Here is a 56,966-nt window from a genome sequence, read left to right as displayed (position 1 = left end):
GGCATCAAAAATGACCGAGGCACTGTCTGCACCATGACCTTGCGCGACCACAGCAACATCATTACGCTCGCCCCAGATTTGCAACTGTTCAGTCGCTGCGGCACGGAAGGTATCACCAGCGGCCAGCATGACTTTCTTGCCTTCACCTTGTAAACGTTTGGCCAGCTTACCAATGGTGGTGGTTTTACCCACACCATTCACGCCCACCACCAGAATGACATACGGATTTTTATTCGAATCAATATGTAACGGTTTAACACGCGGCGCCAGTAAAGCCACCAGCTCTTCCTGCAAGGCTTTATACAACGAGTGTGAATAAATCAGATCGCCACGCGCAGTACGTTCAGTCAGGTTGGCAATAATGGTTTTGGTGGCATCGACACCAATATCGGCCACCAGCAATTGCTCTTCAACTTCTTCTAAAAGTTCATCATCAATTTCTTTACCACCAATTAAGATGTTGACCATCCCATCGGCAAAGTTTTTACGGGTTTTGGTTAACCCTTCTTTCATACGGCTGAAGAAACCGCCTTTTGATTTCTCTTCAGCTGCTTCTGTGGCTACAGGCGCAGAAACAGGTGCTTGTTCTACTTTAGGTGTTTCAACGATAGGTACATTTACCACAGGTAAACTTGGTAAAGTGACATCGTCATCCCCGATATCAGCATCAATCAAAAATTTATTTTGCCCATTAGATTGCTGTTGCATGCCGAATCCTTGAAAAGCAGTGCGTTAAAAAAGTTGGATTCTAACATAAACTGCCCGCTTTGACTTGTCATTGCCAATCATGTGTCGCAGGCTGCAAAAAGTTACAGGATTCCCTTGCTTTCACTGCCCCGTTTCTGAAGAATGAAAGCAAATACAGATGCATTGCGGATCATCTTTGTGATACTGAACAATAAAATTTTGCCTGCTGTGGTTCATCATTTAAAACAACAACGTTTCGCCCTTACCCTACTTCTGATCGGTTTCTCATCGAGCGCTTTGGCGGCCAGTACCCAAAGCGAGCTGGCACGCAGTACCGTTGAAACCACGTTAAAAAACGGTTTAAAAGTCATTATTCGTGAAGATCATCGTTCGCCGATGGTGATGACTCAAATCTGGTACAAAGTTGGTAGCAGTGATGAGTCGGGAAATCTACTCGGCATTTCCCATGCACTGGAACACATGATGTTCAAAGGCACACATAAAGTGCCGAATGATGAGTTTACCCGACTCAGCCGGATTTACGGCGGCCGGGTCAATGCCTCGACCTTTACCAATTACACCAATTATTATCAGCTGTATCCAAAAACCTATTTTCCGATGGCGCTGGAGCTTGAAGCCGACCGGATGCGTAATTTATTGCTGCGCCAGCAGGATTTTGCCACCGAAATCAAAGTGGTGATGGAAGAACGGCGCCAGCGTACCGATGACAATCCGCGCGCTTTGGCTTTTGAACGGTTTAAATGGATTGCCTACCCGACCAGTCATTATCGCCAGCCGATTATTGGGCATATGAAAGATTTGCAAAATATCCAGCTGGAGGATTTACGTCAGTGGTACAAGCAATGGTATAGCCCGAATAATGCCATTTTAATTATTGTCGGCGATGTTAATGCTGAAGCGGCTTTGCTCCAGGTACAAAAATACTTTGCAGATATTCCAGCGCGCAGCCTGCCAGCCCGCAATGATGTCCGCGAATTTGAACGTCTGGGCTATCGGCACATGGAACTGAATTTTCCGGTTCAGGTGCCGAATTTGTATATGGCCTGGAATGTCCGTTCGCTAACGACTGCGACCAATCCGCAAGATGCCTATGCGCTCACCATTATTCAGCATTTATTAGACAGCGGCATTTCTTCGCGCCTGCAGCAGCGTCTGATTCGTGAGCAAAAACTCTTAAGTGCCTTAAGCGTCAGCTATGATCCGTATAATCGTGGCGACAGCCTGTTTACCATTTCAGCTTTACCGGTGGATGGCGTGGATCTGGCCCAAGCCGAACAGGCGATTCAGGCTGAAATTGAACGCCTAAAAACCGAGCTGGTGCATGAACAGGAAGTGAAACGCGTGACAGCCAAGTTTGTGTCGAATTTGCTTTATAGTCAGGATGATCTGGCTGGACAGGCCAAGATGATGGGCAATCTGGAAGTCAACGGATTGAGTTATCGCCTGATGGATGAATTACCTCAGCATTTTGAAACCGTACGCCCGCAAGACATTCAACGCGTCGCCAATGTCTATTTTGTGCGTGACAATTTGACCACCTTATATTTGCGTCCACACAGCAAGTCACCCTAAAGGATACCGACATGCCCTATTTCCGTTCCTGCGTTCTGGTGGCCAGCTTATTTGCGATCAGTTCTGCGCAGGCCAATGTCAATACCACCACCGAAGTGGATGAAAATCCAAATACCTTACAATCTCTGCCGCTGCTGCAAAGTCTCAGAAATATTAATCAGCAGAAATTGGATTATCGCGCGCCTTATGTGCATGACCTGAACAACCGTTATCAGGTCAGAACCCTGTTTGTGGAAACACAGGACTTGCCAATTCTGGATATACAGCTGACCTTTAATGCCGGTGCCGCGCGTGATCGGGAAATTGAAAGCGGCTTATACGGCGTGGCCAATATGGCCGCCCAGCTCTTAGATGAAGGCACGCCCAAATATAACGCACAACAAGTGGCTGCCGTGTTTGAACAGGTCGGTGCGCAGTTTAGTGCGCGAGCCTATCGGGATATGTTTATTGTCAAATTACGGGTGCTGTCTGACCCGGAAAAACTGGAACCGGCTTTAGCCATGATGATGGAACTGCTCAAACATGCCACCTTTGAAAAACAGAGTATTGGCATGGTGGTCAGCAATAACCAGCTGGGGCAAAAACAGCTGAAAGAAAATCCCAGCCGGATGATGGAGATTCAGCTGTATCGCAGCTTATATGGGCAACATCCTTATGCCCAGCCAATTAACGGCACCAATGGCAGTATTCAGCGGATTCAGCCCAAACATCTGCAACAGTTCCGTGAGCAGTTTCTGGTGGCGCAGAATATGAATATTGCCATTACCGGAAAAATGCAGGCCAAAGCAGCTTTAAATCTGGCAGAACGTATTGCCGGCAACTTAGCGCAAGGTCAGGCGGCTGCACCACTCCCCACACCCATCACAGCAAATGGCTTTCAGATTGTACACATGCCCTATCAGTCCAGTCAGGCGCATATTGTGCTCGGTCATATTGGCACCACACGTCATGATCCAGACCGGCTGGCTCTAGAAGTGGCCAATCGTATGCTCGGCGGTAGCGGCTTTCATTCTGTTTTGATGAAAGAACTGCGGGTAAAACGCGGCTATACCTATGGCGCATCCAGCAGCATGAGTTTTAGTCAGGCACCGGGTGTATTTCACATCAGCTACTCAACCCGGCAAGATCAACTGATGGACAGTATTCGTGTCGCGCATAAGGCACTGGTCGATTTTGTCCGTGAACCGATTGATCCGAAACAGCTGGAAGAAACCAAAAACGGCTTGTTAAGAGCCTATCCCAACCATTACAGCAGCAATGCCAGTATTAATGCCCAGCTCGGCAGTTTGGGATTTTATGGACAATCGGCACAGAGCCTGAGTGAATATTCAGTGCAGCTCAGTAAAATTAGCGCCGAAGATGTGCAAGCTGCGGTACGCCGGCATCTGCATCCGGAACATCTGACCGTGATTGTAGTCAGTGAAAGTTTAGACAAAGCGGCTTTAGAACAAGTTTTACAACACAATTTACAGACCACCAGCAGTCAATCGCTTCCTCAGATTGAAGATATTCCGGCGATTAATATGCCTCCACATCCAGAGGAGGAAGTTGTTTTGCCTGACCCAGTTCCATCTGATGGGCCTGCATCAATTTAAGATATTGCCCATAACGCACCTGTGGCTGCTGCATTAAGCGCACAGCCATCTCCTGAGTTTCAGGATACATCGACTGCTGTGACAGATACTCAATATTCTGAAATTGTACGGACCCGACCGGGCGATAAAGTGCAATGGAAGATAACAGGAGAATAATGACAATAATGCTGACCACTACCCCATTATAAATTTGCTCTAACGTGAGTCGTGATTTTAATTGAATGAATAATTGAGAAATTTTTTGTATTGCGTCATGCATAGCCTACCTCGAATAGCCGTAGTGTAGGATGCTAGCGGTATTTGCACAAGATAGATGACCCAATTTTACCCGAACTGGCGAGTAAAATTGAGCCACTGCTGCTTAAGTCATCAGCGCGCGGAATACGGTATACAGGATAATACCCGCGACAATGGCCAGCACAATGAAGATGGCAAAGATACTGACCCCTTTTTCGGCATCAGCCGGATGCAGTTCATCATCATCGGCAATGCTGATTAGCTCACCATTATAAATACGGTAGAATTCTTCACGCTGCTGTGGATCGAGTGTACTGGTAAAGTCATGCACACGTTTACGCTGCGCCAGACAATACTCACCTAAATGAATTTCCTGATGGAACACCGCCTCATCGAGTTTTTTACGGTGATGATGGGCCAGCTCGATAATCTGCTCCGCACGTAAAGGCAGATCAAAGTTAAAACCGTCTATTGTATTTGTCATGTGGCTCTCCTTTTTATGTTACCTTTCTTATATGCATATCATAATAAAATTATAGAGTGTTCAATGTTTAATCATGTAAACTTGAAATATCACGGATCTGCCCCATCTCTTAGTTGACATTTCCACGAATGTGTAATATTAGTTTAACACAACCTCGATAAACTATTATTTAGACTGGCTATACAGTCTTTATTGCGATCATAATTAAAATAAAGGAGTTTTATATGATTCAGAGTATCTCTCACCATGATCTTGAAATTGCATATGCAAATGCGGTTAACACCATTCAATCACAGATGAACTTCCAAGATGCTGTGGCTGAACTTGAACAGGTTGCCCGCGCGGGTCATGGCAAAGCCGCTATGTTCTTGGCTGAACTGTACTATCAAGGCTTCCGCGTAGAACGCGATTCACTCAAAGCACAGTACTGGCAGAATATGGCCACCATGCAAGCATAAACAGACGTCACCTAGGTGGCGTTTTTTAATGCCTGAAATTTGTTTTTTATATTTGTTTACGATTTAACGCAAAGCTTAAACGCTTTATTCATCTGAATTTCCTACAATACAGGCACCACATTAGTGTTTATATGACATGAACCAGATTAAGTCTTTAAAACCCGCTGCCCAAGATATTCACATGAAAATCAGTATTCTAAAATCAATGATGTATTGCGGGGTACTTTGGGGGCTATATCATCAGGGTTGGGCCATGACCTCCGATCAGGATGATTTTATTTTTCCCTTTTGGTTAAACGGTGTCCAAGCCTATAAATATGCCAAGAAACACTGGCCAAACTACACTCCGCGCCAGATTAGCCCGCAGGATTTTCAGAATTCTTTGCTACCGACCTTAACCCGTTTAAAAGTTACACCGGCGCTGTGTCATTGTTCCAGCCAGCAATTCAAGCTGACCACACAGCAAATGAAACACTTTTTCTTTAATGACGCCCAGTTAAAGACCGCTTAACGTAGAGATTCATGCACCATTAAACCTCAATGAAAACAATATGACTGCTGATTATGGCCTCTAATGATAAAACTATTGGCATTTTTCAAAATTGAGGTTAAGTTAGAACCCATACCAAGAACAAAAATGGCAAGGACCAGACAGAATGACCAATGTAACACACGTATTAAAAGATAAGCATAGCCAGGAAATATACACCGTTAGTCCAGAAGCAACTGTACTCGAAGCAATTTCAATTATGGCCGATAAAGGCATCGGGGCGCTTGTAGTGACCCATGAAGGCCAAGTGGTCGGGATTTTATCCGAGCGTGACTACACCCGTAAAATTGCGTTGATGGAACGCTCTTCTTATGACACCACCGTCAATGAGATTATGACCGCAAAGGTACTGACCGTGACCCAAAGCACCAGTGTAGAAGACTGTTTGAGCCTGATGACCGATCGTCATTTACGTCATTTACCGGTAGTAGAAAATGACAAACTGGTCGGACTGGTGTCGATTGGCGACTTGGTAAAAGCAGTAATGGATGATCAACGTAAACTGATCGACCAGCTACAACAATATATTGCCAGCTAAACAGACAATATAAAAAACAAAAAAACTCTCCTTCAAGAGAGTTTTTTTTATGGCTAGCCTTTTAAAAAACGATCTTTTTTAAAACTGCTCGTTTAAAAGAGACTAAACAGGATTAATTCAAGCCCAGCTTGTGTGCCACATAGTCCGCATCTTTGTCACCGCGACCAGACAGGTTCACCACAATATTGGTGTCTTTGGACATTTTTGGTGCTTCACGCATTGCCCATGCGACCGCATGCGAGCTTTCCAGTGCCGGCACAATCCCTTCAACCCGTGATAGCTGAATAAAGGCGTCCAGACACTCCTGATCAGTAGCAGTGGTATATTCGACACGACCAGCATCTTTCAGGAAGCTGTGCTGTGGCCCTACACCCGGATAATCCAGCCCAGATGCAATCGAGTGTACCGGGAGTGGCTCACCCTGCTCATCTTCCAGCACATAACAGGCCATACCGTGTAACTGACCCGGTTTACCTAAGGTGAGGGTTGCAGAGTGCATATCGGTATTCAAGCCATGACCGGCTGGCTCAACACCGACCAGCTTCACTTCCGGATCATTCAGAAACGCGGTAAAAGCGCCCACAGCATTAGAACCACCACCGACACAAGCCACAATATAATCCGGCTGTGCACCAAAACGTTCCTGCGCCTGAACTTTAATTTCATCACCAATAATGGCCTGGAAATCACGTACCATCATCGGGAATGGATGCGGTCCCACCACCGAACCAATCGCATAAATATAGTTTTTCGGATCTTTTAAGTATTCTTCGAAGGCGCTGTCTACCGCATCTTTTAAGGTTGCAGTGCCGCGGGTCACGGAAATCAGCTTGGCGCCCAGAATTTTCATTTTTACGACATTGGGATGTTCTTTCTCAATATCGACCTGACCCATGTGAATTTCGCATGGAATACCGACCAGGGCACAGGCGGTTGCCAATGCCACGCCATGCTGACCAGCGCCAGTTTCGGCAATGACTTTGGTTTTGCCCATATATTTGGCCAGCAAGGCTTCACCTAAACAATGGTTAATTTTATGCGCGCCGGTGTGATTTAAATCTTCACGTTTTAAATAGATTTGTGCCCCGCCCAACTGCTCAGATAAACGCTTGGCATGAAATAGCGGACTTGGACGACCCACATAATGTGCGAATAGCTCAGCCAGTTCCTGCTGAAATTCCGGAGTCTGACGAATTTCTTCGTAGGCCACTTTAATATCATCCATCGCCGCTTTCAGATGCGGTGGAATAAACTGCCCGCCATATTCACCAAAAAAGCCATCTTCATTGGGTAAGGCAACGCCATTCATCTGAGAGTTCATGCAGTATTCCTTCTATTTTATGAAGCTTAACGCGCCAAATAACGGGTTAAATCTTCAATCCCCTTTAACGTCATGGGATACATATGATTTTCAAAAATTTGCTGAATTAAACCGATGGTCTGGGTGTAGTGCCAATATTGCTCTTGTTCCGGGTTCAGCCAGGCGGTTTTATCAAAATGCTGGCGTAAACGGCGCAACCACACTTGCCCGGCCTCATCATTCATATATTCCACTGAACCCCCAACGGCATTCAGCTCATAAGGTGCCATACTGGCATCCCCGACCACAATCACACGATAGTCGCGTCCATAGGTATTGAATAAATCCCAGGTATTCATACGGGTGTGTGAACGGCGTACATTGTCTTTCCAGACATAATCGTACAGGCAGTTATGAAAATAAAAATATTCCAACGTTTTAAATTCGGTTTTGGCCGCACTAAACAGCTTTTCACACTGGGCGATGTGCGCATCCATGGAGCCGCCGACATCAAACAGCATTAACACTTTAACCCGGTTACGCCGTTCGGGTACCAGTTGCACATCCAGAATACCCTGTTTGGCGGTTTCACGAATGGTGCCATCGACATCTAATTCTTCAGCCGCGCCCTGACGGGCAAACTTGCGCAGACGGCGCAGCGCCATTTGCATTTGCCGTGAACCGAGCAGCTGGTCATCATCCAGATTACGGTATTGACGCTGTTCCCAGACTTTAACCGCTGAACGTTTACGGCCCGGCCCGCCTATACGCACCCCTTCAGGATGATCACCATAGGCACCAAACGGCGAGGTTCCACCGGTCCCAATCATGCGGTTACCGCCCTGATGCTTTTTATGCTGTTCGCGTAAACGCTCTTCCAGCATTTTCATCAGCTCTTCCAATGAACCGGCTTTTTTCAGTTCTTCGCGCTGCTCTGGGGTTAAATGCTTTTCCAGTAGCTCCAGATCGAACCAGTCTTTGGGTAATTTATGGACTTGATTGAGCAATTCATCCAGATCAAAGGTAGAGATACCATCAAAGTAATCTTTCATGGCCCGGTCAAACTTGTCAAAAAAGCGTTCATCCTTGACCATAATGGTTTTGGCCAGATGATAAAACTCATCTTGATTGGCAAAGACCAGACCTTCTGCCACTGCACGGTTCAGGTCAATCAGTTCGCGGGTGGTGACCGGGACGCCGTATTTTCTTAAGGTATAAAACAATCGCACAAACATGTGGCGATTACTCCCTTAACGACGAGCCATAAAGGCTAAGCGTTCCAGTAACTGAACATCCTGCTCGTTTTTAATCAGCGCACCGTACAACGGTGGAATGGCTTTGGTTTTGTCAGCATTACGCAGAATATCGTCCGGCATGTCATCCGCCATTAACAGGCTTAGCCAGTCAATCAGCTCAGAGGTTGAAGGCGGTTTTTTCAGGCCCGGAATCTGGCGTAGTTTAAAGAACACCTGTAAGGCTTCTGACACCAAAGTCGTGGAGATATTCGGGAAATGTACATTGATGATGTCGCGCATGGTGGCTTCATCAGGGAAATCAATATAATGGAAGAAACAGCGACGCAAGAAAGCATCGGGCAGTTCTTTTTCATTATTGGAAGTGATGATCACAATCGGACGCTGCGTTGCGCTAATGGTTTCGCCAGTTTCATAAACGAAAAAGGACATTTTATCCAGCTCATGCAGCAAGTCGTTTGGAAACTCGATATCGGCCTTGTCAATTTCATCAATCAGCAGTACACAGCGCTCTTCACTGCTAAACGCTTCCCACAGTTTGCCCGGCTTGATGTAGTTTTTAATATCATAAACCCGGTCATCCCCCAGCTGGCTATCACGTAAACGCGACACGGCATCATATTCATACAGGCCTTGCTGGGCTTTGGTGGTCGATTTGATATGCCAGGTAATCAGTTTCAGTCTCAGGCTTTGCGCAACCTGCTCGGCCAGTAAGGTTTTACCGGTACCCGGTTCACCTTTAATTAACAGGGGCTTTTGTAAACGACGTGCCGCCTGCACCGCCAGCTTTAAGCTGTCAGTGGCGATGTATTGATCAGTACCAGTGAAGTGTTGTGTATCTACAGACATGAGATAACCTTATTTCAATTTAAACTTATTTTTGTAATTAAAGCGCTGTGCTGTTGTTCTTGGCAGCAAGACCTGCCTTACGCTGGCTATATTTAGACCAGAAATAACCAACCACCAGTCCTAAACCAATCACCACCAGAATGGCAGATAAATTGGACCAGACCAGCGGCATTTCCTTGGTTAATACACCAAACAGCAAACCAAAGGTGGCCGGTGCAATACCTGCATTATGCCCTTCGGAAATGGTAGGCGTCAGCAAGATAGCAAAGACCACAATCCAGCTTACGCCGCCAAGTGGATGAGGCAGACGTTTGGCAATTTCATACCAGCACCATAAAATAATCAGGCTACCCAGCAGATAGACCGTAACGGCAATGGTATTTTCAGGAATTGATTCTAAAAAAGTCATTAAATTTTCCATCACTCAACTCCTGAATTTAACTTAGGCACCGCGTAAGCCTTCTGGCTCAACCGCATTCGGATTAATTAAACCTTCTGGCGGCATTTGAATAAAGAAGCCTTTGGTTTGAATCGAATCCATGACATGCAGAATATTGGCCCGCGCGAGTTTACGGTTTTCATGCAATTCTAAATCCATGACAAACGTTGCACGACCAAATGCAGTACGCAGTACTTCCGGTACCACTTCAAGCGGATCTGCCGCTTCTGCTTGATCATCTTGGCTTTCAATACGAGCGACATAAAGATACATTTCATCTTTTTTGCTCGATTTATAAATTGAACAGAACATATTCAGCACAATACTCGTTTAACTCAGGCCAAAGCATACATCAAAAAAAAGACGGATACATTAGTGATTATTAACGCATCAGTCGTGATTGTGTACAAATCATAATTCTGGCAGCAGTTTGCTGTTTTTTTAATCCATCACTTTCATATGATTGGATAAATACTGCTGATCTTGATGCAGCACTTCAATCAGCGGCTTGGTCAGCAGATCATAACGCCAGCCCAATAAATAGCTTGGTAAATCCTGCTCATCATTTTTAAATACCACATGCTGATACAGGGCATTCAGCCATTTTTTCCGCATCAGCACTTCTTTAGGGATGCCGGTTTCATTGACGCCGCGTTGAATCACCTGCTCAATGTGCTGCCCGACTTCTTTGGAAGAATGGCGAATTGGACGCGCCATGCGCAGCGGCCAATGCTCTGGATCGGGCAGGAATTTCAACAGGTCTAAAATAGTTTTGCCATGTTCACGTAAAATATTCGGACGGATTTCCTTCACGTGTGACAGCTGGAAATTATTTTTCGGATTTTTTTCAACCAGATCCAGTAAGGTGGTATTTTTCAGAATAAAGCTGCGTGGCTGGTTTAAAGCCTTAACCATCTGTTCACGCCAGACCACCAATTGCTGCAACTGCATGAGCTGACGGCGTGAATGGCGGTAATTACCGACATCCTGATACAGACGCTCTAGCGGTGTATCTTCCCCAATTTCCTGGGTTAAATGACGGCAATCTTCTACCACCAGATTCAGTAACGATTTTTGCTGCAAGTCCTGCTGTACTTTTTCTGCCAGTTGCATTAAATACAGCACATCATTGGCTGCATATTGCAACTGTTCCGGTGATAATGGTCGCGCCAGCCAGTCCGAACGGGTCTGATCTTTGTCAATATCGACTTCCAGCACCTGCTTTAAAGCATTCTGATAGCTGACCTGCAAACCATAGCCCAAAAAGGACATCCCAACCTGGGTATCAAATACGTTTTTTAGTGATTTTTGCTGGGCATAATGATAGATCAGGTCAATATCTTCGCCGCAAGCATGGAAAATATTCTGCTGCGCCTGGAAGATTTTTTCCCAGAACGCCGAAAGATTCAGCGTTGTTCCATCCAACAAATAAACTTTTCCTGCGACATTAATCTGGAACACCCCCAATTTGGGCCATAAGGTATCAACCTTGATGAATTCGGTATCCAGTCCATAGGTAGAGTTTTGACTCATTAATGTTAAAACATTTTCAAAGTCTTGTTGCTGTTGAATAAATTGGAACATAGCAGAGAGAGTCGTTAAAGTTTCTCAAGGGGTATTTTAACCAATAAATATAATTTAGCTATAAAAAAATAAAACTTACGGTATATTTTGCTGATTTTTTTTAAAGTTTAAGCCCAAGATAAACAAAAGTTTATATTTTTTATATCTTAGTTAAAGTTTCAATATTTGATTAAGACCCAATTTAAAAAGTTGAAATCTGATGAAATAAGCACCGGAGTACTTATTTCATGCGCATACGGTTATGGACAGCCTGACTTAAAGTGTGACTGTCGATATATTCCAGTTCACCACCTTGCGGCACGCCCTGGGCAATCCGGGTCATCTGCACCGGTAAATGCTTGGTCGCTTCGACCAGATAATGCGCCGTCGCCTGACCTTCTACCGTGGCATTGGTCGCCAGAATCACTTCTTTGACCTGACCCGAGCTTAAACGGTGAATTAAAGCTGGAATCCCGATTTCTTCCGGGCCAATCCCGTCAAGCGGCGATAAATGCCCGCCCAAGACATGATATTTACCGCGGAAGCTGCCACTTTGTTCAATTGCCATGACATCGGCTGGTGATTCCACCACGCAGAGTAATTCTTCATCACGTTCCGAAGATGCGCAGATATTGCACACTTCATCTTCGGTTAAAGAATGGCAGATGGAACATTCGTGAATATGCGTGGTCGCCTCATTTAAGGCATAAGCCAGACCCAGCGCGCCTTCACGGTTTTTCATGATCAGGTGCAAGGCCATGCGCTGGGCCGATTTTGGCCCAACACTTGGCAAAATACGCAAGGCTTGTACCAGTTGATCAAAACGATCGCTGAACACAGATGCGCTACCTTAGAACATGCCTGCCAAACCTGGTGGTAAGCCCATACCAGAATTCGCTGCTTTCATACGTTCTTCAGAAATGGTTTCTGCCTGACGCGCTGCATCATTCATGGCCGCAGCAATCAGGTCTTCAATCATGTCTGGATCGTCTTGTAACAGTTCAGGATTGATTTCAATACGCTTCACCACGTTACGGCAGGTCATGGTTACTTTGACCAGACCACCGCCCGCTTCGGCATGCACTTCAGTTTGTGCCAGTTCTTCTTTGGCTTTCTTGATATTGTTTTCTACTTCTTTCTGCATGCGCTGCGCTTGCTGCATTAACATATTAATGTTCATAAAAATCTCCGAACAAAACTGACATCTTTGGCTAAGCACTCTACACGAAAATTCAGCAAAAAGATGTCAGAATTTATAAATTAAATCAGGTCTAAACCACGGCTAAGGTCGCGAATAATATCATCAATATCTTCCAGACCCACAGAAACACGAATTAAACCTTCTGAAATACCGGCTTGCTGTTTGGCTTCGGCAGACATACGGCCATGTGAGGTGGTGGCAGGATGGGTAATCGTAGATTTTACATCGCCCAGGTTACTGGTAATGGATAAGAAACGCGTGTTATCAATGACAGTCCATGCGCCTTCACGCTCACCTTTCACCACGAACGATACAACACCGCCAAAACCGCTTTGTTGTTTTTTCGCTAACTCATGCCCTGGATGCTGCGGCAAGCCAGCGTAATATACGGTTTCCACTTTTGGATGAGCATCCAGCCATTCTGCCAGCTTCTGCGCACTGGCGCAGTGGGCTTTCATCCGCAGGTTCAGGGTTTCCAGACCTTTAAGGAAGACCCAGGCATTAAACGGACTCATCGAGTTACCCAGGGTACGAATCACGCCATTAATTTCTTCCAGCAGCTGGTGATTACCCACCACAGCACCACCCAGGGCACGGCCCTGACCATCAATATATTTGGTTGATGAATAAATGATTAAATCCGCACCAAATTTAATCGGCTGCTGCAAAACCGGGGTACAGAAAGTATTGTCGACGGCAAACAAGGCATTGGCTGCATGGGCAATATCGGCAATCGCTTGCAGATTACCGACCTGTGCCAACGGGTTAGATGGGGTTTCAATAAACAGTAAACGTGTATTCGGGCGAATCGCCTGCTGCCAGGCCGCTAAATCTTCCAGATCAACAAAGGTTACATCTACGCCAAATTTCATGACGTATTTTTCAAATAATGAAATGATCGAACCGAATACCGCGCGTGAACACACCACATGATCGCCGGCTTTTAAATAGGCTAGGGTAATTGCATGTACTGCAGCCATACCTGAACTGGTGGCCACGGCACGTTCTGCGCCATCGAGCACTGCTAAGCGTTTTTCAAAAGTATGGACAGTCGGATTGGTATAACGGGAATAGGTATTCCCTTCAATTTGCCCAGAAAATTTGGCGGCTGCATCAGCTGCACTTTCACAAACAAAAGACGATGTTAAAAAGATGGGTTCACTATGCTCACCCTCGAAGGTACGGTCATGACCAGTACGAATTGCCAAAGTATCTAACTGATATTCGATCTCGTCTTGTTCGCTCATCTCGATTTTCGCCCTTAGACTACCGTTATAAGAATTGCCAACATTTTGAGCGCCCAAGGTGTTTAAGGTCAAGGTAAAATATGGAAATATCGCTTAGACTTCATCCAACTCAGCGTCATGACAAGCAGATAGAGGCTATGAACCCAGTACAGAAAAAATTTGCAGATCAACGCAAGAAGTTAAAAAACTTATCGACCCGGCTTTTTAACAGCAAGACTTTGGTGCTCTCCCAAACCACACCGTATGAGATCATTGGCGAATACCAACACGCACAAATCCGTTATTACGCTTCACCCAATAAAGCCTATCAGGAGCCGCTGGTCTTTGTTGCGCCGCTGGCGATTAATATGGCGATTTATGATTTGTATCCCTATCGCTCTTTAATCAAGCATTTCCAGCATAGCGGTTTTGATGTCTACCTGATTGACTGGGGACGTTTAAACTATACCCATCGTCATTTAAATTTTATGTACTTTATTAATGCTGCGATTCCGCATTGTATTGAGCAGATTCGACAGCATTCCCATAGTGAGCAGATTTCCCTGCATGGCTGGAGTATGGCCGGCGTCTTTGTGATGCTGTATACCGCCTATCGTCAACCTCAGATCGTGAAAAACCTGATGGTGCTGGGCAGCCCGGTAGACAGTTATGCTTCCGGTCGTATCGGCCAGCTGTTTAAACGCAGCAACCAGCTGATTTCACGTAATCACAAATTAAAACAGGCCTTACATCAGGGCTCTATTCCCCCACATTTCATTCATACGCCCGGCATCATCAACGCTTTAGGTTTTAAAATTCTAGATCCTAAAGGCTGGCTGGACAGTCAGCGCCAGCTGTTTCTCAACCTGCATGATCCGCAAATACTGCATGAACATGCCACGCTGGGGAATTTCCTGAACAATATGATCGATTATCCGGGCGGGATTAATCAGGACATGGTACTGAATGTCTGGCTGCAAAATCCGCTGAAAAACGGCATTATCCGCCTGAAGGATGAACATATTGAACTAAAAAATATTCGCTGTTCTTTATTTGTCGGGGCCGGGCAAAGCGACCAGATTGTGACGGCTGCCGCTGCACAGCCTTTAAGCCAGTTGACAAGTAGTACAGATGTCACGTTTACTCTTATTCCGGGTGGTCACTTAGGCCTGATGTCCAGCCAGAAAAGTGCCAATGAATTCTGGCCCAAGCTGACCCGTTGGCTCGAGCAAAGATCAACAAAAATACACAAGGAAACCGCATGATTCAGTCCGTTGCATTTATTGGTTTGGGCGCTATGGGATACCGCATGGCCGCACATTTACCCCAGCATTTTGATACAGTCTATGTCTGGAACCGTAATTTTGCCAAAGCCGAACAACACGCAGCGGAATATGCTACACAGGCGGTTCAGCTTGAACAGGCCGTACAGGCCGATGTGATTTTTTCCTGCCTGCCGACCAGCCAGGATGTAGAACATCTGTTAGAGGGTTTGACGCTAAAAGCCGGCTCTATCTGGGTAGACTGTACCAGCGGTGTGCCTGATTCTGCCAAAAAAGTGGCTGCGCAGCTCAAAGCACAACAGGTCGATTTTTTAGATGCACCTGTGAGTGGACAAACCATCGGTGCAGAAAAAGGCACCTTAACCGTGATGGTGGGCGGTGATGCGCAAGCTTTTGAAAAAGCCCTACCCGCAATGCAGGCTTTTGGGCAACTGATCAAGCATGTCGGTGAACCGGGCGCTGGTTTTGCTGTTAAAGCCATTAACAACATGTTGATGGCTGTGAATTTATGCGCCGTTGCCGAAGGATTTACCACCTTAAAAGCGCATGGGGTAAACTTAAACGAAGCGCTGGATTGTATTAATGCCTCAAGCGGCAAAAGCGCGGTAACGGAAATGGTATTACCCCAGCGTATTCTTAATCGCGCATTTCCACTAACCTTTGCCCTGCCGCTACTGGCCAAAGACACCGGAATTGCTTTAGACTTGGTACGCGATGCAAAACTTTCAGCACCAGTACTCGGGCTGGCCCAAAGTTTGATTCAGGCTGCCAATGCTACTGCTGAACCAGATAGCGACTTCTCCAGCGCCGTTAAAATGTATGAGGCCTGGAGCAAGATTACAATTGAGTAAGATCTGGCCATTGAATAATCAGAATAAAACCTAATATTGTGAATAGATGCTTACCCACAATGTTATTACAGAGGAAACTCGTATGAATAAGCTCACTGTTGCATTATTGACCAGTCTTGCAACATTCATTGGGGCAAATACCACTGCTTTTGCTTCAGCACAGGAATGTCAAAAGCTGAAAAATGATCATGATGTGATTTATGCATCAAAAGGCTTCTGCTTTAAAGATCCTGAAGCCAAAGCCAAGTTTGGCAATGACAACTGCTATACCACCAAGCCAAAATTTTCTGAAAGAGAGCAACAACGACTTGACGAAATCAAGGCACGTCAGAAAGAATTGAACTGTAAATAATTCAATGCATTGATTAAAGGAAATATCATGGCTTACGATGATCAAAATATTTTTGCAAGAATCCTGCGTGGAGAACTGCCTGCAATTAAAGTCTATGAAGATGAGCAGGTTCTTGCGTTTATGGACATCATGCCTCAGGCAGATGGTCATACACTGGTCATCCCGAAATCACCTGCGGTTACCCTGCTCGACTTAGATCCACAAGTGGCAGCCTACACCATTCAGGTGGTGCAGAAAGTTGCCAAAGCCATGGAAAAAGCCTTAGGGCTAGATGGAATTGTATTAATGCAGCTGTCTGGCGCTGCTGCGGGACAAACTGTACCGCATGTTCATTTCCACCTTATTCCAACCTCGGTACATCAACTCGGCAAACATGCTGCGCAGATGGGTGACCAGGAAAAAATCATGCAACTGGCTGAAAAGATTAAGGCAGTGCTTTAAAATATTTTCCCCGGTGAAATGTAAAAATGAATGGAGCGACTGCTCCATTTTTTTAAGCAGAACTTCTGCTAAACCTATTTTTATGACACTAAGGTGTCAATTCGCTTGCAATTAAGTGATTCATTTTAAAAATTTTTCCTGATTTGGAAATTTATCTTTTTATAACAATGCTATTAAAAGTAAGTTTTTGATCTGATTTGTACTTTTTAATATTTTTGAAATATTTCCTTAATATTACTGTCGCATTTGTAAGGAATACTTAGCACCAATAGAGAACGGGGGTAGATCAATCCTACTTCTGAACAATGTTTAGGACTAAAAACAATAGTCTGTATTGGAGCTACACATGAAAAAAACGCTTTGCGCATTAGCAGTTGGGGCAACCTTATTTACACCAGCATTAGCTATGGCTGCTGATGTAAAAGTATATGGTCGTGCACACGTATCTTTAGACTACCTAGATAATGGTGCAGACTATAATGAAGTGACTTTGTCTTCAAACTCATCTCGTTTAGGCTTCAAAGCTGAACAAAAATTAGAAAACGGCCTGACTGTTTTTGGTCAAATCGAACAAGAAGTAAACTTTGCAAGTGGCGCTAAAGATGAGGATGATGGCGTTGACTTTGCAACACGTGATACTTTCGTTGGTTTAAAAGGTGATTTTGGTCAGGCACGTGTAGGTCGTTTTGACAGCCCGTTTAAAGCCGCTCGTGGCCCAGTCAACTTCTTTGGCGACCAATTAGGTGATATCCGTAACGTAACACGTGTTGGTAACTTACGTTTTGATGAACGTAATGCCAATACAATTGAATATAAGTCACCAAAATTGGGTGGTGGTTTTAATGTAATCGGTGCTGTATCTTTACACGGCGAAACTGAAGTAGCTAGCGATGAGAAAAGCAAAGCATACGACTTGGCTTTAACTTATAAAGAAGGTCCAGTTGATTTTGCTGCTGCGTATGAACACTATGAAGAAGATGCTGACAAGAAAGAACGTGATGGCTTCCGTGTTGCAGCTGCATATAAAATTACACCAGAATTCAATCTAGGTGCTTTATATCAATATTTAACTCATGATGATGATGTTGCAAACCCAGATGCCCAAGTATTTGGTGTAGCAGCGGATTATAAATTTGCACCAAAAACTTATTTACGTGGTCAAGTATTCCACCGTGATGTAGATGCAGATGATGCAAATGCAACTCTTCTTGCAGTGGGTGTTGAACATCGCTTAGATAAAGCGGTACGTGTTTATGCGAACCTGGCTACTGTACTGAATGATGAAAACTCAAAATTAACTCCATGGTCAGCAGGTCGTAGTACAAAAACTTCAGATATTACCGGCGGCGCTAATGGTGAAGATGCATTCGGTCTTTCTCTAGGTTTCCGTTACGACTTCTAAGTCTTAACCGAAATTAAAAAACAAAAAAACACGCTTCGGCGTGTTTTTTTATATCCAGATTTATGGATTAAAAAAGCCAACCTCAGGTTAGCTTCATTATATAAACAGACTTATCTTTTCAGAAAACCTGACACCATATTCAGCACATTCTGAATATCATTATTGGCTTCAGTTTTACTGGTCTGCTCCCCCTGTGGAGTTAAAGAGTCAATAATCTGTGGCAACACCTGTGAAATTGCGCCATAAATATCCTGTTTAGGGGCATGGGTTTGCTGTGCCACCTGTTCCACTTCTTCATCATCAAACAGATTCTGGACTTCCTGCGGATTCACACTGGCATTCTCGCCCGGCCCGGTCGAAACCCAGTCATCCACCTGGCTGCTTAGGCCCTGACCTTTTAATTTGTCCAGTGCACCTTGCAAACCACCCTGCTTTTGAATCCAGGCCAGCACCAAAGGCAATACCGCAACCAGAAGAGAAGTTTTAGAACTACCACCTAGCCCCTGACTGGAACCACCGAATTGGCCCAGCACAGAGCCTAAAATCCCACCCAAACCGCCTTGCTGGCTTTGCCCACTCTGCTGGTGATTATTTCCCAGTTGACCTAGAACTGAACCGAGAATACCGCCTAGCCCAGCACTTTGTTGGGATTGCTGCTGATTAGAATTTGAACCTAAGGCCTGTTTCGCCAAAATTTCCACAATATTGCTTAAGTTTGTCATGATTTTTGTTTCTTCCTTTAATGACATTCACTCAGCATACGATGCTTCATTCATCTGAAACATCCGAAATTGTTATGTTTTTGCAAAAACTGCAGAAAAGCTGAGCATTACCAGCGATATTTATCCCAATTTTCCGGGTTAGCCCAAAATTTGGAGTTAAACCAGTCCGGTACATGCTTATAGGTCAAAATATTAAATTGCCATAACATCAGATCATGCTGTGGCTGACTTTTATCCATCAGCTGGGTAAAACCCAAGGCACGTAATAAAGGTTCATCTTGACGTTTAGTCACCACCACCATACGTTTGGCCAGCAAATCACGCAGTTTCACCAAAAGCTGCGATTTCTGCGCGCTGCTCAAATCTGCCATTTCTTCAGTATCGAGTAGTACAAAAGCCAAATCAAAACGCTGGGTAAAAGGCAGATTTAAAAGCGTAGTTACGTTAAAATATTGCCATTGAATTGTCTGATGATGATCGTATTGTTCAAGATGTTGACCAATACACAATGCAGTAGAAACTGGCTGCTCCTGGGTTAAATCGTCTAGCATAGAAGTGATGACATTCATCTCAGCCATGACTGCATTCCTTATGATGAAAGTGAGTATTTTTTATGGAACTACAAGGCATTTGCCATAAAATGCATGCAGGTCTAAAGGACCTTAGTGTAACTGATCAACAGACACACCGGGCAAATGTTGAATATAAATTTATTCTGGATCGCTCAGAAATCGAACTGCCTTTTCGCTTGGGTCAAGAAATAGAAATTGAATGGACCGGCAATATTTACTGTGTTTCTTGCGGCAGCAAAACCCCAAAATCCTATTCACAAGGTCACTGCTTTAAATGCTTTAAAACCAAAGCGTCCTGTGACATGTGCATTATGAAACCTGAAACCTGCCATTATCATTTAGGCACTTGCCGCGAAGAAGAATTTGCACGATCTGTCTGCTTCCAGCCGCATGTGGTGTACCTAGCCAACTCCAGTGGCTTAAAGGTCGGGATTACCCGTATTGGCCAAATGCCAACACGCTGGCTGGATCAAGGGGCGACTCAGGCCTTACCGATTATGAAAGTCGGCTCTCGTCGTTTATCTGGGCAACTGGAAATCATGTTTGGTTCACAAATTGCCGATAAAACTGACTGGCGCAAACTGCTCAAAGGTGAAGCTGAACCGGTCGATTTAATTGCGACCCGTGACCAGCTGATTGAAGAATTTGCACCAAAAATCAGCACCATTCGTGAAGAATTTAACCAGAATCTTGAGTTTAATGAAACATTGGAATTGATGGAGCAGGAACGTCCACGCGAGTTTATTTATCCGGTGGAACAGTATCCTGAAAAAATTAAATCGCATAATCTGGATAAGACCCCGGTGATTCGCGGCAAACTTTTCGGGATTAAAGGTCAGTATTTAATTTTAGATACTGGCGTAATTAATATCCGTAAATATACCGGCTATGAACTGATTATCCGTACTGAATAAACTTTTCACCAAAATATAAGCACAATAAAAAAACCGGCGTTTGCGCCGGTTTTTTATTATGCAGTCAGACTTATTCAATATCTGCTTTAGCTTTCAGATACTGGGTATAGTCATCCAGTTCTTGCTGGGCGCGCAGCTGTTGATACAACTTGGCCAGCTCCTGTAACTGTTCAGGCGTTAAAGCATTTGAAGTGGTACGGTTCACATTCGATACTGCCACGACCACCAGTTCATTTGGCAAAGCTGCCGTGGTCACAGACCACATCCCTTGCTTCGGTGGCATCAAGCTAAATGCAGCACGCTCAATTTCACGCTTTAAACGACCTTCAGCACGGGTAAATACACCAGCATCTTCAAAACGGATTTGCTGCTGAGCCAAGACTTCTGCAGCCGGTTGCGTCTTGAACTCATCCAGTGATTTCTGGATTTTGGCTTTGGCTGCATTAAAGGCTTTTTCTTCAATCAGTTTGGCACGTACACGTGGTGTTGCTTCAGCCAGGGTTTGCACACCCGCAGCATGATACTCACGTACTTTCACCCAAACCACATTACCATTGGCCATTTGAATGTTACTTGAAGCGTTACGATCGCCGTTTTTCACATCATCATTAAACAGTTTCACCTTCACACTTGGATCAGATAATACTGGATGCTGAGAGGCCAGACTAAAGCCTTTTACCGATTCAACCTTGGTGCCTTTGACTTCCTGAGATACCACATCCAGCGCATCACTACCCACCACCATCTCATTCAGGCTATTTACCGTATCCGAGAAGGCATTTTGCTGTTTGGTCTTTTTCAGTTCTGCAGTTAAACGGGCTTTTTCCGCTTCAAAAGAAGGCACCTGAACTGCATCGGTTTCAACCTGAATTAGATGATAACCATATTGGGTTTTCACCGGCTGAGAAATCTGACCTGATTTCAGACTGGTGACTGCCTGATCAAAGGCATTGCCAAAGGCACCCACGTCATAAGCCTCAAATAAGCCACCCTTGTCTTTAGATTCCGGGTCTTCTGAATATTTCTGTGCAGCAGCGGCAAAACTGGTGCCCTGCTGGATTTCAGCATACACCTGATCCGCCAGTTTTTTGGCAGCTGCATCATCACGTGCATCGGTGGTAATTAAAATATGTTTAACCTCACGCGCTGCATTTTTTTGCTGGGCTTCAACAAACTTGTCATAGGCCTGTTGCAATTCTGCATCGGTAATTGCAGCTTCAGTCGCGGAAATATGTGCTGGCGTCAGAACAATAAAGTCGACATCAACATTGGCGACCTGCTTAAACAGGGTCGAATGTTTATTGTAATAATCACTGATTTCTTGCGCTGAAACCTGAATATTTTTCTTATATTCATCCAGTTTAATGCTGGATAAATGCAAGGTACGCTGTTCGGTTTGTAAATTGGCAATCTGCTGGATATCCAGCTCGCTCACTAAGGCATGATCCATAAAGCTCGCGCTAAGCATTTTCAAGGCATGATCCTGACGCAGGTTCTGGATTAAAGCCTGACTGCTCATGCCCACTGAACGCAGGTAATTGGCATACAGTGCTTCAGAAAACTGGCCATTTTCCTGAAAGCTTGGTTGCTGGGCAATCATCTGCTCAATTTGCGCATCGCTTAAGGAAATACCCAAATGTTCCGTCTGTTGTAACAGCAAGGTACGTGCAATCAGAGTATCGAGTGCTTTATTTTCAATATACGCCTGATTCAACAAGGTCTCATCGCCTTGTGTATAGCTGAGATATTGTTGTTTTAATGAGTTGGTTAAGGCTTCTAATTCCTGTTTGGAAACCTGTTGCCCATTTACTGATTTTGCCGAGTCGGCAGAATTGCCGCCACTAAAATATCCTTCAATACCTACAAGTGCTAAAGGGATCAGAAACAGAACGAGCAAAACCTTGCCCAACCAGCCCTTAATAACATTACGAAAAGATTCCATAAGTATTCCAATATTTTACTTGTGCAGGATTTTAACCGAAAACCCTCAGCGAATGAATGTATTAAAACCCGAAACTCTGATTATTAATAAAAAACGCGCCAGGAGGCGCGTTTAATACTGCTTAAAAGATCAAGCTACAGAATCTTTTAAACCTTTACCCGCTTTGAAGCTAGGTACTTTGCTTGCTTTAATCTCAAGTGTTTCACCAGTTTGTGGGTTACGGCCTGTACGAGCAGCACGTTCTTTCACATTGAAAGTACCGAAGCCCACTAAAGTCACTGTGTCGCCTGCTTTCAGCGCTTCAGTGATTGAAGCAATTGTAGCGTCTAAAGCCTTACCAGCGTCAGTCTTAGACAATCCCCCTTTCTCTGCAATTGCATCAATTAATTCTGATTTATTCATGAAGATTACGTCCTCTTAATATCGTTTATTTAAGGTCCAAAGATTTCGTTTAAGTTACCGTAATGCCTTTATAGCAATGCTTTGAGGGTAAAAGCAATACTCTCCAGACGCATTTATACAAAATAAGTTGCAAAAATCTGCCAAAAAATGCCAAAGCTGTCGAGATTTTCACTTTTTCAGGAGTTGTTCTTTTAATTGCTTATTTTCTTCAATTAAAGCATCGACTTTGCTGTGCAGTTGCAGCACCAGCTGCTCTAAATGCTGGATATCTTTCACGGTTACCAGCCCTATACGGTTCAAGGAATGATGAACACTATGGTCAATCATCCGTTCGACCTTATCTTTGGTATCGACCACCGATTCTTTGGCCTTTTCAGAAACTTTTTCTACGGTTTGATCGGCAATTTCGGTGGTTTTGGATTCCAGTTCTTCCCCCACCTTGACCAGTGAGTCAAATAATTTATTGCCTTCTTCTTCAGCACGGGAAAATGCGCCTAAGCCGGCCAGCCAGATCTGTTTGGTATATTTGCGAAAATCCAGCGCCGATTTACGCCCAGAACGTACTCTTGCTTTGTTTTTAGACGCTTTTTCATTTTCGTTTTGTGGTTCTGGCGATTCTACTGCTGCTTCATCCATTCGCATTTCTCCTGCTTATTTTGTATACCATTCAATATCATAAACCAACAAAATGCTCTTATAATAGCAAATTAAGCACTTGAACGTTTTGTTAAACTGTTCTACAAAGCAAGAATATTATGTATTACTTCCTGGTAATGCACCGCTTGGATATGCATGACTCGATCTGGTTAGGGACTAAATTGTATGAATGAATCGCAACAAAGACAAAATGAATCACATTTGTTGCTGACGATGGTGATGATTGTTCTGGAAACAATCTTTAGCTTTATCTTGAAATATGATCGTGTTGTTGCACTTCAGGCCAAAAAATTTGTAGACCAGAAAATTGCAGTCAAAATTAACAGCTATATTCCGTATTTTGACTTCTATGTGCAGTTTAGCGAACACGGCATCCTGTTTGATCTAAAAGCGCCTGAAAAAGCCGTCGAATTAGATGTCCGTACCACATTGCTGGATTTGATCAAGATTTTTGTCTTGGGGAATCGCCGCAGTATTCGAGCCATGCGTATTGAAGGCGACCCGACTTTAAAAGATGAATTCCGTGATCTGCTGACCTTATTTAGTATTCCTAAGGTGCTGTCAGACTGGCGTCAATGGCTGGCCGATCCTGAACACGAGCAGGAACTGGAAACCTCTAAACGCCGAATTGCCCCGCTGCTAGAGAAAATTGACCTGCAACGCTCGACCATTAATACCCTGCAAGTAGAAGTTAAACAGTATAAAAACCGCATTCGTCGCATGCAGCGCAACCAAAAGCGAATTAATCTGGCTTTTAGTCTAATTACTCTGCTATTAATTGCGTTATTAGTGTATAATTTATGGATCGTTTAAATCCTTAATTTCCCTGCGATTGAATCGAATATCCGAATAATAAAAAAACTTGACTATTTTAGTCAGGATTCATAGAATCTACACATCTAGTCCAACCATGTGTATCGAATCATGCGCTTAACCACTCGCGGTCGCTACGCAGTGACTGCTCTACTTGATCTAGCTTTGCAGCCAACTGAACAAACGATCACTCTTGCAGAAATTGCAGCTCGACAATCTATTTCTGTCGCTTACCTTGAGCAGTTATTTGCGAAATTAAAGCGTCACGGCCTGGTTTCCAGTATTCGTGGAGCCAATGGTGGTTATCACCTGGCGCGCAGTGCCGATACAATCACCGTATTAGAAATCATTGAAGCTGTAAATGAAACGGTTGATGCCACCCGTTGTGACCATAAAGGCAACTGCCAGAATGGCGCAATGTGCTTAACCCATGATTTATGGCAAGAACTCTCCCACCATATTGCCGATTATCTTGCAAAAATCACCCTTGCTGACCTTGTAGCTCGTGACAACGTTCAAGCCGTTGCAATTCGCCAAAATTCAGCATCTTTTGATTCAGCCCTTTTATCGGTTACAGGTATTTGACATGAAACGTCCGATCTATCTTGACTATGCAGCAACAACTCCTGTAGACCCTCAAGTTGCAGAACGTATGATGGAATGCTTAACTTTCGAAGGCACCTTCGGTAATGCAGCATCGCGTTCACATGCCTATGGCTGGCAAGCAGAAGAAAAAGTGGAATATGCACGTGAACAAGTTGCGAACTTGATCAAAGCTGACCCACGTGAAATTGTCTGGACTTCAGGCGCAACTGAATCTGACAACCTTGCCCTAAAAGGTGTGGCTCAATTCTATGCATCTAAAGGCAAGCACATCATTACCTCTAAAATTGAACACAAAGCAATTTTAGATACCTGCCGCGAGCTTGAGTCTGAAGGCTTCGAAATTACCTATCTTGAGCCACAACCACAAACCGGTTTAATTACCCCGGAAATGGTTCAAGACGCAATTCGTCCAGATACTATTCTTGTTTCCCTGATGATGGTGAACAACGAAATTGGTACCGTGACTGACGTTGCTGCAATTGGTGAAATTACCCGTGCCAACAAAATCTTCTTCCACGTTGATGCTGCACAGGCTGCGGGTAAAGTCGAGATTGATCTTTCAACCTTAAAAGTTGATTTAATGAGCTTCTCTGCACACAAAATCTATGGCCCTAAAGGCATTGGTGCCTTATTTGTACGCCGTAGCCCGCGTGTGCGTCTGAAAGCGCAAATGCACGGTGGCGGTCATGAGCGTGGTATGCGTTCTGGTACGCTGGCGACCCATCAAATCGTAGGTATGGGCGAAGCATTTGAGCTGGCAGGTAAAAACCTGGAAGCTGAACAAACCCGTTTACGCGTGTTACGTGACAAACTCTGGAATGGCCTGCAAGACCTTGAACAAGTGTTCCTGAACGGTCACCCGACTCAAAACGTAGCCAACTACTTAAACGTCAGCTTCAACTTTGTTGAAGGTGAATCGTTAATGATGGCGCTTAAAGATGCAGCAGTATCTTCAGGTTCTGCATGTACGTCTGCAACGCTTGAGCCATCTTATGTACTGCGTGCGCTAGGTCTGTCTGACGAGCTTGCGCACAGTTCAATTCGCTTCAGTTTTGGCAAATACACCACTGAAGAAGATATTGATCATGTGTTATCAATTACCAAAGCTGCTGTTGAGAAATTACGTGAACTTTCTCCGCTTTGGGATATGTATAAGGAAGGTATCGACCTTTCTACAGTTGAGTGGGCGGAACACTAATTCGACTCTGAGATGAGGCTTTATTCAGCTTCATCTCATTGATAAAACGAATATTGACCCCATATTAATATTAACGCTGACCCCGAGGTTTGGAGAAGCAAAATGGCATATAGCGAAAAAGTAATTGATCATTACGAAAACCCACGCAACGTTGGTGTTTTAGACAAAAATGCAGACAACGTAGGTACAGGCATGGTCGGTGCACCAGCATGTGGCGACGTGATGCGTTTACAGATTCAAGTGAATAACGACGGTGTAATTGAAGAAGCACGCTTTAAAACATATGGCTGTGGCTCGGCAATTGCATCAAGCTCACTGGTGACTGAGTGGTTAAAAGGTAAAACTTTGGACGAAGCTCAAGCCATCAAAAATATTGATATTGCAAACGAACTGGCTTTACCACCAGTTAAAGTACACTGCTCTGTACTTGCAGAAGACGCGATTAAAGCGGCTGTTGAAGACTATCGTACCAAACAGCAAAAAGCTTAATTGTTTCTCGTTTTAAAGACAGATTAACGGAGTTTTCATGATCCATTTAACTGAAAATGCTGCAACTCATATCAGCAATTACTTAAAGAATCGCGGTAAGGGTGAAGGTATTCGCGTTGGTGTGAAAACTTCCGGCTGTTCGGGTCTGGCCTATGTGCTTGAGTTTGTTGATGACGTCAATGCATACGATCAGGTATTTGAACAGCACGGTGTAAAAGTATTCGTTGACCCGAAAAGTTTAGTCTATCTTGAAGGTTTAGAGATGGACTATGTCAAAAACGGCTTGAATGAAGGCTTCGAATTCAATAACCCGAATAAAAAAGGTGAATGTGGTTGTGGTGAATCCTTCACGGTTTAACTCCCGACCTTCCCTTCTTTTGCAGATTAAAACAGTGTCTTGTACACTGTTTTAATCGCATTTATGCAGTCCTTTTTTGTAATCAATCGCGGATTATCTCTCCCATGAATCATTTTGAGCTGTTTAACCTGCCTGTAGCACTCGATATTGATTTGGCTACTTTAAAAGCAGAATTTTTAAAGTTACAGCAACAATATCACCCCGATAAAGCCGAAGATAAAGACCAGGCCCTGATTCAGTCCAGCGAAATCAACCAGGCGTATAAAGTTTTATCTCAAGTTGACAGCCGCGCAGGTTATTTACTGAGCTTAAAAAAACAGGACTATCATCTGGATCAGTCGATCAGTGATTTCGAGTTTTTACAGTCTGCCTTGGAAATTCGTGAGCAGCTGGATGATGCCCGCTCTGCCGATGAACTGGCTTCCCTGAAAACCGAAGTCCAGCAATGGATTGATGGTCTGGTTCGCGAATTTAAAATTGATTATGCAGATGATGACTGGGGCGAAGCACGCGATACAGTACGTAAATTGCGTTTCTTCCAGAAAGTCATGACCGATATTGACAAGGCTGAAGATCGTTTCCTCGACGATGACAGCTTTGACTTAGATGACGATTTTTAATTTTATTTTTTCAAATTAACGTGCAAAGGATGTAACACAATGGCGCTCTTGCAAATTGCAGAACCAGGACAATCAAGCGCACCGCATGAACATCGCATTGCGATTGGAATTGATTTAGGCACCACACATTCACTGGTGGCCACTGTTCTTTCGGCGCAAGCCAAAGTCCTTCATGATGAACAAGGTCGTGTGTTACTTCCCTCAATTGTTCATTATGCCGAAAATACCACGCAATATGGCAACGATGCCAAACCGTTTATCACCAGCGATCCGAAAAATACCATTGTTTCAGTAAAACGTTTTATGGGTCGCTCCAAGGCAGACATCAAATTTCAGCATCCTTACGATTTAGTGGGTGAAGCCAATGAAATGCCGGCTTTTGAAACTGCGCAGGGTCGTAAAACACCAGTAGAAATCTCGGCTGAAATTTTAAAACAGCTGAAAGACCGTGCTGAAGACAGCCTGAAAAATCCGGTCAATGGCGCAGTAATTACCGTTCCGGCTTATTTTGATGAAGCCCAGCGTCAAGCCACACGTGATGCAGCTCAACTGGCCGGTCTGAATGTGCTGCGTTTACTCAATGAACCGACTGCTGCTGCAGTAGCCTATGGTCTGGATCAGGACAGCAATTTAAGCACCGATCGCAACTATGTGATTTATGACTTAGGCGGCGGTACCTTTGACGTATCAATTTTACGTTTCTCGCAAGGCGTATTTGAAGTACTGGCGACCGGTGGTCACACTGCATTAGGTGGTGATGATCTGGATCGTTTAATTGTCAAATGGGCGAAAAAACAGCTGAATATTGCCAGCTTAAATGATACTGAATATGCCCACTTTGTGGTCGCAGCGCGTCAGGCCAAAGAAGCGCTATCGGATGCGGAATCGGTAGAACTGCAACTGTTAGACCAAACACTGACACTGGATCGTGCGACTTTTGAAAGCATTATTCAGGTGGCGTTAGACAAGACTATTAGTGTCTGCAAACGCGTACTGCGCGATGCCAAACTGGAACTGACCGATATTCAAAACGTAGTACTGGTTGGCGGCTCTACCCGCTCCTATGCCGTGCAAAAAGCTGTCCGTGAGGTATTTAACCAAGAACCGCTGTGTACTATTAACCCGGATGAAGTGGTTGCAATTGGCGCCTCTATTACGGCCAATCAGCTGATTGGTAATACCAAAGACGGTTCATTGCTGTTAGACGTCACCCCACTGTCTTTAGGTCTGGAAACCATGGGCGGTCTGGTCGAGCGTTTAATTTCACGTAATACTGCAATTCCAGTCGCGCGTCGTCAGGAATTCACCACTTATCAGGATGGACAAACCGCCATGCTGATTCATGTGGTGCAAGGTGAACGTGATCTGGTTGAGCATTGCCGTAGTTTAGGCCGTTTTGTCCTGCATGGTATTCCACCAATGACTGCCGGTCAGGCGCGTATTGAAGTGACCTTTCAGGTCGATGCCGATGGCCTGCTTAGTGTTTCTGCCAAAGAAACGACTTCTGGCGTCTCTGCGCACATCGACATTAAACCGTCTTATGGTTTATCTAGCGAGGATACTGAGCGTTTACTGCTTGACGGTTTCAAATACGCAGAAGAAGACAAACACCTGCGTCATTTACAGGAAACCAAGGTCGAAGCACAGCGTGAACTGGAAGCCTTGGAACAGGCGTTAAAAGTTGATGCACAGCTATTGAGCACAGAACAACTGGACGCATTGAATGGTGCGAAAACCCATTTGTACAGCCAGCTTGAAACAACCGATATTCAGGCTATTGAACAGGCTATTGAACAGCTTAAAATACACAGTGATGCTTTTGCTGCGCTTCGCATGAACCAGCATATTGATGCTGCTCTTAAAGGCACCAAGCTCGACGACTGGTCAAACTCAAACTAATTTAAGGTAAAGACTATGCCACGTATTAAAGTACTTCCACATGCGCAATTCTGCCCAGAAGGTGCTGAGTTTGAAGTTGAACAAAATGCCAACCTGTGCGAAAGCCTGTTAAAAAACGGCATTAAAATTGAACATGCCTGCGATATGTCATGTGCCTGCACCACCTGTCACGTGGTGGTACGCCGCGGTTTTGACAGCCTGGAAGAAATGAATGATGTCGAAGCTGATCTGTTAGATCGTGCTTGGGGTCTAGAACCTGACTCACGTTTATCATGTCAGGTACAGGTGGTTGATGAAGATCTGGAAGTTGAAATTCCAAAATACACCATTAACCATGCTTCTGAAAATCACTAAGACTTAAAACAGAAAAACCACGCTCCGGCGTGGTTTTTTTGACTTGATAGAACACTCAACAATCTTCGATCAAGCAGATCATCTATCTTTATAATTTAATGAAATTCCCGATCTGGTCGATTAACCTCGACTTCTTCAATCACTTCATCTTCCAGTTTTAATTTCACAATACCCTGCGAGTTGGTCAGTTTTTGCTGGGTCTGAATCCGTTTAATCATTTTTTCCAGCACACCAATCAGTTCCGGATATTCAAAGTTTTGCACTTCATCCAGATTCAGCAACAGATGAAAACCTTTGTATTCATAGTCAAACCAGCGCTGATAATCGGATTTTCTGGCCGCATATTTTTCCATGACCTGCCAGGTTTTCACCGGACCCTGAATACCTTTCAGGAAAATTGGCGCTTTCGGCGCACACAGATAATCATTTTTCACCAGTTGATAGGTATCATCTGACAGCAGGATTTCATCAACTTCGGCTGCGCTTTGCAAACGCGCTGCCAGATTGGCATCGCGGCCGACAATGGTATAGGCCATCCGATGCGCCGCACCATAGTTACCCACGTGGCAATAACCGGTACTGATGCCCATGCGGATATGTAGCGGCGGATAACCCATTTTAATCCAGCGTTCACGCAGCAGTTTCATTTGCTGGCGCATGGCAATAGCCATTTCAACGCAGGTCTTAGCATCATTTTCTACACCCTGACTGCTTGGATCACCAAAGAAAATCAGGATGGCATCCCCCATAAACTTATCGACGGTGGCTTCATACTGCTTGGCAATTTCAGTCATATGACTCAAATAATCATTCAGCAGGTAGGCTAAATCGTCTGGAATCAAGGTTTCAGACAGCTCGGTAAAGCCCTGAATATCGGAAAAGAAGATGGTGAGTTTTTTACGTTTATATTCAATTTTGGCTTCTGACTCGCCTTTCATGATCGAGTGCCAGAGCTGAAGCGGCGCATAACGGCTCAACTGGTTGGCAAACTCCATATAGCGGTTCATTTGCTGATAATAATGTTCACGCTTATGGTTAGAGGCACGAATCCGGCGGGTCTGATAAACACTACCCATCCCGAAATACACGATCATGCACAGGAAGGCCAGAATGGTCAGCTCATTGGTGGTGTATTCAAAATATTCACCAAAGCCAAATACGAAAATATTGCACAGATAGAATACCGACGCTGCAAATAAAGCCGCCAGCGACACCAAAAAGAACGACACTTTGACGTTAATGGCGGTATACAGCAAGGCAAAAATAGCCGCAAAGGTCAGGACCAGATTTAAATGCACGGCCGACAGACAGATGGCCACAATCATAATATCTATAATAAATAAGATATTTCTTTTAATCTGATAGTTATATTTAGATTGTAGCCAGCGCGACAGTTTCGGGGTAATAAACAGCAAAAATGCCAATAAAACCGGAATATAAATTTGGTACTGGGTGTCTGGATAGGTGTAATGATAGACAATCAGGATCAGCGATAAACTGGCATAGCCCATAACCCGATGCAGGTAATCAAATTGTGTAGGATCTCGATCCATCCAATAACCTAGTGACACCGTACTCTACTCTCCTTAGCGGATCTGGTCACACCATACATCCCTGCATGATGCAAACACGAATATCAGTCCATTCGCCAGTCAAATGGCATATCGCCCTGACCGCGTAGTGCCAACATTAGCGTTTGGCGCATATGGTTCAGCACTTCATTGTTATACGGTACTGCTGGTGTTCCCCAGACCGGTTTTGGCCATGCCACATCATTTTGATAACGCACCACATGATGGAAATGCAATTGTGGCACCATGTTGCCCAGTGCAGCAACATTCATTTTATCGGCACGGAATACACGTGACAGTTGGCTAGATAACCAGCTCGATTCACGCAGGAACTGTTCCTGATCGGCCTGGCTTAATTCATAGAGTTCGGTAATGCCCGGCACACGTGGAATAAGAATGAGCCAAGGAAATTGCATATCATTCATTAAACGACATGTTGACAAGGGAAAGTCGCCTACAAAAAAAGTATCTTGAGCAAGTTGTGGATGCAAACTAAACATATCTTTATAAATGACGCAAATTAGAATGATGGCTAATACTATCACATCCCAAAGGACGTGAATATTCTATAACGGCCGTTTCACCACAAATAACACACTATTTGCAGCCAGCCAGAGCAATCCCCTATCTTCAATAAATTTCCTTAAATAATCAAGACTTCTTTGCGCAGTCAGCGATTAAATAAACAGCAGGAATTGCATCAGGACTGAGCGCTAACTCAGGCTGGCAGCTCACGCAGCAGTTGCTCCAGCAAATCGGAAATAAACTGAATCCGTTTTTGATGTTCATCCAGCAGCACCATGACTTTTAAACGCTGTCCGCCATCCATCCGGAAATAGGTCGGATGTTTCTGCATCATCTGGATAATGCTGATTGCCTGCACCGGGGTATCTGGTGAAAACTCGATATTGCCACCATTGGCACCCACATCAATTTTGGTAATACCGAGCTGCTCGGCTTTCAGACGCAGCTGATGCACGGCAAATAGCTGTTTTACCGGTTGTGGTGGAATACCAAAACGGTCAATCAGTTCCATACGGATGTTGTCGAGTTTTTCCTGTGTATCGGTATTGCTGATACGTTTATAGAATAATAAACGCTGATGCACATCGCCCAGATACTCATCCGGAATCAAGGCTGGCATGTGCAGGTTGATTTCCGCTGTTAACGACAACGGCGCATCGAAATTTGGGGTTTTGCCTTTTTGAATGGCTTTGGTGGCTTTTTCCAGCATTTCCATATATAGGCTATAACCAATGGCCTGCATCGAGCCGCTTTGCTGTTCCCCGAGGAGTTCACCGGCACCACGAATTTCCAGGTCTTCTGTGGCCAGCATAAAACCAGCTCCCAAGGTCGATGCACGCTGAATCGCATCCAGACGTTTTTCAGCATCACCTTTTAAGCCTTTAATCGACGGCACCAGCAAATAGGCATAGGCCTGATGGTGCGAACGTCCAACCCGGCCACGTAACTGATGTAATTGCGCCAGGCCGAGCTTGTCGGCGCGTTCAATTAAAATGGTATTGGCATTCGGGACATCAATCCCGGTTTCAATAATGGTGGAACAGACCAGCACATTATATTCTTTATGATAGAACTGCTGCATCACCTGCTCCAGTTCACGCTCACGCATCTGGCCATGTGCGACTGCTACCCGTGCTTCCGGCACCAGCTGGCGGATATTTTCTGCTGCACGTTCAATGGTATCGACTTCATTATGCAGGAAATACACCTGACCGCCACGCAGCAATTCACGCAAAATCGCTTCTTTGACTGAATCACCAGTCTGTTCCTGCACAAAGGTTTTTACGGCTAAACGACGCGCTGGTGGTGTGGCAATGATGGATAAATCGCGCATGCCACTAAAGGCCATATTCAAGGTACGTGGAATGGGGGTTGCCGTTAAGGTCAGCATATCGACATCGGCGCGTAAGGCTTTAATCCGCTCTTTATCGCGCACACCGAAACGGTGTTCTTCATCGACAATCATCAGGCCCAGCTGTTTGAACTGGACATTTTCCTGCAAAATTTTATGGGTACCAATCACAATATCGACTTTGGCTTCGGCCAAATCTTCAATGATTTTAGTATGGGTTTTGGATGAACCAAAACGCGACAGGACTTCAATACGCACCGGCCAGTCGGCAAAACGGTCTTTAAAGGATTCATAATGCTGCTGTGCCAGCAAGGTGGTCGGTACCAAGACCGCTACCTGTTTATTATTTTGCACGGCGACAAAGGCGGCACGCATGGCCACTTCGGTTTTACCAAAGCCAACATCCCCACAAACCAGACGGTCCATCGGTTTGGCCTGCTGCATATCATATAAGGTTGCTTCAATGGCATTGGCCTGATCCAGGGTTGCTTCATAGGCAAACCCGGACGCAAACTGCATATACAGTTTTTCATCCAGCTCAAAGGCATAGCCCGGTTTGGACTGACGGCGTGCCTGTATATGTAGCAACTCAGCTGCAACATCATGAATCTGCTCCAAAGCTTTACGCTTGGCCTTGTTCCAGGCATCAGTGCCAAGTTTATGTAGCGGCGCCAAATCCGGATCGCCACCACTATAGCGGCTAATTAAATGCAAATTAGTCACTGGCACATAGACTTTGGCGCCATCGGCATAATCGAGCTGCAAGAATTCATGATCCTGCTGATCAATTTCCAGCGTCACCAGTCCGGCATAACGCCCCACACCGTGATCAATATGTACCACCGGCGCGCCAATACTCAGCTCGGTCAGACTGCGTATTAAAAACTCTTCCGAGACTTCCTGCTGACGTTTACGCCGACGTTGAACCACACGATGTTCATAGAGCTGATTTTCCGAAATGACCGAAAGCTGGCCCTGAATTACCAGACCACGATCTAAAGGAGCGTTGGTAATGGCAACGGCGTATAAAGATTTCTGGAATTCAGCAAAGTTCTCAACCGTTGGGATTTCTCCCAGAGTGGAACGCAGCGCATCTTTCAAAGTTTCACGGCGACCAGCACTTTCTGCAACCAGCAACACCGGATGATTGGCCGCGTTAATATATTCTTTGACCAGACTGAACGGTTTTTCCCGTTTCGGATCGACCGGCAGTTTAGGTGGTGCTTCAGTGGCCAGATTTACCACACCGGCTTTTTCGGCAAAATGATCTGCCGAGGCGATGATGCGGCCAAACTGGTTTAACTGTCCCAGCACCTGCTGCGGTGATAAAAACAGTTGTTCTGGCGGCAAAATAGGCTGGTCAATATTATGCCGGCGATCTTCATAACGGCGGTTTACTTCCTGCCAGAAGCTGTTTAAACTTTCTTCCAGCCCTTTATCTGTAATGACAATGCCATTCTCAGGTAAGTACGCCATTAAGGTACTTTCGGCAGCCATTGCCTGAGCGCTAAAGAATAACGGAAAATAGAACTCTATCCCTGGCGAGGCAATGCCATCGAGCACATCCTGATACACCGGGCTTTTCTTTGGATTTGCACTTGGGAATAATTCTGCATAACGATCGCGGAACAGCGAACGGCCTTCTTTTAAAGGAAACTCTTTGGCGGGTAGTACTGAAAATTGCTGAATGGTTTGGGTGGTCCGCTGGGTTTCCGGATCAAAAAACTTCAGGCTTTCAATTTCATCATCAAACAGGTCAATCCGGATTGGTGCTTCTTGCCCTGAAGCAAAAATATCCATAATACTGCCGCGCACCGCAAATTCACCATGATCATAGACTGTATCGACCAGATGATAACCAGCCTGAATCAGGCGTTTCTTTTGCTGTTCCAGTTCAAATTTCTGGCCAACCTGAATATCAAAATGCTCACCTAAGACCCAAGAGGTTGGCGCCACACGCTGCGCCAGGGTTGCAGCCGACACCAGCAGCACGCCCTGCTGTGGCATATTCGATAAAATCGCCAGACGCTCAGAGACAATATCCTGATGCGGTGATAAACGGTCATAAGGTAAAATTTCCCAATCCGGGAAAATGGTCGGTTGAATACCGTAAAACTCAAATTCGCTTTCCAACTGCCCCAGATGCTGGCTGTTACGCGCCACCACAATCAATAACTGTTTATGCTGGGTACTCAGCTGCTTGATCAGCAAGGCCGCGGATGAGCCCTGCAAATTGCCCACCCAGCGTTTTTCGCCCGTTTTTAATTGTTTCAGATTGAGTTGGGAGCTTTCGTGTTGGAACATGTATATAGCTTTTAGGTCTAATCAACATGCGGCTTATACTAACACGAGCATTTCCATCCATTACGTTAATTTTTCTTAATCTTTATCTGAAAAATGAGACCGCATCTGGCTGAAAAATGGATTGAAGCTTACTTTTTCTCACGCAAGAACTGACGATAATAATCATTCAGGCGTTTCACAATACTTTTAAACTGCAACAGGTTTTCTTCTGTGTTGCCCAAACGCGTTACAAAGCTTTGCGTGGCAATTTCCAGATCAATTTTTTCATTGATCAGCATGGCGGTAAAATACAGTTCTTTCAGGTCATCAAAACGGTTCATACGCCGATTGGACAAATACTCCAGCCGCTCCGATAAAGCCTCATTCAGCACAATACCATCGACGATATAGCCATGTTGCGGATCAAACTGAATCTGATGTTCAGCCAGAAATTCTGCTTCTGGAGAGGGCTTGCTTTTAAACAGTTGCGCCACTTTATTGAACATATACTGATATCCTGAAATTCGCTGTGCCTAGTGTATCGGCTTTAGCGTGGAGATCCAGCGTTTGAACGCGGATATCTTTATAAAAACAAAAAAGCATCCGAAGATGCTTTTAACTTGAGAGTTTTAACCATACTGGCGCTGCAAATAATGCACAATATCATCCGATTCAAACATATGAGCGCCGGTATTCGGATCAACCAGATAAGGCACCTGAATATTCTCTCCCATCAGTGCCAAGACTTTCTCACGTTTACCGCCCTTTAAAGGTACATATTTACCTGGCTTTAAACGTAATTTGGCCAGCCCCTGATCCTGCCAGCGCTCTTTGGCCACATTATGGAAAATAAAAGGCAATTCCAGCTCGGTTAAGGTACTGCGCACAATGCGCGTATACGGACTGGCTTCAAAACCCCACAGCTCCAGCAGTTGCTCTGGTGCCGCACGGTTTTTAATCTTTTTCTTGACCCAGACCCCGCGTGCACCATTAAGCAGCGTACCAGCAAAGGCCACAAAGGGAATTTTTGGATAATGTGCATAGCGCCGCGGGGTTTTCCCGCTTTTGCCATAGTGTTTAAACAGATGATGAATAATCTGCTTCGATTCGTAGAGACGATCTCCGGTATTTTCATCTACCAGAAATGGAAATTGCAGTTTACCGCCCAATTCCTTGACCTGCGGACGGTATTTTTTACCACCTTTAGGACAGGGATAGACTTCATAATCCAGATTCAGCAAGGTCATGACTTCGCGTACACGTCGACAAAATGGTGAACCTTCAAACTCATACAACTTGAGCGGCTGCTCAGGTTGCTTGGGAAATGCTGTGCCATTGCTTCCGCGCCCGCCTTCGGTCAAAGCAGAAGCCAATGCCTGTACCACTTTAATTTGATGATGCAACATCATGACCTTCCTGTTCTTGTTATGTTCTAGAAGATGAATGCCGAATCGGGTTGATTACAGCTCCACCAATGCTTCTTTGGCCACCACAATACCATTATTATCGGCATAAATATAATCACCCGACTGAATATTCACACCACCAAAGCTGAGCGGAATATCGACCTCACCCACGCCTTTACGGTTACTTTTTTGTGGAATTGCTGCCAGCGCATGTACGCCTAAATCCAGTTCGGCAATGGCATCGACATCACGTACACAACCGTAAATAATCACACCATTCCAGTTGTTTTTTACTGCAGATTCGGCAATCAGGTCGCCCATAAGTGCACAGCGCATTGACGCACCACCATCCACCACCAGCACCTTGCCCTGGCCTTCAGTCGCCAGTAATTCTTTTACACGCGAATTATCTTCAAAGCATTTTACCGTCACCACCTGACCGCCAAAACTTTTACGCGCGCCATAGCTTTTGAAAAATTTACCATCCATTGATGGGGTGACCACTTGCAGCTGTTTATCCGGGTTATCATCCAGCAAATCACAAGTAACGAAAGCGACTGTAGACACGTGTGTTTCCCTCATTTTGTATGTTGTATGCGTAAATTATCATAAATTTCAAACTTTTCAGTTTGAGTTAAGGCAGCCTCGACCATAGTATGAGCCACCTGCCCGGCTGTCACTGGCCGATGTTTAAAATTTTTAGGCAAAAAAGATGAACAGCGCTGAAACAGCTGCTGTGACAGATCTTCCAGAAAACGTGCATCCTGACGCTCGCCTAGCAATAAAGATGGGCGCAGCAGTGAAACTTTGCTTAAAGATAAGTTCTGAATGTACTGTTCCAGTTCACCTTTGACCCGATTATAAAAAAATGGCGATCTGGCATTGGCCCCCAAGGCACTGACCAGCAGATAATGGGCAGAGGTTTGCTGCAACAGCTCGGCAAAATGGGCATTGATAGTAAAGTCGGTCGCATAAAAGTTATCTTTTGAGCCGGCTTTTTTCAGGGTGGTACCCAAACAGCTAAAGCCATGACTATGCTCGCTGACATCCTGATCATTCAGCATCAGTAAATCTTCCAGCACCAATGGCTGTACTTTGGCCATCTGTTCAAAGGCTGCATCCGGACGACGCACCACCGCCGTAACCTGCTGACAGGCAGGATGATCATTTAAGGCAGAAACCAGTGCCCGGCCGACCAAACCGGTCGATCCAATGACAATGGCTTTTTTTATGATTTGAGTCATTTTTTATCCAATATTCAGGCACTCACACTAATCTAACGTTTTCTTTCATTTTTTTCTGCATCTTAAATGTTGTCAAAGCTTGTCAAGACTTGACTTCGACGCATTGTTTAATCAAAATATGGCACTTGTTTACGGGCTGGTGAAATTCTGCTGATGTGGTTTTCAGTTGAATTGCGGCCCGCCCAGACCAATCTATTTCAAGGAGTGCACGAGTGGCAAACTCTGCTCAAGCTAAAAAACGTGCTCGTCAAAACGTTAAAGCACGTAAACATAACGCAAGCTTGCGTTCTATGGTTCGTACCTATCTTAAACGTACAGTAGCTGCTATCGCTGCTGGTGACTATGCTGTTGCTTCAGAAGCTTACAAAAAAGCTGTACCTGTAATCGACCGCATGGCTGATAAAGGCATCATCCATAAAAATAAAGCTGCTCGTCATAAGAGCCGCTTGAACGCGCAAGTTAAAGCATTAGCTTCTAACTAATCGCAAAGCAGAAAGAGCCCTGATTCAGGGCTTTTTTTGTATCTGTAGATTTTATTTTGGTCCGATCTTATCCTCAATACGTTTACGTCCCGATCGATTCCATCTCAATTCCACACTAAACCGTCTAAAAAACATCTAACCATCACACGACCTACCATCACTAGAAAATAAATCTGTCCCCCTATATTTTTGATTGCCACAACATCCCCCATAAAAAAACACCTCCTAAACTACTTAGAAGGTGTTTATATAATTCAGACTAGAATGTTGAATATGAATTGTTATTTCAGCATCAGTCTTAAGTTTTCTGGGGTTAAATAAGCCAGTTGCAGACTATTATTAGCGCTTAACTGGGTCCATTGCTGGTTAGCCCCACCGGTACAGCCATAGCGGATTAAACGGGCACGATTGTCTTTTAAATAGCCATGTTCCAGATCAAAACATTGAGCACCCTGGCGGATGGTTCCGGTTTCTGTATGCATTGTCCACACCTGACTGTCCTGTGTGGTGCTACAGCTGGCCAGTGTTACTACATTGCTGTTATTGCTTAAACACAAATCTATCTCGGCTTTACTATGAATCCGGCCCAAACCATCATAAATCCATTGCTCGGTGTCATCTCCGGTACAGGCGCTTGCACCACTGATATAGACATTTTTCTGACCTGTCGCCAGAGTTTCCACTTTCAAACAGTTATTTCTGTTTTTAAGTAGCGTTGCTTCAGCCAGAAGATCTTCATTGGCCAGTCCCAACTGCGTCACGAAGCCTTCCAGCGCTGTTTGCGCTTCAGGTTTTGCATGCTCCAGATCGGCACGGTAGACATTCATCCAGCGATTCAAACGGTAGATGTTCTGTTGCTGCTGTTCATAACGCTGCAACTGCTGCTGAGCTAGTGCACTCAATTCATGACGATTTTCTGCATAAGAATCATATAGTAATTGTGCAGCTGGCTTTAAAGCGATCACCGCCTGATTGGCCTGTGCTTCCAATTGCTGCTGGAATTCCGGCAATTCCACTTTTCTAAGCGCCGTATAACCATCCTCACGTCCAATTTTTACAGCAGCTGAAATGGCAGTGCCGTATTGAGGAATCGTAAGTGTCGATAATAATTTCTCGGCTTCATTGGCTTTTTTGCAGTACAAATTAACCTGTTGCGGCTGATCTGTAATGGCCAGGTTCACATGCAGCTTATTGGCATTACCACGCATACGATGAGGTGCCAAAGCCACGTTCTGGCTGCGATTGGTATATTGAACATCTAACCAGCAAGCCGCCTGCTCTGCGCCACGCTGTGCAGCCGGCAAATCATAGACATTGCCCCAGTTGCTGCGTGCTGCCGGATACAACACCCCTTGCTGGGTTTCCGGATCATAGCCGCCAATAATGGTAATCACCGGCACCCCAAATAAACGCGGTTTTAAATAATAGCCATCGGCGCTGTTATACCAGACCTCGCTTGAATTCGGCACTTTCGGATAGACCACTTCCATCTGGCGGCTGTCCGGATTCCAGCGTTTATAGCCGGATGGCGAGCTTTCATCCCACACATGACGATTGGTAAAATGCGGCTGGATACGCAAAAAGGTACTATAACCGGTGTAATGGGTATAACGTGAAATACTGCTATTGGTGGCACCGCCTGACATGGCATCCCAACCATACGGATACAGTTTCAGGAAATTTGGCACCCCGTTTTTGCCATCGCCCAGATTGGAGGATTGCCAGGCCAAATTACCGCGCATTTTGTTGCGATAGCCTATATAGCCCCAGCCACTATCGGCATGATGTGCCGACCAGAAATAATTGGTGGTGGTATCATCTACTTTAAAAGAGCCCGGATAATGGCCTAAACCATAATGATGGCCAATTTCATGGCTAAATTCGTTACCCACCGAGTTATACAGGGTCAACATGCCGTTACCGCCACTCAAGCCATGGGTCTGTTCACCATTGCTATATTTACCCCGCGCATGGTGAGTTACCACAGTTTGAGTCAGTTGAGGCTGTTGCTGACTGAGCATCGAAGCACTGGTCACCCCCCAGTTGGCCAAGTTAATTCCCACACTAAAGGTCGATTTCGCCGTGTTTTCACGCATATCCCCCGAATAAACACCGCCTTCGCCTGCACTTTGACTGTCGTAGATGGTGCCGTTGGCCACCATCACCCGATCCAGCTGAATATCATCATATTTAGCCACCGTCATGTGCGCTGCCGGAATGGTCTGGAAATAGTCTGTGCCTGAATTTTCCGGTTCAAGCAGCATGGCATGTCCTGTTGAATGTGGCGGCGCAGTGAGCAGTCCAATCCGGATATTATTTAGTACCAGTTCACCAGGCGCAGCAAAATCAATCTGCTCTGCCAGTAAATCACCACTGCGGTTTTTGCTGTCAATGATCCGTAATTTTAAGCCCGGACGTACTTCATCCCAGTTTAAGCGCGCTGACCAGGCCCGTTTACTGTAGCGCACTTCTGCACGGCCATCACGATTGCTCTGGTCCGAGGCCGGAATTTGAGTCGGATCAGCCAGGTTGATACGGCGTAACAGCCGTTCATTCTGATACACCTCAACCTGCAGTGCATTAATCTGATCCATCTCCTGCATCGGTGTGATTAATAACAATGCCTCCCGTTCTGCGGTTAAACGTGGCATTTTTTTCTCTTCGTTACCATTCGGGTCAACCACATGGCCTTGGGCAAACTGCACCATCGCCTGCAAAGAACCTGTTAAATCATTACGCACTTCACGTGATTCAGACTGGGCATTAAAATCATAAAAACCCAAAACAGATGGACTTACCACATCTTGCGTTGGCTCAGGATAATGACTTCCATGCAGCGGAGCATCTGGTGCTGTCCCATTGTTCGGCTGTTGACTTTCTCCATCACTACCACCACCGCCACATGCCGTCAGCATAAACGACAATATACTTACACTTAACAAACTAAGCGGAAACTTGATCACACTTTTCACTATTTATTTTACCCCAATGTCAATTTATGACTAAAAATAAAAAATAAACACATATTTTTCAATGATTTAAGAAATTATATTAGAGTAATTTAAAATCTAAAGCAATGTGTTGTACTTTATTGGACAGAGAAAGAGACAGCTTATTTTTATTTTTTTTAAATGATGGACAAAAATGCAGCAGAAAAGAAAATTTTGATTTAGGCGATTTTTAGACAAACAAGACTCTTGCACCCCAATAGAAATAGGCGTAACACATAGTCATTTTAGGTGGATTTTTTTTGAGTGTGAGCAAGATATATTAAAGCCAGCCATAGCTCACCTTCACAAACCATCCCCAGCGCAAATTTATATTAAACTTTTTGATGAAACTGCGAGATATCCAAGGTATGTACTTTGCCGCGCCAGATCCATTTCAACTGTGATTCCAGAAAATTTTCACCTTCAAACCAGACAAACAGCCCTTCCATCATTTGTGGCCAGTCTTCCTGTGACACTTCATTACGCCCTGAAATTACCGCAATAATCGCAGCCAGAATGGTGTCATGACTGACCGCCAGACTTAGGCCGCCCGGACTGTTAGGATGAGTGTTATAAATCAGTTCCAGCACATCCACCACGCCATGAATCGGATGTTTCATGCCCGGCAAGGCATTATTGACAAAGCTGTTAATAAAGCCCAACGCACCCTGCTGACGAAAATATGGCCCGGCCTGCTTGATGTCCAGCACAAAACTGCCCGGCTCAACCAGCAAACCCTGCTCGACAATTTCAATATGATGGGTATTTGGCGCAATATGTACCGAGTCGGCGCCTTCAATCATTAAGGCGGCAGTATCGACACAGCGCTGGATCGGACTAGAGATACAATGCTGAATGGCGCGTCCGCTATGGTCAATGAGATAAGCCCCCCATTTTTGCGCCAGTTCACGCCCCGGACCGGTTAACTGCAAATCATAGCCCGCCAGCCCCTGTCCAGCCACATTTTCACGAATGGAATGCCGGGTAAACAAGGTCACGGGAGTATGTACATCGGGCAATAAATCAATTGCCTTTAACATACTCGGTGGAAGCAGCTCTAACGCCATGGATCAAGCCAAATACAAAGGTGTTAAGCCCACTATAGCATGTTGGCAAATTAGCTCAATGTTCATTCGCCATAAGTGCTAGAGCACGCAAGGCAATCTCTTTCATTTCGGCATTTTTATAGGCAATAAAATTGCCATTTAACAGCGTATCACGATAGTTATATAAAAATGGCCGTCCCTGAAAATCAATCAGGCCACCGCCAATCCGTTCAATCAGGCATTGGCCAGCACTGGTGTCCCATTCACTGGTTGGGTGAAAACGCGGATATAAATCCACTTTATCTTCCAGCATCATGCAGAACTTATAAGCACTGCCAGCACGAAAAACCGTATAGTCCTGTTCAATCGTAGCGAGCGCCTGTAGATACTGCTCATAGACCGGTTTATTTTGGCTACTTTGACTTAAACCGACTTGAATCTGCGGACCACTGTCTACATATAGATAGGCGTACCATTGCTGTTGCTGGATATTAAACCGTAGCGGCAGGCCCTGTTTGGGGCAGATATACACCGTTTGCTCGCCCGGAATCGCCAGAATGGCAAAGGTGGTATGAATGCCTTCGACCAGACTCAGGTTAATGGTAAATTCCGGACGTTGATGTAAAAACTCTTTGGTGCCATCGAGTGGATCAAGCAGCCAGAACGTGTCCCACCGCGCCCGATCATAAACTGCGCCTTCTTCTGACAGTAGCGGCACATCTGGAAACTGCTGGGCCAGCTGTTCTGTAATGAAGGCATTCACCCGAAAATCGGCCTGGGTTACGGGCGATTCATCGCTTTTGTGTTCAATATCAAAATCGGCACCGGAACAATAACGCTGATATTCTTCTCGCAAGATTTCACATGCCTGTGTCACAATGGGCATCAGCTGCAAAATCAGTGGATCTTGTGGTGCTGTGGTTTTTTTAAACATAGATAGCCTTATATGTCGAATTATTCTGATCAACCCACCATCATCTTTGACATGGATGGTACGCTGCTTGACCTTGCCTATGATGATTTCATCTGGAATGAGCTGTTACCGGTGCGCTATGCCGAGCTGCATCAATGCAGTCTGGCGGAAAGCCGGGATACCCTGTTCCAGTTTTATCAGGAACACAACCATACCCTCAACTGGTATTCATCGCGCTTCTGGACCAGTAAAGTCGGGGTCGATGTACTGGCCATGCAGATTGAGCACAAACATAAGGTGGCTTTAAGACCGGGCTGTATCGAGCTGCTCGATTACCTAAAAGCCAATGGCTATCCAATCTGGCTGGCCACCAATGCCGACTGCGCCGGCCTGGCCTTTAAACTTGAGCAGACTGGTCTGGCCGACTATTTTGATGTCATGATCAGCAGTGAAAGCGTTGGACATGCCAAAGAATTTGTCGAGTTCTGGCAACACCTGGCACAGCAGCATCCTTTTGATCCTGCCCGCTGTTACTTTATTGATGATACCGAAAAAGTACTCAATGGTGCAGCAAAATTCGGTATTCAACAGCTGCTGACCATTCAGCAGCCTTCATCAGGCAAAGCAGCCCGTGTAGACAGCCGTTATCCGATGCTGCATGTGCTGACCGACCTGATTCCCCTATTGCAACACGCTGAGGAAAACAAAATATATGCCTAAATCTGCTCAACACGAAGCTGTAGAAAGCATGCGTATTGACAAGTGGCTCTGGGCGGCCCGCTTTTTTAAAACCCGTTCAATTGCCAAAGCGGCCATTGAAGGCGGCAAGGTGCATCATAATGGTGAGCGCGTCAAAGTTTCCAAGGAAATCCGGGTTGGCATGGAGCTGACCGTACAACAGGGCTTTGACCGCAAAACGGTCAAAGTGCTGTCTTTATCAGCAGTCCGCGGTCCGGCACCGGTGGCCCAGCAACTTTATGAAGAAACTGAGGTCAGTATTGCTCGTCGGGAATTGATTGCATCACAAAGAAAGTTGCATAATCTAGCACGCCCTGATCATCGTCCAAGTAAAAAAGACCGACGACAAATCAGTAAATTTAAACAAGAAAATGATCAGTCCTATGACCAGTCCTGGTCATATCATGATGATTAATTTTGGGCGTCAGAATGTGTCGCAAGGCCACTGATTTTCATAGAAGAGAAACATAAATTCTGTCACTATACTCGGGTGGAAAGAGTTTGAAGTACATACATCCACTTGAGTATATTGTTTGGTGACATCGTATTGAGGTTGTAAGATGGATGAGAATAAAAGCAAGGCGCTAAATGCTGCCCTAAGCCAGATTGAAAAACAGTTTGGTAAAAACACAGTAATGCGTCTTGGTGACAATACCGTACAGGCTGTAGAAGCAGTATCTACCGGTTCATTAACGCTGGATATTGCGCTCGGTATTGGCGGTTTACCCAAAGGCCGTATTATTGAAATTTATGGCCCTGAATCTTCAGGTAAAACCACAATGACCCTGCAAGCCATTGCGGAATGTCAAAAAGCCGGCGGCACCTGTGCCTTTATTGATGCCGAACATGCTCTTGATCCTCAATATGCGCGCAAACTGGGTGTAGATATTGACAACCTGCTGGTTTCACAACCGGACAACGGTGAACAGGCACTGGAAATTGCAGACATGCTGGTACGTTCAGGCGCAATTGACCTGATCGTTGTCGACTCTGTTGCAGCCCTGACCCCACGTGCCGAAATTGAAGGCGAAATGGGTGATTCACATATGGGCTTGCAGGCTCGTCTGATGAGCCAGGCGCTACGTAAAATTACCGGTAATGCCAAACGTTCTAACTGTATGGTGATCTTCATTAACCAGATCCGTATGAAGATTGGTGTGATGTTTGGTAGCCCGGAAACCACCACTGGTGGTAACGCACTGAAATTCTATGCCTCAGTACGTTTAGATATTCGCCGTGTTGGTCAGGTTAAAGAAGGTGACGAAATTGTCGGCTCTGAAACCAAAGTGAAAGTGGTGAAAAACAAGATGGCACCTCCGTTCCGTGAAGCGCTGTTCCAGATTCTGTACGGCAAAGGTGTGAACCATTTAGGTGAACTGGTCGACCTGGCTGTACAGCAAGAGATTGTACAAAAAGCCGGTGCCTGGTATTCATATCAAGGTGAAAAGATTGGCCAGGGTAAAAATAATACCATTCGCCATCTGGAAGAACATCCTGAACTGGCACAGACCATTGAAAAACTGATTCGTGAACAGCTGTTAACCACAGGCAACGTGGTTGAAGAAAAAGACGAAGAAGAACCTGACTTTTCATTAGATCTGTAAGACTCAACTGTTGAGACTTTAGACATTACACAATACGCCCTACGGGGCGTTTTGTTATTATGCTGATGGCCCTTTTCTGCGAGATGCTTATGTCAGATGCGAAATTCACTAAACTGTTGGACTATGAAACCTTAAAGCAGCAATTTGGCGATGCAGAAGATCAGCCAGCACCATCTGTATCTGCAACTGCCCCGCCTGAATTTGATCCTGAAGAACGTTTATTCGATCATAATAACAGTCAGGAACACAAACCCGGTTTAAGCGGTTCACGTTTGCGCTCTTATGCCTTTGCAGTCCTGACCCGTAAAGAATATTCCAAAGCTGAACTGATTGAGAAACTGGCGCTGTATGCAGAAAACCGTGAAGAAGTGGTCGTTTTGGTCGATGAACTGTCACGCGAGAATTACCAGAGTGACCAGCGTGTGGCCGAAACCCTGCTGTCCAGCCAAAAGCGCAAAGGCAAAGGCCCCAATCAGATTAAAATGAAGCTGAAAAGCAAAAAAATTGATACCGCTTTAATTTCAGAAGAACTGAAAGAAACCGACTGGGTGCAGCAAGCCTACGAATTAAAAGTTAAAAAGTTTGGTCCTGATGTCACGAAAGACCCGAAACTGAAAGCCAGACAGATCCGCTTTTTAATGTATCGTGGTTTTGAAATGGATGCGATTATGAAGGCGATTAACCGTAAAGCAGAAGATTAAAAACTGAATCTAGAGATGTAGATAAGCATCTAACTAGGATGAAACATCGACAAATATAAGAAAATAATATAGGGATTAAATCGAAAGGAAATTAAAAAGAAAAAAGCGATATTCTAAGAATTATAAAAATGGTGGCAACCCTACCAGCAAAGCTTCGGCACATCCCACGTCTGCTACCGTTGCTACCTTCCGGTCCTGGCGGGGTTCACAGGGTGAAATTGCGAAGTAACCGGCAGGGCTACCATTGCAGAAACAGAGTATAGACAATTTTATTGAACTTGCAAGTCCTGATTGCGCTTTTATATAAATCAGCCATCTATTTGATTATTAAAAAAACAGTTTGTATTTAATTGGTTATTTTGCAACAGAATTCCGAGAATTTTGACAGATGCCTAATTCATGACAACTTTGTAAAAGCTTATTGCAATTCGGGTTCGGGCCGTTTTTAATGTGCACATGATGATGATTTGGAATGAGCTCTTTCCTGACCGCACATTCCCAGTAAAGATAAAAGATGGATATGAAAATGATGCTAAAAAAGCATACGCTCTGTGCACTCACCCTGCTCTGCTCTGCGCCAGCACTGGCCAATATTCCCATTGAATCACGCGGCTTAAGCCAGAACAGCGGCAGTGCCAGCACCCCGGCGGCCATTGGCGCCTCCAATAGTGGCGCTCCGGTCACCACCAACCTGAACTGGCAATTGATGCAAAAAAACCAGCAGCTTGAAAATGATATTCGCACCCTGCGTGGCAAAATGGAAGAACAGGAAAACGAGATTGCCCAGCTCAAGCATGAACTGACCAACCGTTATACCGATTTAGACCAGCGTCTTGAACTTCTGAACCAGAAAATTGATCCGGAAGCGGCACCTGCTGTAGAGGAGGATAATCAACAGGATAGTTCTCCCAGTACAGCCAGCAGCAGCCAACCCACCAGTAACCCCATAAATAATACCGCTGCCCCAGCACCAGCAGCGACCACCGTGGTTAGCACACAAAGCTCGACGGAAGAACTGGAAAAAGCGGCCTATACCATCGCTTTGGATGCCTATAAACAAGGCGGTGCAAAAAAAGCCATTGCCCCGATGCAGAACTTTATTAAAAACCATCCGAATAGCGTGTATATTAGCAATGCCTATTTCTGGCTGGCCGAGTTTAATCTGGCAATTGAACCAACCAACTACAACGAAGCCAAAAAGAATTTTGAAATTGTTGCCAGCAAATATCCAAATTCGTCTAAAGCCTCTAATGCGGTGTATCGTCTGTATAGCATTGCCAAAAATGTCGACAAGAATGATGCACTAGCCGCGCAGTATCGTAGCACCCTGCTGACCAAATACCCGTCTTCCCAGGAAGCCAGCTTTGTGAAAAGCTCATAACCCAAAAGCCTCAGATGAGGCTTTTTTTATAACAGCAGGATCGTGTTTAACGATGGGTATGTACTGACATAACAATGCCCATCCCGGCCAGCAGACTGACCACAGCCGTACCGCCATAACTCATTAACGGTAATGGATCTCCAGTTACAGGTAAAATCCCGCTCACCATGCCTGAGTTTAAAAATACAAAAAAGAAAAAGGTCAAGCCAACTGCACCGGCATATAGGCGACCGAAATTATGAAAACAGCTCAGGCTGATAATCAGGCAGCGGATAATAATTGCAGCAAACAGCGCGAACAGTAAAAATACGCCAAAGAAGCCAAATTCTTCAGCATAGGTCGACATAATAAAGTCAGTATGATGCTCCGGCAAATAACCCAAATGCGACTGAGTGCCTTCCAGATAGCCCTTACCGGTCAGACCACCCGAACCAATGGCAATTTTAGATTGAATAATATTCCAGCCAGCGCCGAGTGCATCAGATTCCGGATCAAACAGGGTTAAAATCCGTTTCTTTTGATATTCCTGTAATAAAAACATCCAGGCCAGCGGTGCAACAATGGCCATCGCCGCAAATGCCCCGCCAATTAAACGCCAGGACATGCCGCTCAGAAACAATACAAAAATGCCCGGAATAATCAGGCCAATGTTCAAGTCCGGCTGTAGCGCCACCAGCACAAAAGGAATGCCGAGCAGCACCAGCGCACCGACGATTTGCAGGAATTTGGGTGGAAACGGTTTACGGGCAAAATACCAGGCCATCATCAGTGGCATGGTAAATTTCATGAATTCACTGGGCTGCATACTGCCAATACCGGGCAGACTGATCCAGCGTTTGGCCCCCATGCGGGTTTCACCAATCAGCAGCACCAGTACCAGCATGAGCACGGCCAGGGCATAAAAATAGGGACTGGCGGCCTGATAGACCTTGGGCGGAATCTGCGCACAGATAAACATGGCAATAAAGCCGATACCAAAGCTGATGCCCTGACGCATCACCATTCCCATATCCTGTGCGGTGGCACTATACACCACCATCAGCCCTAAAATTGCATTCAGGATCAGGAAGCATAATAGCCAGGGATCGAGGTGTAGTTTGGTCCAGCGAGAGGTATCGCTTTTAATGCTTCTTCCATCACGTAAAGAGTGACGTAAAAAACGATACTGCTGAGAAGGTATCATTGCGCCCCATTCAATCCAGATAACAAATCATCGGCAATTATAGGATGAACCATGCGCAGAGTGAATCGGAAATACACACTCGACTCATGATTTCAGCAAAGATTTTTTATGCAGTGGTTGCGGCGTGCTGGGCTTGCAGAATTAAACGCGCCAGCTCCAGATCATCGGGATAGGTAATTTTAATATTGTCCGAGCGTCCCTGTACCACCTGTACCGGATAGCCACCATGCTCCAGCGCACTGGCTTCATCGGTAATATTCACCTCTTGCGCCAATGCCTGTTCAATCGCGCGTTTTAGCTCACCTAAGCGCGCCATTTGCGGGGTTTGCGCCTGCCACAGCTGGGCACGGTCTACTGTGGTCTGAATCTGCTGCTGCGTCTCTACGCGCTTGAGGGTGTCACGGACCGGAATGGCCAGAATGGCACTCTGGTTGCTGTGTACCGCCTGATTCACCAGCGCATATAAGTTTTCAACCGCCACACAGGGACGCGCGGCATCATGCACCAGCACCCAGTCTTCATCCGATGCAATAGCAGATAAATACTGCAAGGCATTCAGTACCGAGTTGACCCGCTCTGCGCCACCCAGACAAAAATGAGCTTTATCCTGATGAGCAAACGGCAAACGCTGGGCCACATCATCCTGCGCACCAATGGCCAGCACATAACCTGCCAGCGGCAACTGATTTAAACGCGCTACCGTATGCTCCAGCACCGTGTGGTCCTGGATCATCTGATATTGCTTGAGTTCGGATTTGGAAAAGCGACTGCCCGAGCCTGCTGCCGGAATAACGGCCCAAAGTTTATGGTGTAGGGGTTGTTGCAGCTGGCTGTGGTGCTTCATTGGTACGTAAATCTACCTGGGCATTCGGATTGATATAAATCGGCTTATATTGGGTACTGATGGTACTCATCTGTACAAAAGTTTCATGTGGTTTAATTAAGCCCAGATCAAGACGGGCATGTTCTTCGATGGCTTCTACACCATTTTTTAAATCATAAACTTCCGCGGCCAAAACCCGGTTACGTTCTTTTAATTCATTATTGAGTTCGGTTTGTTGTTGTATTTTCTGGGTCAGTTCCTGATGTTCACGATAACCACCTTCACCAAACCAGTATAAATATTGAAACCCTGCGATCAGAACGATCGCAAGGCCCAACAGTACTTTACTCGATTTCGAGTCGAATACACTTAACATTGACATCTGTCGCTTAGTTTAAACCTTTAAACTCAGCTTTACCGCGATATGCAGCGTTCGTCAATTCTTCAATACGAAGTAATTGGTTATATTTCGCTACACGGTCAGAACGGCATAGAGAACCGGTCTTAATTTGACCTGCTGCTGTACCTACTGCAAGATCGGCAATGGTCGAATCTTCAGTTTCACCTGAACGGTGAGAAATAACAGTCGAGTAACCATTGGCTTTTGCAAGGTAGATGGCATCTAAAGTTTCAGTCAAGGTACCGATCTGGTTGTATTTAATCAGAATCGAGTTACCCACTTTTTCGTTGATACCGCGTTGCAGGATTTTAGGGTTAGTCACGAACAGGTCATCACCGACCAACTGGATCTTGTCGCCAAGAATTGACGTCAGGTAAGACCAGCCTTCCCAGTCAGATTCATCTAAACCATCTTCAATTGAGATAATTGGATATTGGTTTACCAGGCCAGCTAAATAGTCAGCAAACTGGTTGCTGGTGAATGCTTTGTTGCCTTCGCCTTCCAGTACGTATTGACCGTTCTTGTAGAATTCAGAAGATGCACAGTCAAGCGCAAGCATCATGTCAGAACCTGCTTTGTAGCCAGTCTGTTCAATTGCTTCAAGAATTACGGTAATTGCTTCTTCGTTTGAACGTAAGTTCGGCGCGAAACCACCTTCATCACCTACAGCTGTGTTCAAACCTTTTTTCTTTAATACTGATTTTAACGCATGGAATACTTCAGCGCCTGAACGTAATGCTTCAGCGAATGAAGTGAAGCCTACTGGCTCAATCATGAACTCTTGGATGTCAACAGTGTTGTCTGCGTGCGCACCACCGTTCAGGATGTTCATCATTGGCACAGGCATAGTCAAAATGGTTTGACCACGTAAATCTGCGATGTATTGGAAAAGAGGAATTTTCTTTTCATCAGCAGCAGCGCGTGCAGCAGCCAACGATACGGCTAGCGTTGCGTTTGCACCTAATTTTTCTTTGTTTTCAGTACCGTCTAAAGCAATCATCGTATTGTCGATGTCTTTTTGCTCAAATACTGATTTACCCACCAGCGCATCACGGATTAGCGTGTTAACGTTGTTTACGGCAGTTTTCACACCTTTACCTAAGTAACGTGTTTTATCGCCATCACGAAGTTCTAAAGCTTCACGAGAACCAGTTGAAGCACCAGATGGTGCACATGCACGGCCAACTACGCCAGATGCTAAGATTACGTCTGCTTCGATGGTTGGGTTACCACGAGAGTCCAAAATTTCACGTGCACGAATGTCAACGATTTGGCTCATGAACAATTCCTCAGTTGATTGAATAATAGATGCTGTTGCGGGCATCAATGAGTATCTAACTTTTTGAATCCTTTAACTAAAGTATCCAATTCTTTTAATTGCGCCAAGAATGGCTCTAATTGAGACAGGCGCAGCGCACACGGGCCATCACATTTGGCCACATCCGGATCTGGATGCGCTTCCAGGAATAAACCTGCAAGACCAGTCGCCATACCAGCACGCGCCAGTGTGGTGATTTGCGCACGGCGACCACCTGCTGAATCGGCACGGCCACCCGGCGTTTGCAGCGCATGGGTCACATCGAAGAAGACCGGCACATTCATTTCTTTCATGATGTCAAAGCCCAGCATGTCGACCACCAGATTGTTGTAACCAAAGGCTGAGCCCCGTTCACAAAGAATCAGTTTGTCATTACCAGCTTCCAGACATTTATGCAGGATATGACGCATTTCATGCGGCGCAAGGAATTGGGCTTTTTTAATGTTGATGATGGCCTGTGTTTTGGCCATGGCTTCAACTAAATCGGTCTGACGGCTTAAAAAGGCAGGAAGCTGAATAATGTCAGCAACTTCAGCCACCGGCGCAGCCTGATACGGCTCATGCACGTCGGTGATAATCGGAACATTGAAGTGTTTTTTTATGTCTGCCAGCCACTCAATCCCTTTTTCCAGGCCTGGGCCACGGAACGAGTTCAGGCTTGAACGGTTGGCTTTATCAAAGCTGGCCTTAAAAACGTAAGGAATATTCAAACGTGTGCAGATATCAATATAGGTTTCTGCAATTTCAAAGGCCAAATCTTTGGACTCAAGTACGTTCATGCCGCCGAATAGTACAAATGGCAAGTGGTTTGCCATTTGTATATCGCCTAAACGTACAACTTCTTGTGCTTTTAATTGTGACATTTAAACTTCCTGGTTTATTCCTTTTACCGCTTAGTGCTTGTTTTGGTACTGCTTTTTGGCAGCATCAATAAAGCTTGCAAACAGCGGATGTCCATCACGTGGCGAGCTGGTAAATTCTGGGTGGAATTGTACCGCAATAAACCAAGGATGTTGAGGGATTTCAACTGTTTCCACCAAGTGCTGTACTGGTGAATAACCTGAGATTTTCATGCCTTTTTCTTCAAGAACAGGAATATAACGGTTATTCATTTCATAGCGGTGGCGGTGACGTTCAATAATTTCTGCTGAACCGTACACTTCACAGGTTTTGGTGCCTTCAACCAGTTCTGATTTTTGTGCACCTAAACGCATGGTACCGCCGAGGTCAGAATCAACTGAACGCTGCTGTACTTCACCACGCTCATCTAACCATTCGGTAATCAGACCAATTAATGGAGATTTGGTTGAACGGTTAAATTCAGTTGAAGTCGCATCTGCAATACCGGCAACGTTACGTGCGTATTCGATCACGGCAAGCTGCATACCTAAACAGATGCCCAGGAATGGTACACCGTTTTCACGTGCATAACGGATGGCCGCCATTTTGCCTTCAGTACCGCGCTCACCAAAGCCACCTGGTACCAGAATTGCGTCAGCATCTTTCAGTACGGCTGCAACGTCCTGGCTTTCCAGGTCTTCTGCATTGACATAGTCAATCTGTACTTTGACACGGTTTTGAATACCAGCATGCAATAACGCTTCGTTCACCGATTTATAGGCATCTGGCAGTTCAACGTATTTACCAACCATCGCTACACGTACGGTATATTCCGGATTCAGTAAGGCTTCAACCACGTTATCCCAGTCAGACAGGTCTGCTTCTGGCACATCAAAACCAAAACGTTCACAGATCAAATCATCAACATCCTGCTCATAGAAGGTACGTGGAATTTGATAAATGGTTTTGGCATCTTTACATACCACCACTGCACGCGCTTCAACGTTGGTGAACAGTGCAATTTTGCGGGTAGTATCTGCGTCTACATCGTGCTCAGTACGGCAGATTAAGATATCTGGCTGAATACCGATTGACAGTAATTCTTTAACCGAGTGCTGGGTTGGCTTGGTTTTTAACTCTGCTGCAGACTTAATGTATGGCAACAGGGTTAAATGCATCAGCATGGTACGTTTATGACCGAGCTCAACCATGAGCTGACGGACCGATTCCATGAATGGGAGAGATTCAATGTCACCGACCGTGCCGCCAATCTCAACAATGGCAACGTCATAACCTTCACCTGCGCGAAGGACACGCTCTTTAATATTATCTGTGATGTGTGGAATCACCTGAACGGTACCGCCCAGATAATCACCACGACGCTCTTTATTTAAGACGTCTTGGTACACGCGACCTGATGTGAAGTTGTTTAACTTCGTCATCTTCGCACGACGCAAGAAACGTTCGTAATAACCCAAGTCTAAGTCAGTTTCAGCACCATCCTCTGTGACAAAAACTTCACCATGTTGGAAAGGACTCATCGTCCCTGGATCGACATTGATGTATGGATCCATTTTGACCATGGTTACTTTCAAACCACGGGCTTCTAAAAGTGCAGCAACTGAAGCAGCTGAAATACCTTTACCTAGTGATGAAACAACACCACCAGTCACGAAAATAAAATGGGTCATTGGGTTTCTCGTACAATCGAGCCTAAACTGGCCTGCAATGTTGCGCAATTTTACTTTACTCTGCACCTATAAAGCAAAGTCATTCCGCATCAATTCATAGAACAATAAACAATTGGCTATTCTATCAGCATTTCCGATAAAAAATTAGATTTTATTCATAGGATTTTCATCTGATTTTTTGCTGTTATAATACGCGCATCTCGTTGAACCCTCCTTTTTTAGATTATGAACAAAAAATTTTTGATTTGTGGTGCAATTGCAACCAGTTTATTCCTGAGTGCCTGTGTTAAAAAAGAAGCGCCTCAAGAAGAAGAACAGGTTGAAGTTGAGGTTCAGCAAACTGAGCAGATCACTGAGCCAGCCCAGTTCGAGCCACTTGAAGCAGAAACGCCAGAAGTGTCTGAAACTGAAGCGCCAGTGGAATACGAAGTTGAACGTACTGAAACTGAAAACACCACAACTGAAATTCGTCGTGAAGTGACGCCACGTGAACCTGCGCCAGCCCCTCAGCCAGCTCAGGCCGCTCCTGCTGAAGACAAACCGGTAGAAGCCCGTCCAGCCAACCCGGACCCGGACAGCCAGTCACAAGATGACGCTGTTGCCGCAGCCATTGCCGCAGCTACTCCAGCGCTTGAAAACTGATTTCAGCCTTCAAGCACTGTTGCATAAAAAAACCCAGTCCATGTACTGGGTTTTTTATTGGCCTTTTTATGAAGCTGTTCCATTCAGGAATAAGAACGTTCACCCTGTTGATGCTGGTTCTTTAAATAATCAGCCATTAAACGTGTGGCCCAGGACTGTGGCGCACCTAAACCTTCATAAAAACCGCAATGACTGCCCTTTTTGGTGGTCACCACCATAATATTTGGCATTTTCTGAATACTTTCTTTATACGGTTCCAGATTTTTAATATGACAAACCGGATCATCTTCGGCGTTTAAAATCATCAGGGGAATTTTGACATTCTGGAACACATAAATCGGGTTAATGGCCTTGCTATAACTTTCATAATCATGATAGCCGGCCATCTCAAAATAGGCCTGTTCAAATTCGGCCAGGTTTTGCGCGGTAATGACTTTGGCCAGCGATTTGGTTTTCTGCCAGCTACTCCGATAAGGATCAATAAAGGCCTGAATCACCTTTTTGGTCATGACCTTACTATAAAACGGATGAACATGGTTAAAGCCGATTTCGGTGTCATACCCCGGGCACAGTGCAAAAGCAGCTTTTAGCGGCGTTTTGTCGCCTTCTTCACCTAAATAACGCACCAGCAAACCGGTACCGGCCGATGAACCTACCCCATATAGGGCAGAAACCGGGAATTTTTTCTGAATAAACTGGATCTGTTCCCGTAAATCTTCGGTGGAACCAAACAGGCAGATTTTCGGAACCGGCATAGGCAAGTTGGCATGACCACGGCGTAAACATAAGGCAATACGCCAGCCGGTCTGCTGATGTAAATCCCGCACCAGCTCGCTCATGCTCTCGGCAGTTCCGACAATGGTGTGCATTACAATAATGGTTGGGGTGCGTGGTGGCAGATGCAGACCGTACCAGGCAATAGCCGTTACGCCACCATCGGACATGTTCAGCTGCTCAATGGCATCGTAATGCAGGCGGATGGTTTTTTTCTTGATTAAGTCAAAATAAAGCAGATGCGCATGGGTATTGGACAGCCACGGGGTTGGCCGGTATTTCTGTTTCAGTTGCGGTAAAACATCTATACAGCGCCGGATTTGACCTTCGGGATTAAAATATAAGGTCGGTTCTGCGGCGCCGGTCCATTCATCAATCAAGCGCTGGGTGAGCTGGGCCATTTTCTGGATCACAAATTTCATGTTTTGTTCCCCCCTTGTATGGTTTGGCTTATATCATGCTAGTTCTCTCATGTTATGAAGTCAGTTGAGTTCAGGGCTTAGATCAGGTGGGCATAAATTGTGCCATCCGTTGTCCCATCTCGGCAGCCAAAGCTTCGAGGCCGCTTTTAGGACGAATCATCACTTCAAAATCAATGATCTGACCTTGATCATTGAAGCGGATCATATCAATACCCTTGAGTTTTTTATCTCCCACCTGGGCAGAAAACTCAAGCACAACATTGTTACCGTCTGCAGCATAAAATTCACGGTGATAGCTAAAGTTCTCAAAGACCTGAATTACATTGGTCAGAATAAAAAACACCACCTGCTTGCCGGCATAAGGCTGATAGGCCACCGGAGAACGAAACACCACCTCATCGGCCAGCAGTTCATTCAGGATGGCCATATCACGCTGTTCAAGCATCTGGTGCCAACGGGCAATCGCGGTTTTGGTGATGTGTAAGGTCATTTTGGGGTCCTTTTTTATTTTGATATTTCATTGCTATATAAACTCCCCCTGAGCAAGTTTTAAAGCATTGCTTTAAAACGAAGTGCAAGAAAGGGGGATTTAGAAGGGTTTTTCTACAAGAATCCCTCCCAACCCATTGCTGTCCCACAATTTTTCACAAGAGGAAGCTCATTTGAGCTTCCTCTTGTTTTATGGGTATTTTATCGGGTGAAAATAAAGCTTTTAAAGTTCTTCTTTCAAACAAATTCACTTGAATTATTCTGAGTAAACGTTGAACTGTCCAACCTGTTTTTCCTAAAT

At 45.1% G+C, this 56,966-nt stretch carries 61 protein-coding genes, 1 other RNA gene and 1 pseudogene (1 of these 63 running past the window's edge); 26 read left to right on the top strand and 37 right to left on the bottom strand.

Annotated elements, in window-relative coordinates:
* Positions 1–708 carry the 5' portion of a signal recognition particle-docking protein FtsY gene (gene ftsY / locus FTT63_RS09255; protein ID WP_180192193.1) on the bottom strand. 393 nt of this gene lie to the left of the window's left edge, so 708 of the gene's 1,101 nt are visible here — the first part of the coding sequence; it begins with the start codon at positions 706–708; the stop codon falls past the left edge of the window.
* Positions 709–963: 255 nt separating this feature from the next.
* On the opposite strand from ftsY, the gene FTT63_RS09250 reads away from it, so the two are divergent.
* On the top strand, positions 964–2,280 hold the full coding sequence (locus tag FTT63_RS09250; protein ID WP_373685674.1) for a M16 family metallopeptidase: 1,317 nt from the start codon (positions 964–966) through the stop codon (positions 2,278–2,280).
* Between the two features lie 11 nt (positions 2,281–2,291).
* Positions 2,292–3,875 carry a pitrilysin family protein gene (locus tag FTT63_RS09245; protein WP_180192192.1) on the top strand — a complete coding sequence of 528 codons (1,584 nt, stop codon included), beginning with the start codon at positions 2,292–2,294 and terminating at the stop codon, positions 3,873–3,875.
* Here FTT63_RS09245 and FTT63_RS09240 read toward each other — a convergent pair.
* Entirely contained in the window at positions 3,799–4,134 is a 336-nt protein-coding gene (locus FTT63_RS09240; protein ID WP_005178398.1) for a hypothetical protein, read from the bottom strand. The genes FTT63_RS09245 and FTT63_RS09240 overlap by 77 nt on opposite strands.
* Positions 4,135–4,236: 102 nt before the next feature.
* A complete protein-coding gene (locus FTT63_RS09235; protein WP_005178401.1) occupies positions 4,237–4,596 on the bottom strand; it encodes a hypothetical protein in 360 nt (119 codons plus the stop codon).
* Between the two features lie 224 nt (positions 4,597–4,820).
* On the opposite strand from FTT63_RS09235, the gene FTT63_RS09230 reads away from it, so the two are divergent.
* From FTT63_RS09230 to FTT63_RS09220, 3 genes are all read left to right on the top strand, one after another.
* Positions 4,821–5,054 carry a hypothetical protein gene (locus FTT63_RS09230; protein ID WP_005178404.1) on the top strand — a complete coding sequence of 78 codons (234 nt, stop codon included), beginning with the start codon at positions 4,821–4,823 and terminating at the stop codon, positions 5,052–5,054.
* Positions 5,055–5,190: 136 nt separating this feature from the next.
* Positions 5,191–5,565: a DUF2750 domain-containing protein gene (locus tag FTT63_RS09225; RefSeq protein ID WP_005178408.1), complete on the top strand. Its 375-nt coding sequence runs from the start codon at positions 5,191–5,193 to the stop codon at positions 5,563–5,565.
* Between the two features lie 145 nt (positions 5,566–5,710).
* Positions 5,711–6,142 (top strand): CBS domain-containing protein, encoded by a 432-nt coding sequence (locus FTT63_RS09220; protein WP_016658998.1) that lies wholly within the window; start codon positions 5,711–5,713, stop codon positions 6,140–6,142.
* Between the two features lie 112 nt (positions 6,143–6,254).
* Here FTT63_RS09220 and trpB read toward each other — a convergent pair whose 3' ends face one another.
* The 9 genes from trpB to FTT63_RS09175 all read right to left on the bottom strand — a co-directional run bounded on the left by trpB (position 6,255) and on the right by FTT63_RS09175 (position 13,994).
* On the bottom strand, positions 6,255–7,463 hold the full coding sequence (trpB, locus tag FTT63_RS09215) for a tryptophan synthase subunit beta (protein ID WP_016658999.1): 1,209 nt from the start codon (positions 7,461–7,463) through the stop codon (positions 6,255–6,257).
* Between the two features lie 26 nt (positions 7,464–7,489).
* Entirely contained in the window at positions 7,490–8,677 is a 1,188-nt protein-coding gene (locus FTT63_RS09210) for a VWA domain-containing protein (RefSeq protein ID WP_005178414.1), read from the bottom strand.
* A 15-nt stretch (positions 8,678–8,692) separates the two neighbouring features.
* Positions 8,693–9,544: a MoxR family ATPase gene (locus FTT63_RS09205; RefSeq protein ID WP_180192191.1), complete on the bottom strand. Its 852-nt coding sequence runs from the start codon at positions 9,542–9,544 to the stop codon at positions 8,693–8,695.
* A gap of 37 nt (positions 9,545–9,581) precedes the next feature.
* Entirely contained in the window at positions 9,582–9,965 is a 384-nt protein-coding gene (locus tag FTT63_RS09200) for a hypothetical protein (RefSeq protein WP_045795396.1), read from the bottom strand.
* 21 nt (positions 9,966–9,986) lie between these two features.
* Positions 9,987–10,295, bottom strand: a complete 309-nt coding sequence (locus FTT63_RS09195; protein WP_005178417.1) for a YcgL domain-containing protein — start codon at positions 10,293–10,295, stop codon at positions 9,987–9,989.
* Between the two features lie 129 nt (positions 10,296–10,424).
* On the bottom strand, positions 10,425–11,567 hold the full coding sequence (locus tag FTT63_RS09190) for an HRDC domain-containing protein (RefSeq protein ID WP_104472778.1): 1,143 nt from the start codon (positions 11,565–11,567) through the stop codon (positions 10,425–10,427).
* A gap of 220 nt (positions 11,568–11,787) precedes the next feature.
* Positions 11,788–12,384 (bottom strand): recombination mediator RecR, encoded by a 597-nt coding sequence (gene recR, locus FTT63_RS09185; protein WP_005178420.1) that lies wholly within the window; start codon positions 12,382–12,384, stop codon positions 11,788–11,790.
* 12 nt (positions 12,385–12,396) lie between these two features.
* Positions 12,397–12,726: a YbaB/EbfC family nucleoid-associated protein gene (locus FTT63_RS09180; protein WP_005178423.1), complete on the bottom strand. Its 330-nt coding sequence runs from the start codon at positions 12,724–12,726 to the stop codon at positions 12,397–12,399.
* A gap of 80 nt (positions 12,727–12,806) precedes the next feature.
* Positions 12,807–13,994 carry an O-succinylhomoserine sulfhydrylase gene (locus FTT63_RS09175; RefSeq protein ID WP_104472779.1) on the bottom strand — a complete coding sequence of 396 codons (1,188 nt, stop codon included), beginning with the start codon at positions 13,992–13,994 and terminating at the stop codon, positions 12,807–12,809.
* 137 nt (positions 13,995–14,131) lie between these two features.
* Between FTT63_RS09175 and FTT63_RS09170 the strand changes: the two genes are divergently transcribed.
* The 5 genes from FTT63_RS09170 (at position 14,132) to FTT63_RS09150 (ending at position 18,302) form a co-directional block, all read left to right on the top strand.
* Complete coding sequence (locus FTT63_RS09170) at positions 14,132–15,238, top strand: alpha/beta fold hydrolase (protein WP_168393805.1); 1,107 nt, start codon at positions 14,132–14,134, stop codon at positions 15,236–15,238.
* Positions 15,235–16,107, top strand: a complete 873-nt coding sequence (locus FTT63_RS09165; protein ID WP_127801740.1) for an NAD(P)-dependent oxidoreductase — start codon at positions 15,235–15,237, stop codon at positions 16,105–16,107. Before FTT63_RS09170 ends, FTT63_RS09165 begins: the two co-directional genes overlap by 4 nt.
* Positions 16,108–16,189: 82 nt before the next feature.
* Positions 16,190–16,459 carry a YARHG domain-containing protein gene (locus FTT63_RS09160; RefSeq protein ID WP_045795400.1) on the top strand — a complete coding sequence of 90 codons (270 nt, stop codon included), beginning with the start codon at positions 16,190–16,192 and terminating at the stop codon, positions 16,457–16,459.
* Positions 16,460–16,486: 27 nt separating this feature from the next.
* On the top strand, positions 16,487–16,900 hold the full coding sequence (locus tag FTT63_RS09155; protein WP_005178433.1) for an HIT family protein: 414 nt from the start codon (positions 16,487–16,489) through the stop codon (positions 16,898–16,900).
* A 346-nt stretch (positions 16,901–17,246) separates the two neighbouring features.
* Positions 17,247–18,302 carry a porin gene (locus FTT63_RS09150; RefSeq protein ID WP_104472781.1) on the top strand — a complete coding sequence of 352 codons (1,056 nt, stop codon included), beginning with the start codon at positions 17,247–17,249 and terminating at the stop codon, positions 18,300–18,302.
* A gap of 110 nt (positions 18,303–18,412) precedes the next feature.
* On the opposite strand, the gene FTT63_RS09145 is transcribed toward FTT63_RS09150, so the two are convergent.
* Both FTT63_RS09145 and FTT63_RS09140 read right to left on the bottom strand, forming a co-directional pair.
* Positions 18,413–19,024, bottom strand: a complete 612-nt coding sequence (locus FTT63_RS09145) for a YidB family protein (protein ID WP_005178435.1) — start codon at positions 19,022–19,024, stop codon at positions 18,413–18,415.
* 107 nt (positions 19,025–19,131) lie between these two features.
* Positions 19,132–19,602 carry a DUF6231 family protein gene (locus tag FTT63_RS09140; RefSeq protein WP_005178437.1) on the bottom strand — a complete coding sequence of 157 codons (471 nt, stop codon included), beginning with the start codon at positions 19,600–19,602 and terminating at the stop codon, positions 19,132–19,134.
* Between the two features lie 35 nt (positions 19,603–19,637).
* Between FTT63_RS09140 and FTT63_RS09135 the strand changes: the two genes are divergently transcribed.
* Positions 19,638–20,510 (top strand): DUF2797 domain-containing protein, encoded by an 873-nt coding sequence (locus FTT63_RS09135; protein ID WP_075174536.1) that lies wholly within the window; start codon positions 19,638–19,640, stop codon positions 20,508–20,510.
* Positions 20,511–20,580: 70 nt separating this feature from the next.
* Here the strand turns inward: FTT63_RS09135 and FTT63_RS09130 are convergent, their stop codons facing one another.
* From FTT63_RS09130 to FTT63_RS09120, 3 genes are all read right to left on the bottom strand, one after another.
* Complete coding sequence (locus FTT63_RS09130) at positions 20,581–22,452, bottom strand: SurA N-terminal domain-containing protein (protein ID WP_104491556.1); 1,872 nt, start codon at positions 22,450–22,452, stop codon at positions 20,581–20,583.
* 129 nt (positions 22,453–22,581) lie between these two features.
* Entirely contained in the window at positions 22,582–22,854 is a 273-nt protein-coding gene (locus tag FTT63_RS09125; RefSeq protein ID WP_005178445.1) for an HU family DNA-binding protein, read from the bottom strand.
* 168 nt (positions 22,855–23,022) lie between these two features.
* Positions 23,023–23,490, bottom strand: a complete 468-nt coding sequence (locus FTT63_RS09120; protein WP_005178447.1) for a phasin family protein — start codon at positions 23,488–23,490, stop codon at positions 23,023–23,025.
* A gap of 186 nt (positions 23,491–23,676) precedes the next feature.
* On the opposite strand from FTT63_RS09120, the gene FTT63_RS09115 reads away from it, so the two are divergent.
* The 8 genes from FTT63_RS09115 to fdx all read left to right on the top strand — a co-directional run bounded on the left by FTT63_RS09115 (position 23,677) and on the right by fdx (position 29,848).
* Complete coding sequence (locus tag FTT63_RS09115; protein WP_005178449.1) at positions 23,677–24,324, top strand: hypothetical protein; 648 nt, start codon at positions 23,677–23,679, stop codon at positions 24,322–24,324.
* A gap of 111 nt (positions 24,325–24,435) precedes the next feature.
* Positions 24,436–24,909 (top strand): Rrf2 family transcriptional regulator, encoded by a 474-nt coding sequence (locus FTT63_RS09110; protein WP_005178455.1) that lies wholly within the window; start codon positions 24,436–24,438, stop codon positions 24,907–24,909.
* Between the two features lies 1 nt (position 24,910).
* Positions 24,911–26,128 carry an IscS subfamily cysteine desulfurase gene (locus FTT63_RS09105; RefSeq protein WP_005178458.1) on the top strand — a complete coding sequence of 406 codons (1,218 nt, stop codon included), beginning with the start codon at positions 24,911–24,913 and terminating at the stop codon, positions 26,126–26,128.
* A 102-nt stretch (positions 26,129–26,230) separates the two neighbouring features.
* Positions 26,231–26,617 (top strand): Fe-S cluster assembly scaffold IscU, encoded by a 387-nt coding sequence (gene iscU, locus FTT63_RS09100; protein ID WP_005178460.1) that lies wholly within the window; start codon positions 26,231–26,233, stop codon positions 26,615–26,617.
* Between the two features lie 37 nt (positions 26,618–26,654).
* The gene (gene iscA / locus FTT63_RS09095; RefSeq protein WP_005178462.1) at positions 26,655–26,975 is read left to right on the top strand and encodes an iron-sulfur cluster assembly protein IscA; all 321 of its coding nucleotides are present in this window, start codon (positions 26,655–26,657) and stop codon (positions 26,973–26,975) included.
* 104 nt (positions 26,976–27,079) lie between these two features.
* Positions 27,080–27,595: a Fe-S protein assembly co-chaperone HscB gene (gene hscB / locus FTT63_RS09090; protein WP_180192190.1), complete on the top strand. Its 516-nt coding sequence runs from the start codon at positions 27,080–27,082 to the stop codon at positions 27,593–27,595.
* A 39-nt stretch (positions 27,596–27,634) separates the two neighbouring features.
* Positions 27,635–29,494 carry a Fe-S protein assembly chaperone HscA gene (gene hscA, locus FTT63_RS09085; RefSeq protein ID WP_163170183.1) on the top strand — a complete coding sequence of 620 codons (1,860 nt, stop codon included), beginning with the start codon at positions 27,635–27,637 and terminating at the stop codon, positions 29,492–29,494.
* A 15-nt stretch (positions 29,495–29,509) separates the two neighbouring features.
* A complete protein-coding gene (fdx, locus tag FTT63_RS09080; protein ID WP_005178469.1) occupies positions 29,510–29,848 on the top strand; it encodes an ISC system 2Fe-2S type ferredoxin in 339 nt (112 codons plus the stop codon).
* Between the two features lie 95 nt (positions 29,849–29,943).
* Here fdx and FTT63_RS09075 read toward each other — a convergent pair whose 3' ends face one another.
* From FTT63_RS09075 to FTT63_RS09045, 7 genes are all read right to left on the bottom strand, one after another.
* Positions 29,944–31,401 carry an adenylate/guanylate cyclase domain-containing protein gene (locus FTT63_RS09075; RefSeq protein WP_171525163.1) on the bottom strand — a complete coding sequence of 486 codons (1,458 nt, stop codon included), beginning with the start codon at positions 31,399–31,401 and terminating at the stop codon, positions 29,944–29,946.
* Positions 31,402–31,484: 83 nt separating this feature from the next.
* Positions 31,485–31,919 (bottom strand): HIT domain-containing protein, encoded by a 435-nt coding sequence (locus FTT63_RS09070; protein ID WP_005178471.1) that lies wholly within the window; start codon positions 31,917–31,919, stop codon positions 31,485–31,487.
* A 218-nt stretch (positions 31,920–32,137) separates the two neighbouring features.
* Complete coding sequence (mfd, locus tag FTT63_RS09065) at positions 32,138–35,599, bottom strand: transcription-repair coupling factor (protein ID WP_180192189.1); 3,462 nt, start codon at positions 35,597–35,599, stop codon at positions 32,138–32,140.
* A gap of 128 nt (positions 35,600–35,727) precedes the next feature.
* Positions 35,728–36,084 (bottom strand): hypothetical protein, encoded by a 357-nt coding sequence (locus tag FTT63_RS09060; RefSeq protein WP_127800166.1) that lies wholly within the window; start codon positions 36,082–36,084, stop codon positions 35,728–35,730.
* Positions 36,085–36,207: 123 nt separating this feature from the next.
* The gene (locus FTT63_RS09055) at positions 36,208–36,984 is read right to left on the bottom strand and encodes a glutathione S-transferase N-terminal domain-containing protein (protein WP_180192188.1); all 777 of its coding nucleotides are present in this window, start codon (positions 36,982–36,984) and stop codon (positions 36,208–36,210) included.
* A 54-nt stretch (positions 36,985–37,038) separates the two neighbouring features.
* Entirely contained in the window at positions 37,039–37,551 is a 513-nt protein-coding gene (rraA, locus tag FTT63_RS09050) for a ribonuclease E activity regulator RraA (RefSeq protein WP_075174541.1), read from the bottom strand.
* 11 nt (positions 37,552–37,562) lie between these two features.
* The gene (locus FTT63_RS09045; protein WP_075167976.1) at positions 37,563–38,228 is read right to left on the bottom strand and encodes an NAD(P)H-binding protein; all 666 of its coding nucleotides are present in this window, start codon (positions 38,226–38,228) and stop codon (positions 37,563–37,565) included.
* A 212-nt stretch (positions 38,229–38,440) separates the two neighbouring features.
* Here FTT63_RS09045 and rpsT point away from each other — a divergent pair, with 212 nt between their 5' ends.
* Entirely contained in the window at positions 38,441–38,710 is a 270-nt protein-coding gene (gene rpsT / locus FTT63_RS09040) for a 30S ribosomal protein S20 (RefSeq protein WP_005178484.1), read from the top strand.
* 281 nt (positions 38,711–38,991) lie between these two features.
* Here the strand turns inward: rpsT and FTT63_RS09035 are convergent, their stop codons facing one another.
* The 3 genes from FTT63_RS09035 to FTT63_RS09025 form a co-directional block, all read right to left on the bottom strand.
* Positions 38,992–41,670 carry a M66 family metalloprotease gene (locus FTT63_RS09035; protein WP_373685673.1) on the bottom strand — a complete coding sequence of 893 codons (2,679 nt, stop codon included), beginning with the start codon at positions 41,668–41,670 and terminating at the stop codon, positions 38,992–38,994.
* A 362-nt stretch (positions 41,671–42,032) separates the two neighbouring features.
* Positions 42,033–42,767: a histidine phosphatase family protein gene (locus tag FTT63_RS09030; protein WP_005178488.1), complete on the bottom strand. Its 735-nt coding sequence runs from the start codon at positions 42,765–42,767 to the stop codon at positions 42,033–42,035.
* Between the two features lie 55 nt (positions 42,768–42,822).
* Entirely contained in the window at positions 42,823–43,680 is an 858-nt protein-coding gene (locus FTT63_RS09025) for a 3'(2'),5'-bisphosphate nucleotidase CysQ (RefSeq protein WP_180192187.1), read from the bottom strand.
* 12 nt (positions 43,681–43,692) lie between these two features.
* Between FTT63_RS09025 and FTT63_RS09020 the strand changes: the two genes are divergently transcribed.
* From FTT63_RS09020 to FTT63_RS09005, 4 genes are all read left to right on the top strand, one after another.
* Positions 43,693–44,379, top strand: coding sequence for an HAD-IA family hydrolase (locus FTT63_RS09020; RefSeq protein WP_180192186.1), 687 nt, complete (start codon positions 43,693–43,695; stop codon positions 44,377–44,379).
* Positions 44,372–44,812: an RNA-binding S4 domain-containing protein gene (locus FTT63_RS09015; RefSeq protein WP_005178493.1), complete on the top strand. Its 441-nt coding sequence runs from the start codon at positions 44,372–44,374 to the stop codon at positions 44,810–44,812. The genes FTT63_RS09020 and FTT63_RS09015 overlap by 8 nt, the downstream gene beginning before the upstream one ends.
* Positions 44,813–44,957: 145 nt before the next feature.
* Positions 44,958–46,001 (top strand): recombinase RecA, encoded by a 1,044-nt coding sequence (gene recA / locus FTT63_RS09010; protein WP_005178495.1) that lies wholly within the window; start codon positions 44,958–44,960, stop codon positions 45,999–46,001.
* Positions 46,002–46,090: 89 nt separating this feature from the next.
* Positions 46,091–46,702 (top strand): regulatory protein RecX, encoded by a 612-nt coding sequence (locus FTT63_RS09005; protein WP_005178497.1) that lies wholly within the window; start codon positions 46,091–46,093, stop codon positions 46,700–46,702.
* A gap of 138 nt (positions 46,703–46,840) precedes the next feature.
* Here the strand turns inward: FTT63_RS09005 and ffs are convergent.
* An RNA gene (ffs, locus tag FTT63_RS09000) (signal recognition particle sRNA small type) lies at positions 46,841–46,937 on the bottom strand.
* A 291-nt stretch (positions 46,938–47,228) separates the two neighbouring features.
* On the opposite strand from ffs, the gene FTT63_RS08995 reads away from it, so the two are divergent.
* Positions 47,229–48,083 carry a YbgF trimerization domain-containing protein gene (locus FTT63_RS08995; RefSeq protein WP_180192185.1) on the top strand — a complete coding sequence of 285 codons (855 nt, stop codon included), beginning with the start codon at positions 47,229–47,231 and terminating at the stop codon, positions 48,081–48,083.
* Between the two features lie 46 nt (positions 48,084–48,129).
* On the opposite strand, the gene rodA is transcribed toward FTT63_RS08995, so the two are convergent.
* The 6 genes from rodA to FTT63_RS08965 form a co-directional block, all read right to left on the bottom strand.
* Entirely contained in the window at positions 48,130–49,266 is a 1,137-nt protein-coding gene (gene rodA, locus FTT63_RS08990) for a rod shape-determining protein RodA (protein WP_005178500.1), read from the bottom strand.
* Between the two features lie 106 nt (positions 49,267–49,372).
* Complete coding sequence (gene ispD / locus FTT63_RS08985; RefSeq protein ID WP_005178503.1) at positions 49,373–50,110, bottom strand: 2-C-methyl-D-erythritol 4-phosphate cytidylyltransferase; 738 nt, start codon at positions 50,108–50,110, stop codon at positions 49,373–49,375.
* Entirely contained in the window at positions 50,070–50,471 is a 402-nt protein-coding gene (locus FTT63_RS08980) for a septum formation initiator family protein (protein ID WP_075167982.1), read from the bottom strand. The genes ispD and FTT63_RS08980 overlap by 41 nt, the downstream gene beginning before the upstream one ends.
* 7 nt (positions 50,472–50,478) lie before the next feature.
* Entirely contained in the window at positions 50,479–51,768 is a 1,290-nt protein-coding gene (gene eno / locus FTT63_RS08975) for a phosphopyruvate hydratase (protein WP_005178507.1), read from the bottom strand.
* 44 nt (positions 51,769–51,812) lie between these two features.
* Positions 51,813–52,670, bottom strand: coding sequence for a 3-deoxy-8-phosphooctulonate synthase (gene kdsA / locus FTT63_RS08970; protein ID WP_005178509.1), 858 nt, complete (start codon positions 52,668–52,670; stop codon positions 51,813–51,815).
* Positions 52,671–52,700: 30 nt separating this feature from the next.
* Positions 52,701–54,338 (bottom strand): CTP synthase, encoded by a 1,638-nt coding sequence (locus FTT63_RS08965; protein ID WP_005178510.1) that lies wholly within the window; start codon positions 54,336–54,338, stop codon positions 52,701–52,703.
* Positions 54,339–54,563: 225 nt separating this feature from the next.
* Here FTT63_RS08965 and FTT63_RS08960 point away from each other — a divergent pair, with 225 nt between their 5' ends.
* Complete coding sequence (locus FTT63_RS08960; RefSeq protein ID WP_005178512.1) at positions 54,564–54,980, top strand: hypothetical protein; 417 nt, start codon at positions 54,564–54,566, stop codon at positions 54,978–54,980.
* A gap of 83 nt (positions 54,981–55,063) precedes the next feature.
* Here FTT63_RS08960 and FTT63_RS08955 read toward each other — a convergent pair whose 3' ends face one another.
* From FTT63_RS08955 to FTT63_RS08945, 3 genes and pseudogenes are all read right to left on the bottom strand, one after another.
* On the bottom strand, positions 55,064–56,176 hold the full coding sequence (locus FTT63_RS08955) for a YheT family hydrolase (RefSeq protein WP_016659027.1): 1,113 nt from the start codon (positions 56,174–56,176) through the stop codon (positions 55,064–55,066).
* An 82-nt stretch (positions 56,177–56,258) separates the two neighbouring features.
* The gene (locus FTT63_RS08950; protein WP_075166817.1) at positions 56,259–56,666 is read right to left on the bottom strand and encodes a nuclear transport factor 2 family protein; all 408 of its coding nucleotides are present in this window, start codon (positions 56,664–56,666) and stop codon (positions 56,259–56,261) included.
* Between the two features lie 154 nt (positions 56,667–56,820).
* Positions 56,821–56,966: pseudogene (locus FTT63_RS08945) on the bottom strand (IS4 family transposase); the annotation flags it as partial.

It is taken from the genome of Acinetobacter sp. C15 (assembly GCF_013420645.1).
GTDB classification, from domain to species: Bacteria; Pseudomonadota; Gammaproteobacteria; order Pseudomonadales; family Moraxellaceae; genus Acinetobacter; species Acinetobacter indicus.
The sequence above is the reverse complement of the archived record's forward strand: the minus strand, read 5'-3'. Positions and strand labels throughout refer to the sequence as shown.

Excerpts from the sequence above, each read along its gene's own strand:
- FTT63_RS09245 (WP_180192192.1), top strand. The coding sequence starts at position 2,292 with ATGCCCTATTTCCGTTCCTGCGTTCTGGTGGCCAGCTTATTTGCGATC.
- FTT63_RS09240 (WP_005178398.1), bottom strand. The coding sequence starts at position 4,134 with ATGCATGACGCAATACAAAAAATTTCTCAATTATTCATTCAATTAAAA.
- FTT63_RS09235 (WP_005178401.1), bottom strand. The coding sequence starts at position 4,596 with ATGACAAATACAATAGACGGTTTTAACTTTGATCTGCCTTTACGTGCG.
- FTT63_RS09230 (WP_005178404.1), top strand. The coding sequence starts at position 4,821 with ATGATTCAGAGTATCTCTCACCATGATCTTGAAATTGCATATGCAAAT.
- FTT63_RS09225 (WP_005178408.1), top strand. The coding sequence starts at position 5,191 with ATGAACCAGATTAAGTCTTTAAAACCCGCTGCCCAAGATATTCACATG.
- FTT63_RS09220 (WP_016658998.1), top strand. The coding sequence starts at position 5,711 with ATGACCAATGTAACACACGTATTAAAAGATAAGCATAGCCAGGAAATA.
- trpB (WP_016658999.1), bottom strand. The coding sequence starts at position 7,463 with ATGAACTCTCAGATGAATGGCGTTGCCTTACCCAATGAAGATGGCTTT.
- FTT63_RS09210 (WP_005178414.1), bottom strand. The coding sequence starts at position 8,677 with ATGTTTGTGCGATTGTTTTATACCTTAAGAAAATACGGCGTCCCGGTC.
- FTT63_RS09205 (WP_180192191.1), bottom strand. The coding sequence starts at position 9,544 with ATGTCTGTAGATACACAACACTTCACTGGTACTGATCAATACATCGCC.
- FTT63_RS09200 (WP_045795396.1), bottom strand. The coding sequence starts at position 9,965 with ATGGAAAATTTAATGACTTTTTTAGAATCAATTCCTGAAAATACCATT.
- FTT63_RS09195 (WP_005178417.1), bottom strand. The coding sequence starts at position 10,295 with ATGTTCTGTTCAATTTATAAATCGAGCAAAAAAGATGAAATGTATCTT.
- FTT63_RS09190 (WP_104472778.1), bottom strand. The coding sequence starts at position 11,567 with ATGTTCCAATTTATTCAACAGCAACAAGACTTTGAAAATGTTTTAACA.
- FTT63_RS09180 (WP_005178423.1), bottom strand. The coding sequence starts at position 12,726 with ATGAACATTAATATGTTAATGCAGCAAGCGCAGCGCATGCAGAAAGAA.
- FTT63_RS09175 (WP_104472779.1), bottom strand. The coding sequence starts at position 13,994 with ATGAGCGAACAAGACGAGATCGAATATCAGTTAGATACTTTGGCAATT.
- FTT63_RS09170 (WP_168393805.1), top strand. The coding sequence starts at position 14,132 with ATGAACCCAGTACAGAAAAAATTTGCAGATCAACGCAAGAAGTTAAAA.
- FTT63_RS09165 (WP_127801740.1), top strand. The coding sequence starts at position 15,235 with ATGATTCAGTCCGTTGCATTTATTGGTTTGGGCGCTATGGGATACCGC.
- FTT63_RS09160 (WP_045795400.1), top strand. The coding sequence starts at position 16,190 with ATGAATAAGCTCACTGTTGCATTATTGACCAGTCTTGCAACATTCATT.
- FTT63_RS09155 (WP_005178433.1), top strand. The coding sequence starts at position 16,487 with ATGGCTTACGATGATCAAAATATTTTTGCAAGAATCCTGCGTGGAGAA.
- FTT63_RS09150 (WP_104472781.1), top strand. The coding sequence starts at position 17,247 with ATGAAAAAAACGCTTTGCGCATTAGCAGTTGGGGCAACCTTATTTACA.
- FTT63_RS09145 (WP_005178435.1), bottom strand. The coding sequence starts at position 19,024 with ATGACAAACTTAAGCAATATTGTGGAAATTTTGGCGAAACAGGCCTTA.
- FTT63_RS09140 (WP_005178437.1), bottom strand. The coding sequence starts at position 19,602 with ATGGCTGAGATGAATGTCATCACTTCTATGCTAGACGATTTAACCCAG.
- FTT63_RS09135 (WP_075174536.1), top strand. The coding sequence starts at position 19,638 with ATGGAACTACAAGGCATTTGCCATAAAATGCATGCAGGTCTAAAGGAC.
- FTT63_RS09130 (WP_104491556.1), bottom strand. The coding sequence starts at position 22,452 with ATGGAATCTTTTCGTAATGTTATTAAGGGCTGGTTGGGCAAGGTTTTG.
- FTT63_RS09125 (WP_005178445.1), bottom strand. The coding sequence starts at position 22,854 with ATGAATAAATCAGAATTAATTGATGCAATTGCAGAGAAAGGGGGATTG.
- FTT63_RS09120 (WP_005178447.1), bottom strand. The coding sequence starts at position 23,490 with ATGGATGAAGCAGCAGTAGAATCGCCAGAACCACAAAACGAAAATGAA.
- FTT63_RS09115 (WP_005178449.1), top strand. The coding sequence starts at position 23,677 with ATGAATGAATCGCAACAAAGACAAAATGAATCACATTTGTTGCTGACG.
- FTT63_RS09110 (WP_005178455.1), top strand. The coding sequence starts at position 24,436 with ATGCGCTTAACCACTCGCGGTCGCTACGCAGTGACTGCTCTACTTGAT.
- FTT63_RS09105 (WP_005178458.1), top strand. The coding sequence starts at position 24,911 with ATGAAACGTCCGATCTATCTTGACTATGCAGCAACAACTCCTGTAGAC.
- iscU (WP_005178460.1), top strand. The coding sequence starts at position 26,231 with ATGGCATATAGCGAAAAAGTAATTGATCATTACGAAAACCCACGCAAC.
- iscA (WP_005178462.1), top strand. The coding sequence starts at position 26,655 with ATGATCCATTTAACTGAAAATGCTGCAACTCATATCAGCAATTACTTA.
- hscB (WP_180192190.1), top strand. The coding sequence starts at position 27,080 with ATGAATCATTTTGAGCTGTTTAACCTGCCTGTAGCACTCGATATTGAT.
- hscA (WP_163170183.1), top strand. The coding sequence starts at position 27,635 with ATGGCGCTCTTGCAAATTGCAGAACCAGGACAATCAAGCGCACCGCAT.
- fdx (WP_005178469.1), top strand. The coding sequence starts at position 29,510 with ATGCCACGTATTAAAGTACTTCCACATGCGCAATTCTGCCCAGAAGGT.
- FTT63_RS09075 (WP_171525163.1), bottom strand. The coding sequence starts at position 31,401 with ATGGATCGAGATCCTACACAATTTGATTACCTGCATCGGGTTATGGGC.
- FTT63_RS09070 (WP_005178471.1), bottom strand. The coding sequence starts at position 31,919 with ATGTTTAGTTTGCATCCACAACTTGCTCAAGATACTTTTTTTGTAGGC.
- mfd (WP_180192189.1), bottom strand. The coding sequence starts at position 35,599 with ATGTTCCAACACGAAAGCTCCCAACTCAATCTGAAACAATTAAAAACG.
- FTT63_RS09060 (WP_127800166.1), bottom strand. The coding sequence starts at position 36,084 with ATGTTCAATAAAGTGGCGCAACTGTTTAAAAGCAAGCCCTCTCCAGAA.
- FTT63_RS09055 (WP_180192188.1), bottom strand. The coding sequence starts at position 36,984 with ATGTTGCATCATCAAATTAAAGTGGTACAGGCATTGGCTTCTGCTTTG.
- FTT63_RS09045 (WP_075167976.1), bottom strand. The coding sequence starts at position 38,228 with ATGACTCAAATCATAAAAAAAGCCATTGTCATTGGATCGACCGGTTTG.
- FTT63_RS09030 (WP_005178488.1), bottom strand. The coding sequence starts at position 42,767 with ATGGCGTTAGAGCTGCTTCCACCGAGTATGTTAAAGGCAATTGATTTA.
- FTT63_RS09025 (WP_180192187.1), bottom strand. The coding sequence starts at position 43,680 with ATGTTTAAAAAAACCACAGCACCACAAGATCCACTGATTTTGCAGCTG.
- FTT63_RS09020 (WP_180192186.1), top strand. The coding sequence starts at position 43,693 with ATGTCGAATTATTCTGATCAACCCACCATCATCTTTGACATGGATGGT.
- FTT63_RS09015 (WP_005178493.1), top strand. The coding sequence starts at position 44,372 with ATGCCTAAATCTGCTCAACACGAAGCTGTAGAAAGCATGCGTATTGAC.
- recA (WP_005178495.1), top strand. The coding sequence starts at position 44,958 with ATGGATGAGAATAAAAGCAAGGCGCTAAATGCTGCCCTAAGCCAGATT.
- FTT63_RS09005 (WP_005178497.1), top strand. The coding sequence starts at position 46,091 with ATGTCAGATGCGAAATTCACTAAACTGTTGGACTATGAAACCTTAAAG.
- FTT63_RS08995 (WP_180192185.1), top strand. The coding sequence starts at position 47,229 with ATGATGCTAAAAAAGCATACGCTCTGTGCACTCACCCTGCTCTGCTCT.
- rodA (WP_005178500.1), bottom strand. The coding sequence starts at position 49,266 with ATGATACCTTCTCAGCAGTATCGTTTTTTACGTCACTCTTTACGTGAT.
- ispD (WP_005178503.1), bottom strand. The coding sequence starts at position 50,110 with ATGAAGCACCACAGCCAGCTGCAACAACCCCTACACCATAAACTTTGG.
- FTT63_RS08980 (WP_075167982.1), bottom strand. The coding sequence starts at position 50,471 with ATGTCAATGTTAAGTGTATTCGACTCGAAATCGAGTAAAGTACTGTTG.
- eno (WP_005178507.1), bottom strand. The coding sequence starts at position 51,768 with ATGAGCCAAATCGTTGACATTCGTGCACGTGAAATTTTGGACTCTCGT.
- kdsA (WP_005178509.1), bottom strand. The coding sequence starts at position 52,670 with ATGTCACAATTAAAAGCACAAGAAGTTGTACGTTTAGGCGATATACAA.
- FTT63_RS08965 (WP_005178510.1), bottom strand. The coding sequence starts at position 54,338 with ATGACCCATTTTATTTTCGTGACTGGTGGTGTTGTTTCATCACTAGGT.
- FTT63_RS08960 (WP_005178512.1), top strand. The coding sequence starts at position 54,564 with ATGAACAAAAAATTTTTGATTTGTGGTGCAATTGCAACCAGTTTATTC.
- FTT63_RS08955 (WP_016659027.1), bottom strand. The coding sequence starts at position 56,176 with ATGAAATTTGTGATCCAGAAAATGGCCCAGCTCACCCAGCGCTTGATT.
- FTT63_RS08950 (WP_075166817.1), bottom strand. The coding sequence starts at position 56,666 with ATGACCTTACACATCACCAAAACCGCGATTGCCCGTTGGCACCAGATG.